The 57,671-nt window shown below is 69.8% G+C and carries 44 protein-coding genes (1 of these 44 running past the window's edge); 19 read left to right on the forward strand and 25 right to left on the reverse strand.

What is annotated here, in order from left to right; translation table 11 throughout:
* The 3 genes from QTN24_RS10795 to QTN24_RS10805 all read right to left on the reverse strand — a co-directional run.
* A protein-coding gene (locus tag QTN24_RS10795; RefSeq protein ID WP_313836966.1) for a methyl-accepting chemotaxis protein crosses the window boundary here: on the reverse strand, positions 1–695 show its 5' end (the start). 850 nt of this gene lie to the left of the window's left edge; the window shows 695 of its 1,545 coding nt (coding positions 1–695); its start codon is at positions 693–695; its stop codon lies beyond the left edge, outside the window.
* A 147-nt stretch (positions 696–842) separates the two neighbouring features.
* A complete protein-coding gene (locus QTN24_RS10800; protein ID WP_313836967.1) occupies positions 843–1,340 on the reverse strand; it encodes a DUF6644 family protein in 498 nt (165 codons plus the stop codon).
* 3 nt (positions 1,341–1,343) lie between these two features.
* Positions 1,344–1,718, reverse strand: a complete 375-nt coding sequence (locus QTN24_RS10805) for a DUF6152 family protein (RefSeq protein ID WP_124685306.1) — start codon at positions 1,716–1,718, stop codon at positions 1,344–1,346.
* 178 nt (positions 1,719–1,896) lie between these two features.
* Between QTN24_RS10805 and QTN24_RS10810 the strand changes: the two genes are divergently transcribed.
* Entirely contained in the window at positions 1,897–3,060 is a 1,164-nt protein-coding gene (locus QTN24_RS10810) for a DSD1 family PLP-dependent enzyme (protein ID WP_313836969.1), read from the forward strand.
* Between the two features lie 12 nt (positions 3,061–3,072).
* On the opposite strand, the gene QTN24_RS10815 is transcribed toward QTN24_RS10810, so the two are convergent.
* Complete coding sequence (locus QTN24_RS10815; protein ID WP_124685308.1) at positions 3,073–3,555, reverse strand: hypothetical protein; 483 nt, start codon at positions 3,553–3,555, stop codon at positions 3,073–3,075.
* Positions 3,556–4,011: 456 nt separating this feature from the next.
* Between QTN24_RS10815 and QTN24_RS10820 the strand changes: the two genes are divergently transcribed.
* The 5 genes from QTN24_RS10820 to QTN24_RS10840 all read left to right on the forward strand — a co-directional run bounded on the left by QTN24_RS10820 (position 4,012) and on the right by QTN24_RS10840 (position 9,394).
* Positions 4,012–4,218: a hypothetical protein gene (locus QTN24_RS10820; protein ID WP_313836972.1), complete on the forward strand. Its 207-nt coding sequence runs from the start codon at positions 4,012–4,014 to the stop codon at positions 4,216–4,218.
* Positions 4,219–4,279: 61 nt separating this feature from the next.
* Positions 4,280–6,424 carry a phosphocholine-specific phospholipase C gene (locus tag QTN24_RS10825; protein ID WP_313836973.1) on the forward strand — a complete coding sequence of 715 codons (2,145 nt, stop codon included), beginning with the start codon at positions 4,280–4,282 and terminating at the stop codon, positions 6,422–6,424.
* Between the two features lie 233 nt (positions 6,425–6,657).
* Positions 6,658–7,572, forward strand: coding sequence for a LysR substrate-binding domain-containing protein (locus QTN24_RS10830; protein WP_124685311.1), 915 nt, complete (start codon positions 6,658–6,660; stop codon positions 7,570–7,572).
* A 20-nt stretch (positions 7,573–7,592) separates the two neighbouring features.
* Positions 7,593–8,624 carry a M14 family zinc carboxypeptidase gene (locus tag QTN24_RS10835; protein ID WP_313836975.1) on the forward strand — a complete coding sequence of 344 codons (1,032 nt, stop codon included), beginning with the start codon at positions 7,593–7,595 and terminating at the stop codon, positions 8,622–8,624.
* Positions 8,621–9,394 (forward strand): alpha/beta fold hydrolase, encoded by a 774-nt coding sequence (locus QTN24_RS10840; RefSeq protein WP_313836976.1) that lies wholly within the window; start codon positions 8,621–8,623, stop codon positions 9,392–9,394. Before QTN24_RS10835 ends, QTN24_RS10840 begins: the two co-directional genes overlap by 4 nt.
* A 61-nt stretch (positions 9,395–9,455) precedes the next feature.
* Here QTN24_RS10840 and QTN24_RS10845 read toward each other — a convergent pair whose 3' ends face one another.
* Both QTN24_RS10845 and QTN24_RS10850 read right to left on the reverse strand, forming a co-directional pair.
* Positions 9,456–10,070, reverse strand: a complete 615-nt coding sequence (locus QTN24_RS10845) for a TetR/AcrR family transcriptional regulator (RefSeq protein ID WP_124685314.1) — start codon at positions 10,068–10,070, stop codon at positions 9,456–9,458.
* A 153-nt stretch (positions 10,071–10,223) separates the two neighbouring features.
* Entirely contained in the window at positions 10,224–10,727 is a 504-nt protein-coding gene (locus QTN24_RS10850) for a copper resistance protein CopQ (protein ID WP_313836978.1), read from the reverse strand.
* A 462-nt stretch (positions 10,728–11,189) separates the two neighbouring features.
* Here QTN24_RS10850 and QTN24_RS10855 point away from each other — a divergent pair, with 462 nt between their 5' ends.
* On the forward strand, positions 11,190–12,071 hold the full coding sequence (locus QTN24_RS10855; protein WP_313836980.1) for an alpha/beta hydrolase: 882 nt from the start codon (positions 11,190–11,192) through the stop codon (positions 12,069–12,071).
* Between the two features lie 12 nt (positions 12,072–12,083).
* Here the strand turns inward: QTN24_RS10855 and QTN24_RS10860 are convergent, their stop codons facing one another.
* The 6 genes from QTN24_RS10860 to QTN24_RS10885 all read right to left on the reverse strand — a co-directional run bounded on the left by QTN24_RS10860 (position 12,084) and on the right by QTN24_RS10885 (position 23,992).
* The gene (locus QTN24_RS10860; RefSeq protein WP_124685317.1) at positions 12,084–13,157 is read right to left on the reverse strand and encodes a methyl-accepting chemotaxis protein; all 1,074 of its coding nucleotides are present in this window, start codon (positions 13,155–13,157) and stop codon (positions 12,084–12,086) included.
* Between the two features lie 99 nt (positions 13,158–13,256).
* Positions 13,257–13,874 carry a vWA domain-containing protein gene (locus QTN24_RS10865; protein WP_313836981.1) on the reverse strand — a complete coding sequence of 206 codons (618 nt, stop codon included), beginning with the start codon at positions 13,872–13,874 and terminating at the stop codon, positions 13,257–13,259.
* A gap of 56 nt (positions 13,875–13,930) precedes the next feature.
* Entirely contained in the window at positions 13,931–14,941 is a 1,011-nt protein-coding gene (locus QTN24_RS10870) for an ATP-binding protein (protein ID WP_313836983.1), read from the reverse strand.
* Positions 14,938–18,720 carry a cobaltochelatase subunit CobN gene (gene cobN / locus QTN24_RS10875; RefSeq protein ID WP_313836985.1) on the reverse strand — a complete coding sequence of 1,261 codons (3,783 nt, stop codon included), beginning with the start codon at positions 18,718–18,720 and terminating at the stop codon, positions 14,938–14,940. The genes QTN24_RS10870 and cobN overlap by 4 nt, the downstream gene beginning before the upstream one ends.
* 18 nt (positions 18,721–18,738) lie before the next feature.
* Positions 18,739–19,809 carry a cobalamin biosynthesis protein CobW gene (cobW, locus tag QTN24_RS10880; RefSeq protein ID WP_313836987.1) on the reverse strand — a complete coding sequence of 357 codons (1,071 nt, stop codon included), beginning with the start codon at positions 19,807–19,809 and terminating at the stop codon, positions 18,739–18,741.
* 232 nt (positions 19,810–20,041) lie between these two features.
* Positions 20,042–23,992 carry a cobaltochelatase subunit CobN gene (locus QTN24_RS10885; protein ID WP_313836989.1) on the reverse strand — a complete coding sequence of 1,317 codons (3,951 nt, stop codon included), beginning with the start codon at positions 23,990–23,992 and terminating at the stop codon, positions 20,042–20,044.
* A 456-nt stretch (positions 23,993–24,448) separates the two neighbouring features.
* On the opposite strand from QTN24_RS10885, the gene QTN24_RS10890 reads away from it, so the two are divergent.
* The 4 genes from QTN24_RS10890 to QTN24_RS10905 all read left to right on the forward strand — a co-directional run bounded on the left by QTN24_RS10890 (position 24,449) and on the right by QTN24_RS10905 (position 27,218).
* Positions 24,449–24,754, forward strand: a complete 306-nt coding sequence (locus QTN24_RS10890) for a hypothetical protein (RefSeq protein WP_124685322.1) — start codon at positions 24,449–24,451, stop codon at positions 24,752–24,754.
* Between the two features lie 87 nt (positions 24,755–24,841).
* Positions 24,842–25,513, forward strand: a complete 672-nt coding sequence (locus QTN24_RS10895) for an alpha/beta hydrolase (RefSeq protein WP_313836991.1) — start codon at positions 24,842–24,844, stop codon at positions 25,511–25,513.
* Between the two features lie 46 nt (positions 25,514–25,559).
* Positions 25,560–25,931 (forward strand): hypothetical protein, encoded by a 372-nt coding sequence (locus tag QTN24_RS10900; protein ID WP_313836992.1) that lies wholly within the window; start codon positions 25,560–25,562, stop codon positions 25,929–25,931.
* A gap of 120 nt (positions 25,932–26,051) precedes the next feature.
* Positions 26,052–27,218, forward strand: a complete 1,167-nt coding sequence (locus tag QTN24_RS10905) for an AAA family ATPase (protein WP_313836993.1) — start codon at positions 26,052–26,054, stop codon at positions 27,216–27,218.
* Positions 27,219–27,225: 7 nt separating this feature from the next.
* Here the strand turns inward: QTN24_RS10905 and mdtD are convergent, their stop codons facing one another.
* Complete coding sequence (mdtD, locus tag QTN24_RS10910; RefSeq protein WP_313836994.1) at positions 27,226–28,638, reverse strand: multidrug transporter subunit MdtD; 1,413 nt, start codon at positions 28,636–28,638, stop codon at positions 27,226–27,228.
* Positions 28,639–28,770: 132 nt separating this feature from the next.
* Here mdtD and QTN24_RS10915 point away from each other — a divergent pair, with 132 nt between their 5' ends.
* Positions 28,771–29,628: a LysR family transcriptional regulator gene (locus tag QTN24_RS10915; RefSeq protein WP_313836995.1), complete on the forward strand. Its 858-nt coding sequence runs from the start codon at positions 28,771–28,773 to the stop codon at positions 29,626–29,628.
* Between the two features lie 2 nt (positions 29,629–29,630).
* Here the strand turns inward: QTN24_RS10915 and QTN24_RS10920 are convergent, their stop codons facing one another.
* On the reverse strand, positions 29,631–30,761 hold the full coding sequence (locus QTN24_RS10920) for an AGE family epimerase/isomerase (RefSeq protein ID WP_313836996.1): 1,131 nt from the start codon (positions 30,759–30,761) through the stop codon (positions 29,631–29,633).
* Positions 30,762–30,962: 201 nt separating this feature from the next.
* On the opposite strand from QTN24_RS10920, the gene QTN24_RS10925 reads away from it, so the two are divergent.
* From QTN24_RS10925 to QTN24_RS10935, 3 genes are all read left to right on the forward strand, one after another.
* Positions 30,963–31,232 carry a hypothetical protein gene (locus QTN24_RS10925; protein ID WP_313836997.1) on the forward strand — a complete coding sequence of 90 codons (270 nt, stop codon included), beginning with the start codon at positions 30,963–30,965 and terminating at the stop codon, positions 31,230–31,232.
* 127 nt (positions 31,233–31,359) lie between these two features.
* Positions 31,360–31,644, forward strand: a complete 285-nt coding sequence (locus QTN24_RS10930) for a hypothetical protein (protein ID WP_124685328.1) — start codon at positions 31,360–31,362, stop codon at positions 31,642–31,644.
* Between the two features lie 272 nt (positions 31,645–31,916).
* Entirely contained in the window at positions 31,917–33,062 is a 1,146-nt protein-coding gene (locus tag QTN24_RS10935; protein ID WP_313837000.1) for a glycosyltransferase, read from the forward strand.
* Between the two features lie 22 nt (positions 33,063–33,084).
* On the opposite strand, the gene hpnA is transcribed toward QTN24_RS10935, so the two are convergent.
* The gene (gene hpnA / locus QTN24_RS10940; protein WP_313837090.1) at positions 33,085–34,077 is read right to left on the reverse strand and encodes a hopanoid-associated sugar epimerase; all 993 of its coding nucleotides are present in this window, start codon (positions 34,075–34,077) and stop codon (positions 33,085–33,087) included.
* A gap of 227 nt (positions 34,078–34,304) precedes the next feature.
* Here hpnA and ispH point away from each other — a divergent pair, with 227 nt between their 5' ends.
* Complete coding sequence (ispH, locus tag QTN24_RS10945; protein ID WP_313837001.1) at positions 34,305–35,303, forward strand: 4-hydroxy-3-methylbut-2-enyl diphosphate reductase; 999 nt, start codon at positions 34,305–34,307, stop codon at positions 35,301–35,303.
* 32 nt (positions 35,304–35,335) lie between these two features.
* The gene (gene hpnH, locus QTN24_RS10950) at positions 35,336–36,505 is read left to right on the forward strand and encodes an adenosyl-hopene transferase HpnH (RefSeq protein WP_124685331.1); all 1,170 of its coding nucleotides are present in this window, start codon (positions 35,336–35,338) and stop codon (positions 36,503–36,505) included.
* Between the two features lie 48 nt (positions 36,506–36,553).
* Here hpnH and QTN24_RS10955 read toward each other — a convergent pair whose 3' ends face one another.
* The gene (locus QTN24_RS10955) at positions 36,554–37,180 is read right to left on the reverse strand and encodes a phospholipid-binding protein MlaC (protein WP_124685332.1); all 627 of its coding nucleotides are present in this window, start codon (positions 37,178–37,180) and stop codon (positions 36,554–36,556) included.
* Positions 37,181–37,347: 167 nt separating this feature from the next.
* On the opposite strand from QTN24_RS10955, the gene QTN24_RS10960 reads away from it, so the two are divergent.
* Complete coding sequence (locus QTN24_RS10960) at positions 37,348–40,074, forward strand: MMPL family transporter (protein ID WP_124685333.1); 2,727 nt, start codon at positions 37,348–37,350, stop codon at positions 40,072–40,074.
* Between the two features lie 99 nt (positions 40,075–40,173).
* Complete coding sequence (locus QTN24_RS10965) at positions 40,174–41,031, forward strand: VacJ family lipoprotein (RefSeq protein WP_313837008.1); 858 nt, start codon at positions 40,174–40,176, stop codon at positions 41,029–41,031.
* 405 nt (positions 41,032–41,436) lie between these two features.
* On the opposite strand, the gene QTN24_RS10970 is transcribed toward QTN24_RS10965, so the two are convergent.
* From QTN24_RS10970 to QTN24_RS11010, 9 genes are all read right to left on the reverse strand, one after another.
* The gene (locus QTN24_RS10970; RefSeq protein WP_313837010.1) at positions 41,437–43,152 is read right to left on the reverse strand and encodes an ATP-binding protein; all 1,716 of its coding nucleotides are present in this window, start codon (positions 43,150–43,152) and stop codon (positions 41,437–41,439) included.
* Positions 43,153–43,185: 33 nt separating this feature from the next.
* Entirely contained in the window at positions 43,186–43,887 is a 702-nt protein-coding gene (locus QTN24_RS10975) for a response regulator transcription factor (protein ID WP_313837012.1), read from the reverse strand.
* A 232-nt stretch (positions 43,888–44,119) separates the two neighbouring features.
* Positions 44,120–45,490, reverse strand: coding sequence for an exopolysaccharide Pel transporter PelG (gene pelG, locus QTN24_RS10980; protein ID WP_313837013.1), 1,371 nt, complete (start codon positions 45,488–45,490; stop codon positions 44,120–44,122).
* 1 nt (position 45,491) lies between these two features.
* Positions 45,492–47,078, reverse strand: a complete 1,587-nt coding sequence (gene pelF, locus QTN24_RS10985) for a GT4 family glycosyltransferase PelF (protein ID WP_124685338.1) — start codon at positions 47,076–47,078, stop codon at positions 45,492–45,494.
* A complete protein-coding gene (locus QTN24_RS10990; protein ID WP_124685339.1) occupies positions 47,075–48,061 on the reverse strand; it encodes a tetratricopeptide repeat protein in 987 nt (328 codons plus the stop codon). Before QTN24_RS10990 ends, pelF begins: the two co-directional genes overlap by 4 nt.
* Before the next feature lie 3 nt (positions 48,062–48,064).
* Positions 48,065–49,573 carry a PelD GGDEF domain-containing protein gene (locus QTN24_RS10995; RefSeq protein WP_313837015.1) on the reverse strand — a complete coding sequence of 503 codons (1,509 nt, stop codon included), beginning with the start codon at positions 49,571–49,573 and terminating at the stop codon, positions 48,065–48,067.
* 13 nt (positions 49,574–49,586) lie between these two features.
* A complete protein-coding gene (locus tag QTN24_RS11000; protein WP_124686675.1) occupies positions 49,587–50,135 on the reverse strand; it encodes a penicillin-binding protein activator LpoB in 549 nt (182 codons plus the stop codon).
* Between the two features lie 29 nt (positions 50,136–50,164).
* The gene (locus QTN24_RS11005) at positions 50,165–54,328 is read right to left on the reverse strand and encodes a tetratricopeptide repeat protein (RefSeq protein ID WP_313837017.1); all 4,164 of its coding nucleotides are present in this window, start codon (positions 54,326–54,328) and stop codon (positions 50,165–50,167) included.
* Positions 54,291–57,170: a bifunctional glycoside hydrolase 114/ polysaccharide deacetylase family protein gene (locus tag QTN24_RS11010; RefSeq protein ID WP_313837019.1), complete on the reverse strand. Its 2,880-nt coding sequence runs from the start codon at positions 57,168–57,170 to the stop codon at positions 54,291–54,293. Before QTN24_RS11010 ends, QTN24_RS11005 begins: the two co-directional genes overlap by 38 nt.
* Between the last annotated feature and the right edge of the window lie 501 nt (positions 57,171–57,671).

The following is a 57,671-nucleotide window of genomic DNA, read 5'->3' on the forward strand; positions in this document are numbered from 1 at the left end:
TCGCCGTCGGCCACGCGCATGATCAGGTCGCGCGCCAGGTACAGCGGCGTCACCACCAGCTTGCGCAGCGCCAGGTGCACCGCGACGATCAGCGCGGCCGACATCGCCAGCCCCACGCAGACCAGCGCGATCACCCGGTTCAGGCGCGCGCGCCCTTCGGCCATCGCATCGTCGTTGAGCTTGGTGGCGAACTGCTGAAAGCGCTCCACGCCGGCCGAGTACCTGGCGCCGGACGCCGTGATGTCCTTGTCGTTGATGGCGGCGTAGGCGTCGGGGTCGCCCTTGCGCAGCGCGTCCAGGCCCCGCTGCACCACGTCCATGTGGGCGCGGCCGGCGGCGACGATGTCGTCGCGGGTGGCGGCATCCTGCTCCGGAAAGGCCGGCGCCTTCTCGAACGCATCAAGCTCGTCCTTCGACTTGCCGATCGACTTCTGCGCGCTGGCCAGCGCGTCGTCGTTGGCCTGCCCGCTGGCCTTGGCCGAGCTGTACGCGCGCGTCAGCGCGGAGCGCGCGCGCGTCATGTCCTTGTAGGCGTCGTTGAGCAGCAGCGCGCGCGACGCAATCACGTGGATACGTTCCGCGGCGTCGCTGCTGGCGCTGAGCTGGCTCACGCCAAGCACCGCGCCGAATACGATCATCAGGCCGAAAATCACAAGCGTCGCCAGCAGGCCGTGGCGAATACTGAGGTTGTTCATCAAGGGGGCTCTACACGTATGGATTCAGCCCGCCTTAACGTCGCACCACCCTGAAAGCTTGAGACGCGCGCTGCCCGGCGTTTGCGCTACATCAAATTGAAGGGCCACCATGCGGCGCTGACGCCACATGACCGCCACCGGCTGGGGCTAGACGTAGGCAATCAGCCGTCCGGCGCAGATCACCAGTGTCCACGTCACCAGCGACAGCACCGCGCACGCGCGGGCCAGCGGGGGCGGCGCGCGGCGCGTCTCCCAGCCCGCGCCGGCGTGCAACTGGCGATACGGCCCGGCGTGGAACCACGCCGCGTTGGCCACCCCGAACGCGATCAGCCCCAGCTTGACCAGGAAGGCGCGGTTGGCGACCAGTTCATCGGCATGCGCCACGAACAGCAGCGCGCCACTGGCCAGGATGACGACGAAGCCGACCACCGACGCGGGCAGCGCGTGCCGCAGCAGCAGCGACACCGGCAACTGGCGGCCCAGCCCGGCGAGCCGCAGGTCCACCACGACGATCGATCCGAACAGCAGCCCCATGCCGGCCAGGTGCAGGATCTCGCAGGCGGGGTACGCCCATGGCGACGCCCGCAGCCATACCGCGAACGGCGCCGCCGCCAACTGCGCGGCCCAGCCATCGAGCCAGCCCATCGGTCAGCGCAGCTCCACGGTCTGGCCGCCGTCGAACGTGATGCGCTCCACGCGCATTTCGTCGGCCTTTTCCTTGCTGGCGTAGCCGACCATGGTCACCTGCTGGCCGACGGCCACCTTTTCCGCCGTGGCCCCGCGCGACGTCATGCGCGACACCGGCGCCAGCACCGCGAACCAGCGCTTGCCCTGCGCGTCGACGCGGATCGTGGCGTGGGGGTTCTCGTAATGGGCTTCGACGATCTTGCCGGTCACGGTGAGCGGCTTGGTCTCGTCGTAGGTGGACCAGCCGTGGTGGGCCAGCGCCGGCGCGGCGGCCAGCGCGACGGCGGCCGTAGCGGCCAGCGCGATACGGGAAACGAGGGGACGCAGGGCGAACATGTCGGACTCCTGGAGCGTGGATATGGGGGCGCGGATGGGCTGGCGGGCAGCGCAACCGCCGCAAGGGACACCCCACCCATCGTAGATGACCGGGGCCGGCCCGCCAAGCCGAGGCATCCCGCACGCCGTGTTACGCTGTGGCCGCCTGTCAACGGTCATCTCCCACGCAACTCCCGCCATGTCCACCGCCTTCGATCTGCCGCCGGCCGCACGCCCGGGCCAACCCGCCGACACCATCGACACCCCGTCGCTCGTACTGGACCTCGACGCCTTCGAGCGCAACGTGGACCGCATGCAGCGCGCCGCCAACCGGGCGCGCGTCAAGCTGCGGCCACACGCCAAGGCGCACAAGTGCCCCGATATCTCGCTGGCGCAGATCAAGCGCGGCGCGGTGGGCATCTGCTGCCAGAAGATCAGCGAAGCGATTCCGTTCGCGCGCGCGGGCGTGCGGGACATCCACATCAGCAACGAACTGGCCGGGCCGGCCAAGGCGGCGATGCTGGCCCAGCTGGCCCTGCGTGCGCACGTCAGCGTCTGCGTGGACGACATGGCGCAGATCGACATCCTGGCCAAGGCGGCCGAAGCGGTCGGCACCCGGTTCGACGTCTTCATCGAGGTCAACGTCGGCCAGGGGCGCTGCGGCGTGACCGACCCGGCCGCGATGCTGCCGCTGGTGGACCGCATCACGCGGCTTCATCCGCTGTCGCTGTGCGGCCTGCAGGCGTACCACGGTGGCATCCAGCACCTGCGCGGCTGGCAGGAACGGCGTGCCGGCGCGGCGCGCGCGGCGGATCGCACCGGCGCGTTCGTGGCCCGGCTGGAGGCCGCCGGCGCGCGCAACATGGTGATTACCGGCGGCGGCAGCGGCAGCGTGGAGTTCGACTTGCAGAGCGGCGTCTACACCGAGATCCAGCCCGGCTCGTACGTGTTCATGGACGCCGACTATGGCGCCAACGAGTACCTGACCGACGAGCGCCCCGCGTCGACGAACTGCGAGCACAGCCTGTTCATCGCCAGCGCGGTGATGAGCGTGGCGGCCGGAGATCGCGTGGTGGTGGATGCCGGCCTGAAGTCGATGGCCGTGGATTCGGGGCTGCCGTGGATCTGGAATGACGGCGCGCGCTCGGAGACGCTGGAATACGTGGCGGCCAACGACGAGCACGGGATCATCGCGCCCAGGCTGGCCAGCCGCGTGCGCGACCTGCCCGCGCTGGGCAGCCGCGTGATGCTGGTGCCGGGCCATTGCGACCCGACGCTGAACCTCTACGACGAGATCATCGGCGTGCGCGACGGCGTGGTGGAATGCGTGTGGCCGGTGGCGGCGCGGGGCCTGAGCCGCTGAGCGGCCCGGGCGTCAGGCGAACTGGGCCACCAGTTCGTTGAGGTCGGCCGGCACCCAGGCGGTGCCCGACCATTTCTCGAAATGCAGGTCCGAGAGCGGAATCGCCGACAGCGTGCCGACCCAGTCGGTCGGCGCGGCGCCACAGCGCAGGCCGCTGGCGACCATCGTCATGGCCTCGGGCACGTCGATGTCGGCCACGCGCGTCACCGTGGGCCACGGCAGCAGCCGAAGGTCCTGCTCGGGCAGCCCGAACCGGTACAGCCCGAAGCGCGCATGCAGCGCGGCGCGCGACAGCGACTGGCGCGCGGCGCTCAGCCCATCGTCGCGGGTGGCGGACGGGTCCCACTGCTGGTTACGGGAGAACCACAGGATGCCGTCGCCGGATCGCGGCGCGCTCGCGTGCCCCACGGCCGGCATCAGTTGACCTGAGCGGGCAATGGCGACAAGCGGTGTGCCGACCGTGTAGTGCCAGACGAATCCGTTTTCCTGTTCCATGTGAAGCTCCTGCAAACGCGCATCGATCCGCCTCTACTCTGGTGGCGGCCTGCCCCGTTTACAAGCAAGGTCACGGCCTGTTGCGACCGCAACAAAAATAGCGCAATCCGGGTCTATTGCCCGGTGGCGACCCTGCAGCCCTTGTGGGGCCTGGGTCTGCCGAAAATGCAGCGGCGCCGCGGGGGCGCGGCGCCAGCGTGGATCTGAGCGAAACGTCTAAAACCTTAGCACACGGCGTGGTGCGACGCAGCACGAATTGCATGGCAGATGCACGTTTCGGCATCGCAAAAGGCACTTGGGCCGCAAGTCTTTCGTATCCTGCCCATGTATGCAATGTCTGTACATGGACCACAAAATTCGCGAATGCCGGCATCGGAAATCTTGATGCGCATGTCACCGGGGTGACCTCCGGGCTGCTTACGCTGCGGTCCGTTCCTCCCCACGAGCCAACAGACCATGACCCAAGCCATCCGACACCTTGCCAGGCGCAGCCCCCCAGGCCTGCTGGCCGCCGTGCTGCTCTGCGCGGCGCTGGCCGCCTGCGGCGGCGACAGCGACAGCCCGGCCACGCCCGGCACACCCGGCACGCCCAATACGCCGGGCAACCCCGGCACCGGCGCCAGCACCCCCGAAGTCACGCCGCAGATGAAGTGCGCGCCCTGAGGGCCCGCCCCACGACCGTACGTCCGCCCTTTCGCGCATCCGACCACTCAGGCATTCCGACATGACTTCCAGCAGCCGACGCAATTTTCTCAAGATGGCCGGCGGCAGCGCCGCGGCCACCGCCGCGCTTGCCGCGTTCCCGCCCGCCATCCGCCGCGCCCTGGCCATCCCGGCCAACAACGCCACCAAATCGATCCGCGACGTCGAGTACGTCGTGGTGCTGATGCAGGAAAACCGCTCGTTCGACAACTACTTCGGCACCATGGCCGGCGTGCGCGGCTTTGGCGACCGCATCACGATCCCGCTGCCCGGCGGCCGCAACGTGTTCCAGCAGACCTACGCCAACGGCAACGTCAACCGCGTGGTGCTGCCCTATCACCTGGACCAGACCGCCGGCAACGCCCAGCGCGTGAACGGCACGCCGCACAGCCAGCCCGACGCGCAGGCCGCGTGGGACCTGGGCCGCATGAGCGCCTGGCCCACCGCCAAGCAGACCCAGTCGATGGGCTACTACACCGAGCAGGAACTGGGCTTCCAGTTCGCGCTGGCCAACGCGTTCACGATCTGCGACGCCTACCACTGCAGCTTCCACGGCGGCACCAACACCAACCGCCTGTTCCACTGGACCGGCACCAACGACCCGGCCGGCACGCACGGCGGCCCGGTCATCGACAACCGCGGCGATTCGCTGGACGCCACCGGCATCAACTACACCTGGACGACCTACCCGGAGCGCCTGCAGGCCGCCGGCGTGAGCTGGAAGGTCTACCAGAACATGCCGGACAACTTCACCGACAACCCGCTGGCCGGCTTCCAGCAGTACCGCGCCGCCAACGCCGCGCGCGGCAATGCCGCCAACGGCTCGCCGTACCCGCCGTACACCCCGGCCGACGACACCGCCAACCCGCTGTTCAAGGGCATCGCCAACACCATGCCCGACGGCGGCTTCCTGCAGGCGCTGCGCGACGACATTGCCGCCGGCACGCTGCCGCAGGTGTCGTGGATCGTGGCGCCGGCCACGTATTCGGAGCACCCGGGGCCGTCGAGCCCGGTGCAGGGCGCGTGGTACACCCAGCAGGTGCTGGACGCGCTGACGGCCAATCCGGACATCTGGAGCCGCACCGTCCTGCTGATCAACTTCGACGAGAACGACGGCTTCTTCGACCACGTGCCGCCGCCGTGCGCACCGGCGCTGGATGCCGCGGGCCAGCCGGTGGGCCACACGACGATGAACGCCGACACCGAGTACTACAGCGTGGACAAGACGCCGTTCGGCCCGGGCCCGCGCGTGCCGATGTACGTGGTGTCACCGTGGAGCCGCGGCGGCTGGGTCAACTCGCAGGTGTTCGACCACACGTCGGTGCTGCGCTTCCTGGAGCAGCGCTTTGGCGTGGCGGAGACCAACATCAGCGCCTATCGCCGCGCCATCATGGGCGACCTGATGAGCGCGTTCGACTTCGTCAACCCGAACGGCAACTTCACGCTCGGCGTCACGCCGCTGACCAAGGCCGGCGCCGACGCCGCGCGCACCGACCAGGACGCCAAGCCGCAGATCGCCGCGCCGACCGTGCTGGCGCAGACCATGCCGAAGCAGGCCAGCGGCACGCGCCCGTCGCGCGCGCTGCCCTACTCGCTGCACACCAGCGGCCTGGAGGAGCCGTTGACCAATACGTTCCGGCTGCACTTCAGGAACGACGGCCAGCAGGCAGCCGTGTTCCACGTCTACGACCGCCTGCACCTGGGCAACGTGCCGCGCCGCTATGCGATCGAAGCCGGCAAGGAGCACATCGCCACGATCGACGTCAGCGCCAGCGGCGGCCGCTACAACTTCTGGGTGCTGGGCCCGAACGGCTACCACCGCGCATTCGTGGGCGACATCACCGCCCAGAAGGCCGCCGGCGGCGGCGCCGCGCCGGAGATCCGCGTCTGCTACGACGAGGCCAACGCCGCCGTCTGGCTCACGCTGTTGAACCGGGGCTCCGCGCCGTGCACGTTCACGGTCAAGCCAAACGCCTATCGCCAGGACGGCCCGTGGACCTTCGAAGTGCCCGCCGGCGGGGACCACGACCAGCACTGGCCCGTGGCGGCGCAAGGCAACTGGTACGACTTCACGGTCACCACCCAGCAGGGCGGCTTCAGCCGCCGCTTCGCCGGCCGGCTGGAGAACGGCAAGCACACCACGTCGGATCCGGCGATGGGCGGTTGATCCACCCCGGCTTGTCTGCTCCCCTCTCCCGCCTGCGGGAGAGGGGCTGGGGGTGAGGGCCGGCCGCTCAATATGCGGACACGGTCGGCAAGCAGACCCTCCCCGCCCTCACCCCCGACTCCTCTTCCGCCTGCGGGAGAGGGGAGCAGACCCTCGCCCGCCCCCCTTCGTCACCCTGTCACATTTCCGCCTTATAGTCCGCGACCATTGCCTTTGGTCTATCGGATACCCCCATGCTTGGCGACCTGCTGACGACGTTCTACGAGGTGGCGCGACAGGGCAGCATCACCACGGCGGCGCGGCAGTTGCGCGTGAGCCAGCCCACGGTCACCGGTCGCATCCGCCAGCTTGAAGAGCTGTACGGGGTGGAACTGTTCCATCGCCGCGCCAGCCGGGTGGACCTGAGCGACGTGGGCGTGGCGCTGATGCCGCTGGCCGAGCAGATCATGCAGCAGGAAAGCAATGCCGACTTCCTGCTGCGCAACGCGGGCAACCTGCGGTTCGGCAACCTGCGCATCGGGGCCACCGGGCCGTACTACATCCTGCGCAGCGTGGCGGCGTTCCGCCAGCGCTATCCGGCCATCGAGATCAGCATCGAGATCGGCAATTCCAAGCAGATGATCGACGCGCTCTACGAATACCGGATCGATGCCGCGGTCTCGTCGCACGCGCTCGACGACGACCGCCTGCACCGCGTGACGCTGGCCGCCGACCCGATGGTGCTGGTGGTGCATCCCGTGCATCCGCTGGCGCGCCGGCCGCGCGTGGAGGTGTCCGAACTGGCCGCCTGCCACCTGCTGGTGCGCGAGCAGGGGTCGATGACCCGCGAGGCCACCGAGGCGTCGCTGCGGGCCGCCGGCGCGGGCATGCCGTCGCATACCGTGATCGGCAGCCGCGAGGCCATCTGCGAGGCGATCCGCCACAACCTTGGCGCCAGCGTGATGCCAGTGGGCGAGGTGCCGCACGACCCGGCGCTGGTGGCCGTGCCATTCGCCAGCGAGGCGCCGGTGATCCACGAATACCTGTACTGCCTGGCCGGCCGCCGCCATACGCGGCTGGTGGGCGCCCTGCTGGACTGCCTGGTGGCGCCGCTCGATGCCGCCGGGCCGCGTTGCGAGGCGCCGCCCCCAGCGCCTATATTGAACTGACCCGCCCCCGCACCCCGCCGATGACCGGTCAGGCCCCCCACGCTTTTCCAGAATACGATCAGCTCCTGACGCTGCTGGAGCTGGGCGAGCCCTGGTTCGACACCCGCAGCGCGTGCCAGGTGAGCGTGGCCGACCGCACGCTCGACGTCCACGTGGCCAGCCTTGGCACCCGCGCGCCCGACGCGCCGGCCATCGGCATCTTCGGCGGCATCCACGGGCTGGAGCGCATCGGCACCCAGCTCGTGCTGGACTACCTGCGCTCGCTGCTGTGCCGGCTGAGCTGGGACGAACTGCTGCACCGCCAGCTCGAAACGGTGCGGCTGGTGTTCATGCCGATCGTCAATCCGGGCGGCATGTACCTCGCCACGCGCGCCAATCCCAACGGGGTGGACCTGATGCGCAATGCGCCGCAGAATGCCGATGCCCCGGTGCCGTTCCTGGCCGGCGGCCAGCGCATCGGCAAGTGGCTGCCGTGGTATCGCGGCCGGGCCGGATCGCCGATGGAAGCCGAAAGCCAGGCGCTGCTGCGCGTGGTGGAACAGGAACTGCTGCCCCGGCCGCTCAGTTTCGCGGTCGATTGCCATTCCGGCTACGGCTGGCGCGACAGCATCTGGTTCCCCTACGCGCGCACGCACGCGCCGATGCCACACCTGCCCGAGATGTACCTGCTCAAGACCATGTTCGAACAGGCCCACCCCCACCACGGCTACGCCTTCGAGCCGCAGAGCCACCAGTACCTGCTGCACGGCGACCTGTGGGACTTTGCCTACGACCGCACGCCGCCGGCCAACCTGTTCCTGCCGATGACGCTGGAACTGGGCTCGTGGCTCTGGATCAAGAAAAACCCGCGCCAGTTGTTCTCGCGCGCCGGCATCTTCAATCCGATCAAGGCCCACCGCACCGCGCGCGTGCTGCGCCGCCACGTGAGCCTGTTCGACTTCCTGGGCCGCGTGGCCGTGGCGCCCGAGCGCTGGCTGCCGCACGGCCAGCACCGGCAACTGCTGCTGGACCAGGCGCGCGCGCACTGGCAGAACGGCAAGACGGCGCCATGAGCGGCTGGATCTTCCTGCGCGGGTTGACGCGCGAATCGCGCCACTGGGGCACCCTGCCCGAGCGCTGGACCGCCCACGGGCTGCCGCCGCCGCTGATGATCGACCTGCCCGGCAATGGCAACGCCCGCCACCTGCCCGTGCCGGCCACCGTGCGCGGCATGACCGAGGCCGTGCGCGGCGCGGCGCGGGCGTCGCAGTGGCCGGGGCCGTGGCACATCCTGGCGATGTCGCTCGGCGCGATGGTGGCCACCGACTGGGCGCAGGCGTGGCCGGGCGAAGTGGCCGGGCTGGTGCTGGTCAACACCAGCATGCGTCCGTTCAGCCGGGCCACCGAGCGGCTGCGGCCGCGCAACTGGGCCGCCATCGCCGGCATGGTTCGCCACTGGCACGACCGGCCGCGCTGCGAGAGCACAATCCATCGGCTGACCTGCGAACGGCTGGATACGCGCGACGCCGACCTGGCGCGCTGGGTCGAAATCGGCCAGACCGCGCCGGTCACGCGGGACGCGGCCTGGCGCCAGCTGATGGCCGCCGCACGCTTCCGGGCTCAGCCGGCGGCGCCGGCGCGTCCAATGCTGATCGTGTCGTCCGACGCCGACCGGCTGGTCAATCCGTCCTGCTCGGCCCGGCTTGCCGATGCCTGGCGCGCGGCGCGGCACGTGCGCCATCCGTGGGCGGGCCATGACCTGCCGCACGACGATCCGGAATGGTTGTGTGAAACGGTGGGGGCCTGGGTGGCCGAGGGGTCGCGGCGCACGCATAAGCAGTAAGCGCCGGATCAAACAAAACGGCCGCCTAGTGCGGCGGCCGGTACGGCAAGCGACGGGAGTGTTACAGCGATCCGCAGGTGATCTGCGAATCCAGCAGCGCCTTTGCCCGCTTGTTGCACAGGGCGCCGAGCAGCGTTTCGGCCGCCGCTTCCAGCCGATCCTGCGTGCCGAACAGCCGCGCCGCGATCAGGCCGCTCTGAAGCGAACCGTAGATCACCTGCGCCAGCATCGCCGGGGGCACCGGGTAAGGCGTCTCGCGTTCCCGCTGGCCGCGTTCGAGAAGCCGCGTCAGCCACGCCTCGTTGATGTGATAGAACTCCTTGAGCACGTGGTGCACCGACTCGGGCAGGCTCAGGATCTCCGTCGACAGCATGCCGGCCAGGCAGATCTGGCCGGAGCCGCACGTCTGGCGCAGCGGTTCCAGGTACTGGCGCGCCTGCTCCAGCACCGGCAGGGCCGGGTCGATGCCCGCCAGCCGTTCCGAGATCCGCCGGCTGTACTCCTTTACCGCTTCCAGCAGCAGGTCGTCCTTCGACGGGAAGTAATAGTGGATGCTGGACGTCTTGACGCCCACCAGCTCGGCCAGGTCACGATAGCTGAAGCCGTTGGCGCCGCGGCTGCGGATCAGGACCAGCGTATGTTCGAGCAGTTGCTCGCGGACGGGTTGGGTTTTCATGGCTGGTACTTTATCTACACGAAGATAGATACTCAACCGGGATTTTCCCGGAGTCAACTGCGGCCGTACAAATGGGCAGGCGCGCACCTTTTTGGGGTGCGCGCCTGCGTCGGCGGGCGTCAGGTCCTGACGCGATGCTCGACTACTGCGGGATCAGGCCAGGGCGCCGTCGGTGTAGACGTCGGTCGAGCGGGCACCGTCGAAGTACGGGTTGCGCGGACCGTTGCCACGGGCGCCGTCCAGATACGGATCGACCTTGCGGCCGGGGCTGGCGGACACACCCTTCGTGTCCAGGCCGGCCACGAAGCGGGCGCCGTCCAGGTACGGGTCGGCGGTGCGGGCACCGTCGGTAAAGCCGTCGCGGTTGCTGATGCGGGCGCCGCCCGAATACACGTCGCGGTTGGCGATGCCGGCCACCAGGCCGTCACGGTTGGTCACGCGGGCACCGTCGGTGAAGGCGTCACGGTTGCCGATGCGGGCACCGTCGGTGAAGGCATCGCGCTGGCCGATGCGGGCGCCATCGGTTAAGGTGCTGCGGGCGTCGTTGACGCGGTAGGTGTAGCCGTAGGCTTCGCCACGCGGTTGGGCGGCTTGTGCGGCACCGGTCACGAAGGCGGCGGCGAGGGCGGCGGCGGTCAGGATGGTCTTGGCGTTCATGATGCTCTCCTTGGCTGGGGCGGCGAGATCCTGGTTCGTTGGCGGATCGTGCTGCCCGGATGTTTGGCAAAGTCGGCGGCCTGCCCGGTAGTCCCCGCTAGCGTGATGCTATCTACTGCTAGATAGAGGATCGGACCTAAAAAAACCGCCGTCGGAACGGCAACCTCTGGTATTGCGTGGACGGCGGCGCTGGGTTCGTTTCGGCTGGCTTGCCGGTTCGTTCCGGTGCGTCGCTGTCCATGGCGTGAATACTATCTACCTGTAGATAGATTCGCAAGGACAAGATGGCGATCCAGGCCAAAAACTTTTCTATCGGGCCGATTGAGCGACTTTATTTCGTAGATATACGATTGATTCACAAGGAGAAAATCGTCCCGAATCCGTGACGATTGTCCGCCGCGCCTGACGATTGCCCCGCCGAGTGCTACGGTTATCACACACTCGCTCTCGTCGAACGACACCATGACCGAGCCCACCGCGCCGCCCGCGCCCCCCACGCCCCTGAGCGCCCGCCACTGGTTTTTCGGTGCGCTGGGCCTGGCCGGCCTGGCGATGGCGGCCGGCATGGGCCGCCTGCTGCTGTACCGCGCCATCGAGCGCGAGGCATTCGGGCCGGGCCAGCCCGGCACGCTGACGCCCGACGACCTTGGCGTCACCTCGCATCAATTCCGGTTCGACAGCGGCGACCGCTCGCTGCACGCGTCGTGGGTGGCCGCGCCAGACCCGGCGGCGCCCGCGCTGGCGGTCTTCCATGGCGACGAGGAATCTCTGGCCGACTGGGCGCCCGTGCAGGCGCTGCTGCACGCGGCCGGCATCAGTTCGTTCGTGTTCGATTACAGCGGCTATGGCGCCAGTTCCGGCACCGCCAGCGTGCGCCGGCTGCGCCAGGACGCGCTGGCCGCCTACACCCAGTTCCGCGCCGCCGCGCCGCGCGCGGCGCGGCATGTCGTGATGGGGTATTCGCTGGGCAGCGGGGTGCTGCTCGATGTGCTGGGCGGCCTGCAGCCCCTGCCGGACGGCGTGGTGATCGGCGCCGGCTTTCGCTCAGCCCGTGCCGCCGCCGTGGCGACGGGGCTGGTGCCGGGCTGGCTGGCGTGGGCGCTGCCCAACCCCTGGGACAACATCGCGCGGCTGCGCGCGCTGAAGCTGCCCGTCATGCTGATCCACAGCCGGTGCGACGCCACCATCCCGTTCCACCACGCCGAGCACCTGGTGCGCGCCACGCAGGGCCCGAGCCGGCTGGTGGTGTTCGAATGCCTGCCGCACAACGCCGCCATCGACGCCACGTGCATGAAGACGTTCTGGGCGCCCGTGATCGGCTGGCTGCGCAGTAGCCGGCTGTAGCCGGCCCGGCGCCTACAGCCGGAACTCGCCCACCACCTTCTGCAGCACCTGCGCCTGGTCGGCCAGTGCCGACGACGCCGCGGCAGCCTGCTCCACCAGCGCGGCGTTCTGCTGCGTCACGTCGTCCATCTGCGTCACGGCGACGTTGACCTGCTCGATGCCCTCGCTCTGATGCTCGGACGCCACGGCGATCTCGCCCAGGATCTGCGTCACGCGGCGCACCGCCTGCACGATCTCCTCCATGGTCTGCCCCGCCTGCCCGACCAGCGCCGAGCCGCTTTCCACCTGCCGCGCCGAGTCGTTGATCAGCACGTTGATTTCCTTGGCCGCCGCCGCGCTGCGCTGCGCCAGCGTGCGCACCTCGCCCGCCACCACCGCGAAGCCGCGGCCCTGCTCGCCGGCCCGCGCCGCTTCCACGGCCGCGTTCAGGGCCAGGATATTGGTCTGGAAGGCGATGCCCTCGATCACGGCGATGATGTCCGTCACCTTGCGCGAGCTGGCGCTGATGGCGTCCATGGTCTGCACCACGTTGCCGACGATGGCGCCGCCGCGCTCGGCGATGCCCGACGCCGACGCCGCCAGCCCGTTGGCCGTCCGCGCGCGCTCGGTGTTCTGCTTGACCATCGACGTCAGCTCGCCCATGCTCGACGCCGTTTCCTGCAGCGTGGCGGCCTGTTCTTCCGTGCGCTGCGACAGGTCCGTGTTGCCCACCGCGATCTGCTGCGACGCCGACGAGATCGAATCGCTGGCCGCCTTGATCCGCGTCACCAGCTCGGTCAGCATGTCCTCCATCTCGCCCAGCCCGCCCAGCAGGCGGCCAAAGTCGCCGCCGCGCTCGGTCTCGAAATCCTTGCTCAGGTCGCCGGCCGCCACGGTCTCGGCGATGAATTCGGCCTCCTTGAGCGGTTCCTCGATGGCCCGCGCCAGCCGGAACCAGCACACCACGCTGAAGACCAGCACGACGATGCCCAGCGTCCAGAGCCAGCTACGCGTGCTGCCATCGGACACATGGCCCTGCGCCAGCACCAGGATGGCCGCCACCAGCAGCACGTTTACGCCAAATGCCGCGCCCAACCGGGTGCGCATGCTCAAGTTGTCCCAGGCCATGATCGATTCCGCTCCACGTTTGCCGCCCCGCGTTGTCCGGGGCTATCGATGGGCTAACGGCCCGGGCGGCCGGAAACTTTAGCGGCCCTGCGCCAGCGATTCGGCGGTGCGGTAGTCCGCGTCCCAGGCGGCGGCGATCTGGCGGCAGCGGCCCAACGGCTGGGCGTGGCGCTCCACGTCGACGATGGTTGCATGGTCGGCCCACGCCGGCCGCGCGGGCGCCTCGGGGCTGCGGCCGTCGGTCAGCAGCCAGAGCCAGCGCTGCTGCGCCGGCCAGCGGCGCGCCTGCCGCGCCAGCAACTGGTCGGCACGCGCCACGCCCAGCGCCAGCGGCGTGCCGCCGCCGCCCGCGATCGGCCGGATCCAGTCGTCGTTCCACGGCCGCGCGCGCGACGGTGCCAGCCGCACTTCGGCCTGCAGGCCGGCAAAGCAGACCAGCGCCACGTCGGCGCGCGCCTGATAGGCACGCTCCACCAGCCGCGCCAGCACGCCCTTGGCCAGCGCCAGCGGCTCGCCGTGGGCCATCGACCCCGAACAGTCGAGCACGAAGCAATGCAGCACGCCGGCGCGCGCCGCGGTGCGACGGAAGCGCAGATGGCCCGCATCGAGCGTCGACTGCCGCCGCGCCGCCAGCGTGCGCGGCCAGTGCACGCGCGTGCCCGGCGTGCCACTGGGGGCCGTCTGCCGGGGCGACAAGGGAGCCTGCCACCGGTGGCCGCCCTGCCGGTCCTGCGCAGACGGCCGCCGGTGGCTCAGGCTTTTTTTGGCGCGAGCTTCCCGAACGGTTTCAGCGGCTTGACGTCGGCCATGCCCGGCGGCGTCGGCGGCGGCAGCGCGCCCCACGGGTCGTTCGATGGCGCCGGGTCCGGCGCGGGCGCCTGTGCCGCGTCCGCTTCGGGCGACAACGCCTGGCGCCGATGGTGCAGCACCAGCTCGGCCACGGCATCGACGTGCCCGGTGTCGATGGCCGCCGCGCCCTGCCACGCAGCCAGCGCGCGGGCGGCGCGCAGCATCACCAGGTCCGCGCGCACGCCATCGACGGCCGCCGCCAGACACAGCGCGCTGACGCGGTCGTGCACGGCGTCGCCAAACGGCAGCCCGCCCAGCGCGCCGCGCGCCCGCGCCACGCGCGCTGCAAGATCGGCCTGCCGCTGCGCCACCGCCGCGCGAAAGCCCTCGGGGTCGGCATCGAACGCCAGCCGGGCCCGGACGATGGCCTGCCGCGCGGCCGGGTCGGCATAGTTCGACAGCGCCAGCGCCAGGCCGAAACGGTCCAGCAGTTGCGGCCGCAGTTCGCCCTCTTCCGGATTCATCGTGCCGACCAGCACGAAGCGCGCCGCGTGCTGGTGTGACACGCCGTCGCGCTCCACCACGTTGACGCCGCTTGCGGCCACGTCCAGCAACTGGTCGACCAGCGGATCGGGCAGCAGGTTGACCTCGTCGACGTACAGCACGCCGTCGTGCGCCCGCGCCAGCAGGCCCGGCTGGAAGCGCACCTCGCCCTGCTGCAGCACGTGGGCCAGGTCCAGCGTGCCGGTGAGCTGTTCCTCGCTGGCGCCCAGCGGCAGCGTTACGAACTGGCCGTGCGGCAGCAGCTCGGCCAGCGCGCGCGCCGCCGTGGACTTGGCCGTGCCGCGCGGCCCGGTCACCAGCACGCCGCCGATGCCCGGGTCCACGGCCGCCAGCAGCAGCGCCTGCTGCAGCGGCGCCTGCCCCACCAGGGCACTGAACGGAAAAATCGGGCGCAGGGCCGTCTTCGTCATGGCATGCCTTCCAGATGCTGCTCGTTGTCGAGCAATAGATGTTCGATGCGGTCCTTCTGGTCGCCCGGCGCCTGCCAGAGCCCGCGCGCCATGGCTTCCAGCAGCCGCTCGCAGATGCCCTGCAGCGCGCGCGGATTGTGCCGCGCCAGAAAGTCGCGCGTGGCGGGGTCGTGCACGTAGGCTTCGGCCACCAGCGCGTACTGGTGGTCGGCCACCACGCGCGCGGTGGCGTCGTAGCCGAACAGGTAGTCCACCGTGGCGGCCATCTCGAAAGCCCCCTTGTAGCCGTGGCGCTTGACGCCGTCGATCCACTTCGGATTGACCACCCGCGTGCGGATCACGCGCGCGATTTCCTCCTGCAGCGTGCGCACGCGCGGCGCCGCCGGGTTGGCGTGGTCGCCGTGGTAGATCGCCGGCTGCGCGCCGCCCAGGTGGCGCACGGCCGCCACCATGCCGCCCTGGAACTGGTAGTAGTCGTTGGCGTCGAGGATGTCGTGCTCACGGTTGTCCTGGTTCTGGACCACGGCGTCGATGCCGGCCAGCCGCGTGGCGAACGTGTCCGGCGCCGCCACGCCCTCGGTGCCTTGGCCGTAGGCATAGCCGCCCGCATGCAGGTAGGCGTGCGCCAGGTCGGCATCGGTCTGCCAGCGCCGCCCGTCGACCAGCGCCTGCAGGCCCGTGCCATAGTCGCCGGGCCGAGCGCCGAAGACGCGCCATCCCGCGCGCACGCGGGCCGCGTCGGGCGCCATGCCCCGCGCTTCCAGCGCCTGCTGCTCGGCCAGCACGCGGGCGCGGATCGGGTTGACGTCGGCTGGCTCGTCCAGCGCGGCCACGGCCTGCACGGCCGCGTCGAACAGCGCCACCAGGTTGGCGAACGCATCGCGGAAGAAGCCCGACACGCGCAGCGTCACGTCCACGCGCGGCCGGTCGAACACGGTCATCGGCAAAATCTCGAAGTCGACCACGCGATGGCTGCCATGCGCCCATTTCGGCCGCACGCCCATCAGCGCCATGGCCTGCGCGATGTCGTCCCCTCCCGTGCGCATGGTGGCCGTGCCCCAGACGGACAGCCCCACCGCGCGCGGATACTCGCCATGCTCCTGCAGGTGCCGCTCCACAAGCTGGCTGGCCGCGCGCAGGCCGAGCGTCCACGCCGTGCGCGTCGGCACGGCGCGCGTATCGACCGAGTAGAAGTTGCGGCCCGTGGGCAGCACGTCGGGCCGCCCGCGCGACGGCGCGCCGCTGGGGCCGGGCGGCACGAAGCGGCCAGCCAGCCCGCGTTCGAGCTGCAGCAGTTCCTGCGCGCCGCAGGCGTCCAGGCGCGGCGCCACCGTATCGCGCAGGCGCGCCAGCACCGCCGCCGACTGCGGCCCGATGGCCGCGCCGTCGTCCAGCAGCCGCAGCGCCAGCGCTTCCAGCCGCTCGCGCGTATCGCCATGGTGGCGCCACGGCGCCGCGTCGACCTCGGCTAGCAACGCCGGGCGCGGGCCGATCCACGGCGCGGCCCAGTCCGCGTCCAGCGGGTCGAAGCCGTCGCCGAGCGCAAGGTCGGCCGCCAGCGCCGTCAGCAGGCTGGCCCGGCCTTCGCGGCCGTCGCCAACGGGGAAGCGGCCCAGCGCGGCCAGCGTATCGCGCCGCTGCCGGCCCTGCGGCGACTGGCCGAACACGTGCAGCCCGTCGCGGATCTGCGACTCCTTGAGTTCGCAGAGCCAGGCATCGGTACGGTTCAGCAGCGCGTCTTCTTCCTCGCCACTGGCCGGCGCGTCGATGCCCAGCTCGCGGTGCAACTGCTGGTCGACGATGGCCCGCAGGATGCCCTTGCGCAGCAGCTTCGCGCGGCGCGGGTCCACGGTCAGTGCCTCGTAGTACTCGTCGACCTGCCGCTCCAGGTCCTGCAGCGGGCCGTAGTTCTCCGCGCGCGTCAGCGGCGGCATCAGGTGGTCGATGATCACGGCCTGCGCGCGGCGCTTGGCCTGCGCGCCTTCGCCGGGGTCATTGACGATGAACGGGTACAGGTGCGGCAGCGGGCCCAGGATCGCATCGGGCCAGCACGTGTCGGCCAGTGCCACGCTCTTGCCGGGCAGCCATTCCAGGTTGCCGTGCTTGCCCACGTGGACCACCGCGTCGATGGCGAACACGTGCCGCAGCCAGAAATAGAACGCCAGGTAGCCATGCGGCGGCACCAGCTCGGCATCGTGGTAGCTCGCGTAGTCGTCCACGCCATAGGCGCGGGCCGGCTGGATGCCGACGAACACGTTGCCCGCGCGCACGCCGGCAATCATGAAGCGCCCGGCGCGGACCATCGGATCGGCCTCGGGCGGGCCCCAGCGCTGCGCGATGGCCGCCTGGTTCGCGGCCGGCAACCGGGCCAGCCACGCGCGGTAGTCGTCCAGCGCCACGCTCTGGAACGCGGGGCGTGCGGCGTGCTGCGCGATGTCGTTGGTCACGCCGCGCGTCAGGCCCTGCATCAGCGCGTCGCCGTCGGCCGGCAGCGGCCCGGTGGCGTACCCGGCATCGTGCAGCATGGCGAGTATCCGCACGACCGACGCCGGCGTATCGAGCCCTACCCCGTTGCCGATGCGGCCCTCGCTGGCCGGGTAGTTGGCCAGGATCAGCGCCAGCCGCTTGTCGGCCGCCGGCAGCGTGCGCAGCCGGCACCAGCGGCGCGCCAGTTCCGCGACAAAGCCGATGCGGCCAGCATCGGGCTGGTAGCGCACGACATCCACCTGGGTGTGCGGGCAGCGGTAGGCCAGCCCCTTGAAGCTGATGGCGCGCGTGATGATGCGGCCATCGACCTCGGGCATCGCCACGTGCATGGCCACGTCGCGCGTGCCCAGGCCCTGGCTGTCGGCCAGCCAGTCCTCGCGGTTGCCGCCGCTCAGGATGACCTGCAGCACCGGCGCGTCGTTGGCCAGCGGCGCGTCGGCCTCGCCGGCGTTGTCGAGCGAGGCCACCGAGAAGGCCGTGGTGTTCAGGACCAGCGATACCGCGTGGGCGTCGCACAGCCGCTGCAGCACGTCGCGGCACACCGGCTCCTTGAGCGAGCTGACCGCCAGCGGCAGCGGGCACAGGCCGGCGTCGAGCAGCGCATCGGCCATCGCGTCGAACACGTCGGTATTGCCGGCCTGCAGGTGCGAGCGATAGAACAGCAGCGCCACCACGGGCGCGCCGCCGAGGCCGCGCGCGGCCCATTCGCGCTGCCAGTCGGCGGCCGTGGCCACGCCATGATCGCGGTGATAGAGCGCGGCCTGCGGCAGGCCCTGCACCGGCAGCACCGGCTCCGTGTGGCCGAACGCATGCTGGCCCAGGCAGCGGAAGAACTGCTCGGCGTTGCCGGCGCCGCCTTCGCGCAGGTAGCGCCAGAGCTGATGCGACAGCGCCGCCGGCGCATTGCCCAGCCGCGCGAGGTTGTCGTCCTCGGCCAGGTCGCCGGAGAACATCACCAGTAACTGGCCGCGCGCCCGCGCGATCTCGGGCAGGCGTTCCAGCCCGTAGGCCCAGTCGCTGGCGCCGCCCAGGTGGTCCACCACCACCACGCGCGCGTGCTGCAGCACCTCGTCGACGTAGAGATCGAGCGACGCCGGCTGGCGCAGGTACATCTGGTTGGCCAGCCGCACGGTGGGATAGCCGGCGCCGAGCCGGGGCACCGCAGCGGCCAGCAGCGACAGCGTGGTGTCGGCCGCGCTGAGGATGACGATGTCGCCCGGCGTCTGGTCCATGCGCAGCACGACGCCGTTGTCCTCGACAAAGCCGCCGGGACGGGTGGACAGCAGGTGCATCGCGCCAGCGCCTGGTGGTCAGCGCGTGGCGCCCAGCGCGGCGTCCAGCGATGCCTGCAGCGCCGCGCCGTCCAGGTCCTGCCCGATCAGCACCACGCGCGTGCCCTGCGGCTCGCCGGCGCGCCAGGCGCGGTCGAAATAGCTGTCGAAGCGCTGGCCCACGCCATGCAGCACCAGCCGCATCGCCTTGCCCGGCAGCGTGGCAAAGCCCTTGACGCGGTAGATCGTGTGGTCGGCCACCAGCTTCTGCAGCGCGGCGACCAGCGCGTCGCGCTCGACCGTCCCGGCCTGCACGACCACGGAATCGAACTCGTCGTGATGATGATCGGCATGGTCGGGGTCGTCGGCGCTGCCGTGGTAGTCGGGCCGCAGGTGGATCGTCTCTTCCGACGCACGCTGCAGGCCCAGCAGCATCGCCACGTCGAGCTTGCCGGCCTGCGCGGGCACGATCTTGACCTCGGCCGGAATCTCGGGCCGCACCAGTGCCTCCACGGCCGCCAGCTGCGCGGCGTCCATCAGGTCGGTCTTGTTCAGGATCACCAGGTCCGCGCTGGCAAGCTGGTCCTCGAACAGTTCGTGCAGCGGCGACTCGTGGTCGAGATTGGGATCGGCGCGGCGCTGGGCATCCACCGCCACCGGATTGGCCGCGAACTGCCCGGCCGCCGCCGCTGGGCCGTCGACCACGGTCACCACGGCATCCACGGTGAACGCGTTGCGGATGCTCGGCCAGTGAAACGCCTGCACCAGCGGCTTGGGCAGCGCCAGCCCCGACGTCTCGATCAGCACGTGGTCGATCTGGCCGCGGCGCTCCAGCAGTTGCTCCATCACCGGGAAGAACTCCTCCTGCACCGTGCAGCACAGGCAGCCGTTGGCCAGTTCGTAGAGCTGGCCCGTGGGCTCGCCGGCATCGTCGCAGCCAATGCCGCAGCCCTTCAGGATCTCGCCGTCGATGCCGAGTTCGCCAAACTCGTTGACGATCACCGCGATGCGCCGCCCGTTGGCGTTGTCGAGGATATGGCGCAGCAGCGTGGTCTTGCCGCTGCCGAGAAAGCCCGTGACGATGGTGGCCGGAATCTTGGAGGTCTGCATGCGGGGGATGGGCGTGATTTGCGAAGGCGATCAGGATACGGACATACGGGGGGGCTGTCTATTTGGGGGTGCCTGGCGTGGGGTGGTGGGTCTGGCAAGCGCTGGCCCTCTCCCCCGGCCCCTCTCCCGCAAGCGGGAGAGGGGAGACCACAATCGGGTTGCCATTCCTGTCGGTTTGCTCCCCTCTCCCGCGCGGGAGAGGGGTCGGGGGAGAGGGCAGCATCGCAGCCTGCTACCCCCGCCGCCCCCGCCACCACCCCGCGAACGCACCCCCCGCGACAGCCAGTGCCGCCAGCAGCCACCCGATCGCCGGTTGTCCCGTTCGCGCCGGCGTCGCGGCCAGCTGCGCCACCAGCCGCTGGCCGCTGACGTGTTCGACATCCGATGTCGACGCCACCGGCGCCGCCGGCACGACGGCCTGCGGTGTCCGCACCGCCTGCGCCTCCCGCTGCGCCGGCCGCACCACCGCGTCGGCCAGCGCGCGGCCTACCGGTTTCATGTCGATCCGCGCCGCGCGGCCCGCGCGCGCGATATGCGCCATCAGCGTGGGATTGCCGCAGGTATTGGCCGTGCACGACAGCCCGTCGCGCTGCACGCTCGCCGCGTACTGGCGCAGCAATTCGCGGCGCTCGGCGTCGGTGAAGCGGTAGCTGCCCTGCCGGTCCACCTCCAGCAGCCGCGCCAGGATGCCCTGCCGCGCGTGCGGATTGGCGCCGCGGAAGAACGCCGCCATGCCCAGCCCGAGCTTGTCGGCCACGTAGACGTCATAGGTGCGCTGCCAGAACTCGCCGGGCATCTGCTCGGGCACGGTGGCCTGGAAGCCGTACAGGTGCTCCACCTCTTTGTACATCTCGCGGGCGCCCGCGTAGCCGGCGCGCTGCATCCCGGTGATCCACTTCGGATTCCACTGGCGCGCGTTCAGCTCTGTGGCCAGCCATGTGCGGGCGTCGACGGTCTCGGCCTGGCCCGGGCGGCGCAGGTTGTGCAGCCACAGCGGCGGTGCCGTGCCGCCGGCCGCGCGCGTGGCGGCGGCCAGGCCGCCCGCGTACTGGTAGGTGTCGTCGTTGTCCAGCGCGCCGTACAGCGTGCTGGCGCGCGAGAACAGCACCGCCTGGTTCGACTTCAGGTGGCTGGCCAACGCCCCCGGCGCCGATTCGCCCCACCCATCGGCCGAATAGGCGAAGTTCATGTAGCGCAGGTATTGGCGCGCCAGCGCATCGGGCGGCCCCTGCGCGTCGCGGCTCTGCTCGACCATCTGCTGCACGCCGATCGAATAGTTGCCGGGCCGCGCCGCGAACACCCTCGCCCGCGCCAGCCGCTGCGCCTGGCCCGGCTCCACGCCCTGCCGGCCCAGTTCCATGGCGACGGCCTCGTCATGGCGGCTAATTGCATTCTCCCCGGCAGCGGCGGCCAGCCGGGCGGCCTTGTCCAGCAGCGCGATCTTGTCGCCAAAGCCGTCGCGGTAGATGCCCGACGTGGTCAGCAGCACGTTCACGCGGGGCCGGCCCAGATCGACATCGGGAATCAGCCGCACGTCCTCCACATTGCCGCGCGCGTTCCACACCGGTTCCACGCCCATCAGGTACAGCGCCTCGGCCTCCATCGCGCCCTGGTGCCGCTCGGTCTCGCCGTACCAGAGCACCATCGACACCGACTCCGGCCACTTGCCCCGCTCGCGGCGGAAGCGGTCGAGCGTCTGTGCCGCCATCGTCTTGCCCAGCGCCCACGCGGCCTGGGTGGGAATGCGCGCGCCGTCGAAGGCGTGCAGGTTGCGGCCGGTGGGCAGGCTGTCGGGCACGCGCACGGGGTCGCCCAGCGGGCCGGTGGGCAGGTAGCGGCCGGCCAGCACCGAGACCAGGCCGTCCAGTTCGCGCTGGGGCGATGCGCGCAGGTCGGCCAGCCACTGGCGGCCGGCGGACAGCGCGCGGCGTTCGGCATCGTCCGCGCCCTCGACGTCGCGGCCCGCCACCAGCGCGGCCGACCACGCGCGCAGGCGGTCGGCATCGGCCTTGACCTGCGTGCCCAGCATCAGCGCCAGCGCGTCGGCCTGGTCGGCGTCGGGCGGCAACTGGCCGAGCGTGTGGATGCCCAGCGGCATGGGCTCGGCCTCCACCTTGTGCAGGAAGGCGTGCACGACCGGCTCGATGGTGTCCCACGGCGCGCCGGCATCGACGCCTAGTTGCTGGTCCAGCTTCAGCGCGCGGATCTGGGCCAGCGCCTGGCGCCGGTACTGGGCGGACAGCTCCGGCGCGCTGTCGCGCGTGGCGTCGGCCTGTTCGATCGCCTCGTCCAGCGCGGCCAGCACCGGGGGCTGGCCCGCCGAGGCCAGCAGCGGCGACAGGTGGCTTACCAGCACGGCCGCGCTGCGGCGCTTGGCCTGGATCGCCTCGCCGCCGCCGTCCTGGATGTAGACGTAGGCGTTCGGCAGGTCGCCGAGCAGCAGTTCGGATGCGTCGTCGCCCGCCTGCGCGACCTGCTTGCCCGGCAGCCATTCCAGCGTGCCGTGGCGGCCCACGTGAACCACGGCATCGGCGCCGAACGCGTGGCGATACCACAGGTAGGCGGCGATGTAGGCGTGCGGCGGCGGCGTGATCGTGTCGTGCGAGACGTCCATCGCGCGGTCGAAGGTGGAGCGCAGCGGCTGCGGGCCGACAAACACGTTGCCAAAGCGCAGCCCCGGCAGCACGTAGGCGGGATCGCCGCGCGCATCGCGCGCGAGCATCAGCGGATGGCGGCCGGGCGGGCCCCACGCACGCTCCACCGACGCGCGGAACGGCGCCGGCAGCGCATCGAACCATCGGCGGTACTGGGCCAGCGGCACCAGCGTGACGTGGCCGGCGCGGACCATGCGGTCCAGTTCGCCCGGCGACCACGTCTCGACGTTGCGGCCGTTGGCTTCGAGCAGCGACGTGAGCGCGGCGGTGTCGGGCAGGCTGGTGCCGGTGTCGTAGCCGGCCGCGCGCAGGCGCTGCAGGATCTGGGCGAGCGATGGCAGCGTCGCCAGGTAGCTCGCGCCGATATTGCCGCGCCCGGGCGGGTTGTTGTAGTACAGCATCGCCACGTGCTTGCGCGCGGGCGGCGTGTCCTGCAGCGCGATCCAGCGCCGCACGCGCGCGACGATTGCGTCGACACGCTCCGGCACCGCCGTACTGGTCGTGGCGCCGTCCTGCGGCTCCTGCGTGGCGAACAGGATCGGCTCGGTCGCCCCGCTGCGCTCGGGGGCGGTCAGCAGCAGCGGCAGGCGCTCGCCGGCAATGCCGCGCACGTCGGCACGCCAGCGGGCGGCGCTGTCGCGCGTGGCAATCAGGTTGATCGTGTGCAGGCCGTGGCCCGCCAGCCAGTCCTTGTCCTCGGCGCGCGGAATCGTCAGGTTCAGCGCCAGCAGCGCGCGCAGCGGCGTGGCGCCGTCCTGCGTCAGCAGGCCGTCGAGCGCGGACAGCGGCCAGCCAAAGGCCGGGACCACGCCGATGCCGGCGCGCTCCAGCGCCGCGATCAGCGCGTCGACGTGAGCGAGGTCGCGCTGGCGGTGGTTCGTCGCATAGAACGCGATGCCGACCAGCGGCGCGTCGGGCCGCAGGCCGCCGTTGGCGCGGTACCAGCGCAGGTAGTCGCCCAGCGACGCGAACGGTTGCGGCGCGCGCGGGTGGTAGAGCCCGGCGGCGGGCGCGGGCCGGACCGGCGCCACGGTGATCGGCGCCACGCCGGCGGCACGCTGTTGCGCGGCCACGGCGTAGGCCAGGAAGGCGGCAAGATTGTCGACGCCGCCGGCGTCCCAGTAGCGCTGGGCGCCGGCGTTCAGCGCCGCATCGGTATGGATCTGCCACGCGGCGTCGGCGGTCTCCGCCGGCATGGCCAGTACCGTTGCGCCACGCGCCTGGGCGTGCCGAATATCGGGCCCCATCTGGCGCAGCGCGGCGGCGGGGACGAACCACGCGGCAATCACGTCGGCGCGGGCTAGCGTCGCGGCATCGGGCGCTGCATTGGCAAACCGGAATTCGGCCACGCCATCGCCATGGGCCGCGTGGAACGCCTCGGCGGCGGCAGGCAGCAGATGGGTCTGGGACGACGCCACGACCACCCGCACCGGCGCCGCCACGGCCACCAGTGGCAGGCAGACGCACAGCCAGGCCAGCCAGACCAGCAGTCGGCGGCAGGCGGCAGAAAGGGAAAGCGTGGCGAACACGTGGCGGGGGCGAAAAGAGGCGCTGGCGCGGCATTCTACCTGCCTGCCGGGGTCTGGGCCGGTCACGCCGGTGTCACATCCGGTCCCGCGTCGGCCGGCGCCGATGCGGGGCCGGCCCGGCGTGTGGTTTTTTTGCCGATGGCAGAGATTGACCGGGCAGGAGGGCGTCCCATCCCGTAACGATTCCGAAACGGCAGCTTTCGCCACAATCGGAAATTTCGTATCACGCCGGGACGTAAAAAAGACAAAGCCGGCACGGGCCCGTTGGCGCGTACCGGCTGATGGGCGGTAAATCTACCGCACCATCCGGGTGACGGCAATCATTCTTGTGGGGGACCCCACATCAGCCATGGTGACCCATCGTGTACCTTGCGCCGGATCGTCTATATTTGACGGCATGGCGCGCTCAACCGAAATGACTCACCAGACGTACAAAAGCCCCGGGAGGTAACTGCCATGCGTTCGCTTGCAAACTTGTTCAGTCCGCCGACGCCAGAGAAGATCGCCGAAAAGGAACTGCAAGACATGAGGCTGACGCTCTTCCAGGCCGAACGCCGCCTGCTTGAAGCGCAGATGCAAGTCGATTACTACCGCAACATGATCGCCTTCCTGGAAGAGGTGGGCGCCACCGGCGTGGAAGGCGTGGCCGACCGCCGCTTCGGGTCGTCGCCGCAGCCGGACATGCCCGTGCTGCAATCCACGTCGCCCGCGCGCAGCGCCCCCGGCCTGGCCACGATTCCGATCGTCCCGAGCGCCGCCTGATCCCTGTCTTATCGCAGCAGACCGTCGCACGGACGCGCCAGGCGCCTGTGCGATACTGCCCGCTTTCCGGCATCCCCTGGAGCGGCCATGAGCCTGTTGCCCGCCATTGACATCGAAACCGCCCCGCATCCGACCCATGCCGTGATCTGGATGCACGGGCTGGGCGCCGACGGCAGCGATTTCGTGCCCGTCGTGCCCGAACTGGGCCTGCCCGCCACCGCCGCCGTCCGCTTTGTCTTTCCCCACGCCCCGGCCATCCCGGTCACCTGCAACGGCGGCTACGTGATGCCGGCGTGGTACGACATCTACTCGCTGGACGAAGCCGGCCGCAAGGCCGACCTGGCCGGCATCAGGCAGTCGCGCGATGCCATCCGCGCCCTGATCGCCCGCGAAAACGAACGCGGCGTGCCCACCGCCAACATCGTGCTGGCCGGTTTCTCGCAGGGCGGCGCCATTGCCTACACCACGGCGCTGACCCACCCGGAAGCGCTGGCCGGCGTGATTGCGCTGTCCACCTACATTCCGTCCACCGAACTGATCGAGGCCGAAGCCACGCCCGCCAACGCGGCCACGCCGGTGTTTGCCGCCCATGGCACCGCCGACGAGGTGGTGCCGATGGCGCTGGGCATCCGGGCGCGCGATTTCCTGACCGCCCGGGGGCAGCCGATCACCTGGCAGGCGTACGCCAACATGCCGCATTCGGTCTGCCTGGAAGAAATCGCCGACGTCGGCGCGTGGCTGCAAGCCCGCTTCGACTGAGCGCCTGCGCTACCATGGCGCGCCTTGTCACCCTGCCCCGCTGCCCATGATTCCCGCATCGCCGCCGCCCCGTATCGACTTCAACACCCGCAAGGCGCTGATGTTCGCGCTGACCGCCGAACGGCTGGCGGCGTTCTACGAGCATGGGAAATGGCTGACCGACGCCCAGGGCGCCACGCTGGCCGCGAGCTGGCTGTCGCGATCGAAGCTGCAACTGGCGCTGTCGGACCGGCGCCTGCTGTCCGAACTGAGCGACCAGCTTGCGCGGCAACTGGCCGATACGCTGTCGCGCGAAGCCGGGCTCTATGCGTCACACGAGATGATGGAAGCGCTCGACCCCAACTACCAGTCGGCCTTTGCCCACGACATGCTCGACGAATGCGAGCGGATGCTGCGCGAGAACGGGGTAGAGGAATAGCCTGCGACAGCCGCTGGAGGGTGCCTTATGAGCCTCATTTCGTGTCACAGGACGCCCAATTATTGACTTTTATTCCGGATTCCATAAATTATCCGGATCGAAATAATTCCGGATAAAAGGATGGGCTACTACCGCCGACCCGACCTTGCGGCCGACCTGGCCACCCAGCTGCAGGGCCGCGCCATGTTTGGCGATGCACAGAATGGGCTGTTCCTGGCGGCACCCCGGCGCACGGGCAAGTCGATGTTCCTGCAGCATGACCTGCGGCCCGCGCTGGAAGACAACCATGTGCTCGTCATCTACGTCGACCTGTGGTCGAACCAGCGCCGCGATCCCGGCGAGCTGATCGCCGAGGGCATTGCGCTGGCGCTGGCCGACCACCAGGGCGTGGTGGCGCGCGCGGCGCGCAAGGCCCGGCTGGAAAGCGTCACCATCGCCGGCACGCTGAAGATCGACACGTCGAAGATCGGCCGGCCCGACGGCGCCACGCTGCCGCAGGCGCTGCAGGCCCTGCACCGGGCCGCCGGCAAACCCGTGGCGCTGCTGATCGACGAAGCGCAGCACGCGCTGACCAGCGAATGGGGCGAAGCGGCCATGGCGGCGCTGAAGTCCGCCCGCGACCAGATGAACACGCCGGACAACGTCACGCTGATGCTGGTGATGTCCGGCTCAGACCGCGACAAGCTGCTGCGGCTGGTTAATTCCGCTGCCGCGCCCTTCTATGGCTCGTCGATCCACCAGATGCCAACGCTGGGCAAGCGCTACGTCGACTACGTGGCCGATCTGATCGGCACGCAGCGGCCCGACCTGATGCCGGTGGACCACGCGGCGCTGTTCCAGGCGTTCGAACTGTTCGGCCAGCGGCCGCAGTTCTTCCACGCCGCGATTGGCGAGGCATTGAACCCCTTGGAGGCCGGCGACGGCGAACGCTTCGAGCAGCGCGTGCTGGCCGCCGCGCGCCGGCGGCAGGCGCAGGACACCGCGCAGATGCAGTCCGACTTCCTGGGCCTGAAGCCGCTGGAGCAGGCGGTGCTCTGGCGCATGCTGGCGGCCGGGCGCGCGTTCCGGCCCTACGATGCCGAATCGCTCGCGTTCTATCGGGAGCGTTGCCCCGAGCTGACGGTGTCGCCGCAGAAGGTGCAGGCGGCGCTGGACAGCTTGCGCGACCGTACCCCCGCCCTGGTCTGGAAGTCCGCGCGCGGCGAGTATTCCGTGCAGGATTCGGCGATGCACGAGTGGTACCAGGCGCTGGCGGCACAAGGCGGCTGGCCGCCGCCGGCCGCCTGAGACGCCGCTACCGTGCCTGCACGGCGGCGCGTTTCACCGATTTCGGATTCAGCAGGCCGGCGTCGAGCCGGCGGAACACCACGGCGGACAGCAGCGTGATGGTGCCGACGACCAGGAAAGTCAGCCGGTAGGCCGGCGCGGCGGCGCCCAGCTTGAGCGAGAACAGGCCGACGAGGCCGCCGCCGATGGTCACGCCAAGCCCGATGGCCAGCATCTGCACCATCGAGAACAGGCTGTTGCCGCTGCCGGCGTCTTCACGGGTCAGGCCCTTCAGCGTCACGCTGTTCATGGCCGCGAACTGCATCGAATTGGCCGCGCCAAACACCGCAAGCTGCACGATCGACAGGGCCAGCGGCCAGCCCGGCGACATCGCCGAGAACGACGCGATCGACGCGCCGACGATCACCGTGTTGACGAGCAGGAAGGCGTCGTAGCCAAAGCGATTGACCAGCGGCACGATCCACCGCTTGGACAGCGTGCCCGCGATGGCCACCGGCAGCAGCATCATCCCCGAATGCAGCGGCGAATAGCCGAGCTGCAACTGGAACAGCAGCGGCAGCAGGAACGGCACGGCGCCCGAGCCGATGCGGCACACCAGATTGCCGATCAGCCCGATGCTGAAGTTGGGCTCGCGGAACAGCGCCAGCCGGAACAGCGGCGTGGCGTGCCGGCGCGCGTGGGGAATGTAGAGCAGCGCGCTGGCAACGCTGACGGCGGCCAGTAGCGCGCTGCCCGTGCCGTGCCCGCCATTTTCCAGCGCCAGCGAGAACGTCACCATGCACAGCGACAGCAGGCCGCAGCCGATCCAGTCAAACGGCGGCGCCACGCCGGATTCCCCCGCCGGCAGGTAGCGGCGCACGGCGAGCAGGCCCACCAGCCCCACCGGCACGTTGATCAGGAAGATCCAGTGCCACGACGCGCTCTGCACCAGCCAGCCGCCCAGCACGGGCCCGAAGATCGGCCCCACCTGCCCGGCAATCGACACGAACGCCAGCGCCGCGATGTACTGCTCGCCCGGGATATTGCGCAGCACGGCCAGCCGGCCCACCGGCAGCAGCATCGAGCCGCCCACCCCCTGCAGCACCCGCGCGATCACCAGCTGGGTCAGCGTGTGGGCCGAGGCGCAGAACACCGATCCCAGCACGAAGATCAGGATCGCGCTGAAGTACACGCGCCGCGTACCGAACTTGTCGGCCAGCCAGCCCGACGCCGGCGTCAGCATCGCCATGGTCAGCGTATAGGCCACCACCACCGGTTTCAGGTCGAGCGGTTTTTCGCCCAGGCTGTGGGCCATCGACGGCAGTGCGGTGTTGACGATCGTCGTGTCCAGCGTCTGCATGAAGAAGCCGGCGAAGACGATCCAGAGCATGGCTTTGCGGGATGCGGCCGGGCTGGCGGCTGGGGCGGGGGCGGTGTGCATGACTCGATTCCAGGGGCGGCGTCCATCGGGGAAACCGCGAACAACCGGCCTCCATGGTACGGACCGCGGCACCCATCGGGAACCCCTCTGGCTTGATTGACTGCCATCGGCAAACCCGATGACAATGCCGCGATGCTCAATCCCATCTGGATCCAGACCTTTGCCACGGTGGCCACGTCACGCAGTTTTACCGACGCCGGGCGCCAGCTTGGCCTCTCGCAGTCGTCGGTCAGCGACCATATCCGCCGGCTCGAACAGAGCGTGGGCCGGCGGCTGTTCGTGCGCGATACCCACAGCCTGGCCCTGACCCCCGACGGCGAGGCGCTGCTGGTGCATGCACGGCTGATCCTGGAATCGCTAGCGCGCGCCGAGCAGCAGTTCAGCGCGCCCCGGCTGCAGGGCCGCGTGCGGCTGGGCACATCGGAAGACCTGGCGCAGGGCCCGCTGCCCAATGTGCTGGCCGCGTTCCGCGCCACGCACCCGGACGTGGAGCTGGAAATCAACATCGGCATGACCGGCAAGCTTTACGAATGGCTGGAGGCGGGCGAACTGGACCTGATGATCGGCAAGCGCCGCGAAGGCGAGCGGCGCGGCGTGCCACTGTTCCGGGGCCAGCTTGAATGGCTGGCGCGGCCGGGCACCGTCGTCGACGTGGGGCAGCCGCTGCCGCTGATCCTCGTCAACGAGCCGAGCGTCACAAGGTCGGTCGTGCTCGATACGCTGGCCGCCGCCGGCTGGCAGTGGCGCATGGTCTGCACCAGCAGCAGCCATTCCGGCTGCATTGCCGCGGCGCGCGGCGGACTCGGCATCACGGTACGGGCCCAGAACCTGACTGGCGGCGGGCTGGTCTCGCCGATCAACGGGCACACGCTGCCGGCGCTGCCCGAGGTGGAATTCATCACGCTGGCCGCGCGGCGGCTGTCGAAACCGGCGGACACGCTGCTCCAGTTGATCCGCCAGAGCGACCTGCGCGCGCCGCGCGCGGACTAGCGTCAGGCAGCCGGCAGCAGCGCGCGCAGCGCCTGCCAGGACGTGAGCAGGTGATAGGGCGTGGTGGACGGCATTTCGGCGCGCACCACGGCGCCGTCCGGCGCCAGGCACTCGTGCCAGCCCCGGGCATGGAGAAAGCGGCGCTGGAAGCTGTCGATCCAGTCCGCCAGCTCGGCCAGCTCGGCCAGCGGCGCATCGTCGTGCTGCACGGCCGCGTGCACGACCAGCGCTCGCGCGAACTCGGTCTGCGCCCAGATGCGCTCGGTGGCGTCCTGCACGGCGCCCTGCCCGTCCAGCGCGGCGCAGACGCCCAGCGTGCCGGCGGCCACGCCGTGCCGCCGGGCAAAGTCGTAGGCGCGCGGCAGCGTGGCGGCCAGCGGGCCATCGGCAAACAGCGCCGGCGCAGTCATGACCAGCGAATACCACTCGAATTGATGGCCGGGCTCGATCCGGTTGCCAGCCGCGCCGCGCGGCAGTTCAGCCACGCAGCCGTCGGCCGGATCGACGAACGTGGCATGTACCGCATCGGCCAGCGTCTTGAGCCGCTGCGCCATCCACGGTTCGCCGGCGACGTCCAGCGCCGCCAGGTACGCCTCGGTCAGATGCATGATCGGGTTCTGCAGCACGCCGCTGTCGTTCGGGCCAAAATTGGCCGCCAATGCCGCGTGATAGAGCCCGTTGCCATCGGCAAATCGTGATTCGATCACGGCCACGGTGCGATGCAGGACTTCCAGCGCGGCGGGGTCGCGGCTGGCGCGGTAGTAGTGCGCGCAGGCGTAGACGACGAAGGCGTGGGTATAGAGGTCGCGCGTGGTATCGAGCGGCGCCCCCTGCGGGTCGATGCTGTAGAGCCAGCCGCCCGCGCCATCGCCAAAATGGCGCACCAGCGAACCGAACAGCGTGGCGGCGTGGGCAAGGTTGCCCATGGTGGCAAAGACATAGAGCTGCCGCGCGCAGGCCATCGTGCGATAGCGCTGGTCCGGGCGGGGCTGGCCCGTGGCGCCGTCCAGCGCCTCGTGCGCGAGCTGCATCGAAGGGTTCCAGCCGGCACCCGTCCAGGCGGGCAGCACGACGGTGTCGAAGTGGGTGAGCAGCGCGGTAATGCGCGGGGTCAGATTCGGATCGGCAGGCATGGTCGAGGCTCCACGAGCGGGTCCGGTCCGGGCCGTTGTCAGGCGGCCATGTCGACCCCGAATCCCAAGGCCAGCACGATAGCAGGACGCATCGGCCATGCAAAGGCCGCCGACGCCGCACTGCATCAAATCGGGCTGGAATTGCCCGGAACCGCTGACTATGGTGGAAGTCCACCGGGCCGCCTGCCCAGGGAGAACGCCATGTCCACCCATCCGATGTCCCTGTCCGACCACCGCCGCACGCTGGTCATGCACGTCATGGAAGACCCGCCCGGGCGCTACACGTGGCGCATCGTCGTGGAGGAGAAATGCGGCGGCGCCGACTGCGACAGCATGATCGAAGCCCAGACCGACTATCCGTCCCACGCCGAAGCCGAGGCCGCCTGCTGGGCCACCGGCAACGGCATGCTCGACGGGCGCCGCATTGCCAGCGAAGTGGGTGACCTGGGCGCCGCCCGCGCGGCCCACTGAACGTAGCCACCCGTGAACATGCGTGACATTACGTGACGATGCGACCCAATGAGCGCTTGAAGCGCCGCCGAGCCGCTTGAACCTGGCACGTCCCCGCCATAGGCTGGAGACCCGTAGGGAGACAGCGATGGACAAGCCAACCGTAAGCCCCAGCCGCTTTGTCGAGATCCTGAACGAGCGGCTCACCCAGCATCCCCTCTACCGCGAGGGCATGCACGTCTACGCCATTCCGGCGCATTCCGACCATCCACGCAGCCTGGTCTGCGTGGGGCCGCGCGGCACCGAAGGCATCTGCGCGACGATCGAGAACATCGTGCGCGGCGAGTGCGATGTCTTTCCGGACATCGCGCAGGACTGGCATCGCCAGCCGCCGGGACCGCGCCCGGCACCGGGCGTCCACCACGCGCGCTGACCCGGCCCGGCTGCCGGGCTGACACCGGACGGGGAACCACCTCCCCGTCCGGCTTTCACGACACACACATCTGCAACAACCGCTCCGGCTGGCTACAATGGCTGCCGCCATCCTTGCCCCGGAGCGCCAGTGACAACACCGTGCGACCGCCGCGTGACGGCGCTCCTGGCCAGGAACGAACGGCGCATCGCGGGGTATGATGCGCGCCTCGTCCGCCCCACCATCGTGCCGAATCCGGCCTGGCCGGCGCGACGCTTTCTCAAGTACATCTCATGCTGCTGTTCGGATTGTCCCTGCTGACCCTGGTGGTCTGGTGTGTCCTCGTGTTCGCGCGCGCCGGCTTCTGGCGCGTGCAGAAGCCCCTGCCCTCGCCAGATCCGGCCGCGTGGCCGCCGGTCATCGGCGTGATTCCGGCCCGCAACGAGGCCGACGTGATTGCCCGCGCGGTGACCGGGGTGCTGACCCAGCAGTACCCGGGCCGCCTGCAACTGGTGGTGGTGGACGACCATAGCGCCGACGGCACCGCCGACATCGCCCGCGCGGCGGCCGTGTCGATCGGCAAGGCCGACGCGCTGACGGTCATCGCCGCGCGAGACCTGCCGGCTGGCTGGAGCGGCAAGGTCTGGGCCCAGTCAGAAGGGCTGGCCGAAGCTGACCGGCAGATGCCGGACGCGGGTTTCGTCTTCCTGACCGATGCCGATATCTGGCACGGCCCGCAGACCATCCGCGAACTGGTGGCACGCGCCGAGCACGAGCAGCGCGACCTGACGTCGCTGATGGTGCGGCTGCGCTGCGAATCGTGGTGGGAACGCATGATCGTGCCGGCATTTGTGTTCTATTTCGCCAAACTCTACCCGTTCCGCCGCGTGGCAGCCCCCCGCAGCAAGGTAGCGGGCGCGGCCGGTGGCTGCATGCTGGCGCGCCGCTCGGCACTGGCCCGGATCGGCGGTTTCGCGGCCATTCGCGGCGAGTTGATCGACGATTGCAGCCTGGCGGCGAAGATCAAGGCAGGCGGGTCCATCCGGCTGGACCTGGCCGACGACAGCATTTCGCTGCGTCCGTACGACGACTGGCAAAGCCTGTGGAACATGATCGCCCGCAGCGCCTACACCCAGCTCCACTACTCGCCGGCGATGCTGACGGGCGCCACGCTCGGCATGGTCCTGACCTACCTGGCGCCGCCCGTGCTGGCACTGGCAGGCGGCGCCGCGCTCTGGCCGGCATGGCTGGCGTGGGTGTTGATGGCGGTCAGCTATCGCCCCATGCTGCGCGAGTATCGCCAGCCGGCCTGGCTGGCGCCGCTACTGCCGCTGACCGCGCTTTTCTACCTGGGCGCGACGCTGGACTCCGCGCGCCGCTACTACCTGCGGCGCGGCGGCCAGTGGAAGGGCCGCAGCCAGGCGCCGGTGCGCTCCTGAGGCCCGGCTCCTGCCCAGGCGGCTACTTCAGGTAGCCGTTGCCGCGGAACCAGTCCAGCGCGTCTTGCAGCGCCTGCTGGTACGGGCGGGCGGTGTAGCCCAGCTCCCGCTCGGCCTTGGCCGATGTGAAGAACATCCGGTATTGCGACATCTTCAGGCCGTCAACGGTCACGAACGGCTCTTTTTTCGTGAACTGGGCGATGGTTTCGGCCACCCGGGCGATCGGGTACAGCGGCCAGCGCGGCAATTCGATGGTCGGCGCCTTGCGGCCCGCCATGCCGGCGATGTCGGCCAGCATCTGCCGCAGCAGCACGTCCTGGCCGCCCAGGATGTAGCGTTCGCCGATCCGGCCTTTGTCCAGCGCCAGGAAATGACCGTTCGCCACGTCGTCCACGTGGGCGAGGTTCAGGCCCGTATCGACGAAAGCCGGGATCTTGCCCGTGGCCGCCTCGACGATGATCCGCCCGGTCGGCGTGGGCCGGACGTCGCGCGGGCCAATCGGCGTGGACGGGTTCACGATGACCGCCGGCAGCCCCTCGGCCACCAGCCGCTCCACCTCGCGCTCGGCCAGCACCTTGCTGCGCTTGTAGGCGCCGATGGCCTCGTGGCCGGCCATGGCGGCGGTCTCGTCGACCGGGCCGGTGGCCCCGGCCACCCGCAGCGTGGCCACACTGCTGGTGTAGACGATGCGCTCGACGCCGGCATCGCGGGCCGCGTTCATCGTCGTCACCGTGCCATCGACGTTCGACCGGACGATTTCCTCCGGATCGGGCGCCCAGAGCCGGTAGTCGGCCGCCACATGGAACAGGTAGCGGACGCCCGCCATGGCCCGCGCCATCGACGCCGGGTCGCGCATGTCGCCCTCCACCACCTCCACGGGCAGGCCGGCCAGATTGGCGCGCGGGCTGGTGGGCCGCACCAGCACCCGCACCTGGAAACCGCGCTCCAGCGCCTGGCGCATGACCGAAGAACCGAGGAAGCCCGAGGCCCCTGTCACGAGAATGCAATTGTGAATTTCAAATCCCCTGTTGGCGTTGCGTGCACGTTCCGCGACGATGGCGCGTTATCGCGGACGGCAGTCGCGCATTTTCACCGGAATGCCAGTGTTGGCAATACCCCACGCGGCGACGCGAAAATCCGACCCGGTATATAGTACCTACCGTGAACCGGCGAAGTGATGCCGGAATACCAAAAAAAAGTAATGTCCAGGAATTGTCACAAGAGGGTCGGGGGGCCGTCTGCATGCAGGTAATACTTGCCCAGCCCAGGGGCTTCTGTGCCGGCGTGGTCCGGGCGATCGACATCGTCGACCGCGCCCTGATCAAATACGGCGCCCCCGTCTACGTCCGCCACGAGATCGTCCATAACAAGCACGTCGTGGCTGGGCTGCGGAAAAAAGGCGCGCGGTTCGTCGAGGAACTCGACGAGGTGCCGGGCGATGCCGTCACGATCTTCAGCGCCCACGGCGTGTCGCGGAAAGTGATTCAAGAGGCTCAGCGACGCGAGCTACATGCCATCGACGCCACCTGCCCGCTCGTCATCAAGGTCCATAACCAGGGCCGCCAGTACGCGGCGGCCGGGCGCCACGTGGTGCTGATCGGCCATGCCGGGCACCCCGAGGTGGAAGGCACGATCGGCCAGATTCCGGGCAAGGTGATTCTGGTGCAGAACGAGGCCGACGTGGCCAGGCTGGACCTGCCCGCCGACGCGCCGGTTGCCTATATCACCCAGACCACGTTGTCCGTGGACGACACCCGTAATATCATTGCGGCGCTCGGCCGGCGGTTTACCGACCTGGTCGGGCCCAGTACGCGCGATATCTGCTATGCCACGCAAAACCGGCAAAGCGCCGTGCGCGACTTGTCCACACGCGTGGATGTGATTCTCGTGATCGGGGCCACCAACAGTTCGAATTCGAACCGGCTGCGCGAGATCGGCACGGAAAGCGGCGTGCCGAGCTACCTGATCGCCGACGGCAGCGAACTGGACCCGGCCTGGGTCCGCGACGCGAATGTCGTGGGCATTACCGCGGGCGCCTCGGCGCCCGAAGACATGGTGGAAGACGTCATTGCCGCCCTGCGACGCCTTGGTCCGGTCGACGTATCGGTCATGGAAGGCATCGAGGAACATGCCGAATTCCGCCTGCCGGCTGAACTAGCCGATGCAACGCTGGCCCCAGGGGCCAGAAGAACAACCGACATCAGTGACGCCCGGCTTGCCAGCCAGACGGCTGCAGGCTGAACCGACACACTGAACCAGAAGGAAGCACCCCCTTGGCCATCCCGTTTCTCCAGGTCGCCCGCGTAGGCGCCTACATCGTCCGCAAGCATCTTTCCGGCCAGAAGCGCTATCCGCTCGCCCTGATGCTCGAACCCCTGTTCCGCTGCAACCTGGCCTGCTCCGGCTGCGGCAAGATCGACTATCCGGACCCCATCCTGAACCAGCGCCTGTCGGTGGCGGAATGCCTGGAAGCCGTGGACGAATGCGGCGCGCCCGTGGTGTCCATCGCCGGCGGCGAGCCGCTGCTGCACAAGGACATGCCGGAGATCGTGCGCGGCATCATCGCCCGCAAGCGCTTTGTCTACCTGTGCACCAACGCGCTGCTGCTGGAAAAGAAGATCGACCAGTACGAGCCGAGCCCGTACTTCGTGTGGTCGATCCACCTGGACGGCGACCGCGAGATGCATGACCACTCGGTCAACCAGGAAGGCGTCTACGACCGCTGCGTCGAAGCCATCCGCATGGCCAAGGAGCGCGGCTTCCGCGTGAACATCAACTGCACGCTGTTCAACGACGCCAAGCCGGACCGCGTGGCGCAGTTCTTCGACTCGGTCAAGGCGATGGGCGTGGACGGCATCACCGTGTCGCCGGGCTACGCCTACGAGCGCGCCCCGGATCAGCAGCACTTCCTGCACCGCGGCAAGACCAAGCAGCTCTTCCGCGACATCCTGGCCCGCGGCAACGCCGGCAAGAACTGGGCGTTCAGCCAGTCGACGATGTTCCTGGACTTCCTGGCCGGCAACCAGACCTACAAGTGCACGCCGTGGGGCAACCCGGCCCGCACGGTGTTCGGCTGGCAGCGTCCGTGCTACCTGGTGGGCGAAGGCTACGTGAAGACGTTCAAGGAACTGATGGAAGGCACCGACTGGGACGCCTACGGGGTTGGCAACTACGAAAAGTGCGCCAACTGCATGGTCCACAGCGGCTTCGAGGCCACGGCCGTGGCCGACACGTTCGCCCACCCGATCAAGGCGCTGGGCGTGAGCCTGCGCGGCGTGAAGACCGACGGCCCGATGGCCCCGGACATCCCGCTGGACAAGCAGCGCCCGGCCGAATACGTGTTCTCGCGCCACGTGGAAATCAAGCTGGCCGAGATCGGCAACCTGAAGAAGGCGCAGGGCAGCCGCGCCGAGAAGGTCCAGGCGACCGCCCAGGTCCACTGATCTGGACGTCCCTCTCCCGCGCTGCGGGAGAGGGCAAAACCCAACCGCCTACCGCGCGTTGTGACTGGTCAGATACTTGATCAGCCCGTCGATCCCGTCGCGTGCCACGATGTCCGCAAACTGCTTGCGATAGACCTCGATCAGCCACGCACCCATCATGTTGATGTCGTAGATCTTCCAGCCATCGGCGCCTTTCTGCAGCCGGTAGTCGATCAGCATCTCGTCCCCGTTGTTCAGCACCCGCGTCGCCACGACCGAGTCGTTGGCGTTGCTGCCCGTCTTGGCCGGCTTGTACGAGAACTTGGGGCTCTGCTCGCGCAGTTGCGACAGCGACACGGCATAGCTGCGTACCAGCAACGAAGTGAACTGTTCCTGGAGCGTTTTTTGCTGCTCGGGGGTGGCCTGTTTCCAGGCGTTGCCGACGGCCAGCCGCGTGGTGCGGCCGAAGTCGGTGTAAGGCAGGAATTCGCGGCGGACCACTGCGGTAATTTTTGCAAGGTCGCCGGCGCGGGTTTCGGGGTCGGACTTGATCTTCGTGATCACGCCTTCGACAGCCGCCTGCACCAGCTTGTCGGGCGACGCGCTCGCGGTGGCCTGCGCATGGGCGGTGGACACGATGGCCACCATGGCGATGGGCGCGATGATCGCGGCGGGGAGGATTCCGTAACGGTTCATGACTCTTCGGGGCAACACGGCCGGGTTGGCCAGTCGGGCCAGTATATAGCGGATCGCGATGGGGTTCGGGCCGCCCCGCGCGTGCGGGTTCGCCGCCTCCAACCGCTATACTCCGGGTGCCGCCCGCGCGCCCCCGCCGCTTGCGGGCGTTGAAGATACACAGACACATGATCAGACCGCTGCTGGTTCGCACCGTCAAGTTCGCCACCGTTCACGCCTGGCTCGTGATCGGCATCACCCTGCTGCTCACCGTCGGCTGCGGCGTCTACGCGGCACGCAATTTCGCCATCAATACCGATATCAGCAAGCTGCTCGAATCGGACGCGCCCTGGGCGACCAACGATGCCGCGATCAGCGCCGCCTTTCCGCAGCGCGACAAGATGATCCTGGCCGTCGTGCAGGCCCCGGCCAAGGAACTGGCCGACGCCGCCGCCAACGAGCTGGCCGACGCGCTGCGCCAGCAGCCAAACCGCTTCAAGGCCGTCGGGCAGCCCGGATCGGGCCCGTTCTTCGAGCGCAACGGCCTGCTGTTCGCCGATACGGCCAGCGTGCACGACATGGCTGACAAGCTCGGCCAGGCGCGCCCGCTGCTCAACAACCTGGCCCACGACCCCACGCTGCGCGGGCTGTCCGACCTGCTGACCACCACGCTGAACCTGCCGCTCCAGTTGGGCCAGGTCAAGCTGTCCGACATGGACAAGCTGCTGGCCGAAAGCGCCCGGACCGTCGATGGCGTGCTGGCCAACAAGCCCGCGGCGCTATCCTGGGCCGGACTCGTCGACGACAGCCTGAAGCCGAATGCCGACGGCCGCGCGTTCAGCTTCGTCACGCTGTCGCCGGTGCTGGATTTCAGCGACCTCAAGGCCGGCTCGGGCGCCAGCGACGCAATCCGCGCCGCCGCCACGCAGCTCAAGCTGGCCGAGCGCTACGAAGCCGTGGTGCGCCTGACCGGCCCGCAGCCGCTGGCCGACGACGAATTCGCCTCGGTCAGCGAAGGCGCCGTGCTCAACGGCGTGCTGACGCTGGTCGTCGTGATCGGCATCCTGTGGATGGCGCTGCGGTCCGCGCGCCTGATCACCGCCGTGCTGGTCAGCCTGATCTCGGGCCTGATCATCACCGCCGCGCTGGGCCTGATGATGGTGGGCGCGCTGAACATGATCTCGGTGGCCTTTGCCGTGCTGTTCGTGGGCCTGGGCGTGGACTTCGGCATCCAGTTCGGCGTGCGCTACCGGGCCGAGCGCCACGACCACGGCGACCTGAACGACGCGCTGACGCTGGCCGCCCGCGACGTGGCCGGCCCGCTCACGCTGGCTGCCGCCGCCACGGCCGCCGCGTTCTTCTGCTTCCTGCCCACCGACTACCGCGGCGTGGCCGAGCTGGGCAAGATCGCCGGCGTCGGCATGGTCATCGCCTTCGCCACCACGTTCACGATGCTGCCGGCCCTGATCCGCGTGCTGGCGCCGGGCGGCGAGGCGGAAATGCCTGGCTTCGGCTGGCTGGCCCCGGCCGACGCATTCTTCGAGCGCCACCGCAAGGGCACGCTGGTCGGCGTGCTGGCCGTGCTGATCGGCGGTTTCCCGCTGCTGCCGCACCTGCGGTTCGACTTCGACCCGCTGCACCTGAAGGACCCCCATTCCGAGTCGATGTCCACGCTGCTGGCGCTCAAGGACGCGCCGCAGGCCGGCACCGACGACGTCAAGGTGCTGGCCCCGACGCTGAAGGATGCCGAGGCCGTGGCCGCCCGGCTCAAGGCCGTGCCCGAGGTGGCGCGGGTGGTCACGCTGAAGACGTTCATCCCGGACGACCAGGCCGCCAAGCTGCCGATCATCGCCGGCATGGCGAAGAACCTGATGCCGGTGCTGACCCAGCAGACCGCCACGCCGGCCACCGACGCGCTGCGGGTGGCGTCGCTGCGCAACGCGTCGCGCCAGTTGTCGCTGGCCGCGCTGGACCACCCCGGCCCGGGCGCCGCGTCGGCCGAGCACCTGTCCCGGTCTCTCAAGCAACTGGCCGATGCCCCGCCCGCCACGCGCGACCGCGCCGAGCGGGCCGTGGCGCTGCCGCTGCGGCTGGCGCTGGCGTCGCTGCAACGGGCGCTGCAGCCGCAGACGATCACCCAGCAGACACTGCCGCCCGAGCTGGTGCGCGACTGGCTGGCCCCGGACGGCCAGGCGCTGGTCAACGTCAGCCCCAGGCTGCCGCCCCCGGGCGCGAAGAACGAAGCCGCCCGGCAGGCCACGCTGGACCGATTCATCGACGTGATGGCGCGCGTGCAGCCGGACGCCACCGGCGGGCCGATCGCGATCAAGGGCTCGGCCGACACGATCATGACCGCGTTCATCCACGCGGGCATCTGGGCCGTCATCTCGATAACGGTCTTGCTCTGGATCACGCTCCGGCGTGTCGGCGACGTGCTGCGGACGCTGATCCCGCTGCTGGTGTCGGGCCTGATCACGCTGGAGCTGTGCGTGCTGTTCGGCATCTCGCTGAACTTCGCCAACATCATCGCGCTGCCGCTGCTGCTGGGCATCGGCGTGGCGTTCAAGATCTACTACGTGATTGCGTGGCGCCACGGCAAGACCAAGCTGCTGCAGTCCAGCCTGACCCACGCCGTGCTGTACAGCGCGGCCACCACGGCCACGGCGTTCGGCAGCCTCTGGCTGTCGCACCATCCCGGCACGGCCAGCATGGGCAAGCTGCTGGCGCTGTCCCTGGCGTGCACGCTGGCCGGCGCGGTGTTCTTCCAGCCGATCCTGATGGGCCGCCCGCGCCGCGAGCTGCCCGGCCGGCCCGAGCCACTCGGCCCGTCGCTGCCGCCACTCACGGTGGCTACGACCATGGCACAATCTGCCGATAATTCAGCAGGGTCGGAATCCGGCAAACCCCGGCGCTAGTCCGGGCGGCCTGCCGACGCACGCCAGACGGCCACGCCCGGCGCCACGGGGCGCGGCCGTCCTCCATGACAAGAACCGAGAAAGACAAACCGTCTCACCATGCTCTCCCGCCTTCCGTCCTTGCGCGCCGCGGCGCCCGTTTCGTCCCGGCTGGCCACCGCGCTGTGCGCGGCATCGCTGACCCTGCTGGCCACCGGCTGCGCCACCGGCCCCAACGCCAACCCGGCCGACCCGCTGGAACCACTGAACCGGGCCATCTTCACGGTCAACGACAAGGCCGACACCTACGTGGCCCAGCCGCTGGCCAAGGGCTACCAGGCCGTGACGCCGGAACCGGCGCGGCTGGCGGTGACCAACTTCTTCAACAACTTCTCGGACGTCGGCAACTTCGCCAACAACGTGCTCCAGGGCAAGCCCGTGGAAGCCGTGGAAACGATGATGCGGGTGGCCATCAACACGGTGCTGGGCATCGGCGGCCTGATCGACGTGGCGACGGCCGCCGGCATGCCGCGCCATTCCACCGACTTCGGCCTGACGCTGGGCACCTGGGGCGTGCCGTCCGGCCCGTACCTGGTACTGCCGCTGTTCGGCCCCAGCTCGTTCCGCGACGGCGTGGGCGTGGCCGGCAGCATCTTCCTGGATCCGGCGCACTATTTCGACGACGCCTGGCGCTATTCGATGTTCGGCGTGAACCTGATCAACACCCGCGCCAACATGCTGGGCGCCACCGACCTGCTGTCCCAGGCCGCGCTGGACAAGTACGCCTTCGTCCGCGACGCCTACACGCAGCGCCGCCAGTACCTGCTTAGCGGCGGCGGCGACGCCCTGCCGTCCTACGAGGACGACGAGGACACGCCTCCGGCCGACAAGGACGACAAGAAACCCGCCGAAGCCCCGGCCACGCCGGCACCGGCTACCCCCGCAACGCCGGCACCGGCGCCGGGGATGGCCAAGTAGGCGGTTCCGCTTGAGGGGCGGGATCGCGATTTGAACGGCTTGCCCTCTCCCCCAGCCCCTCTCCCGCAGGCGGGAGAGGGGAGCTAAAACCAGTGGTCGGTTCAGGCCACGGCCTTGCCGATCCCGCTGCCCGACTCCCTCACCCGCATCGCGGGAGAGGGGAGCAAACCCCGCAGGCGGTTCGGGCCGCAGCCTAATCAATTCCACCGTCCGACTCCCCTCTCCCGCATCGCGGGAGAGGGGTTGGGGGAGAGGGCGTAGCGGCTCTGCTTGCCGACCACCCCCAAAAAAACGCCCACGCCGGGGCACGACGTGGGCTGGAAGGCCACGGATGCGGTGTCCGTGGTCCGACAGATCGTAGGCAATTTCTGCACAGGGGATTGCCAACAATTGTGTCGGCTGCGGTCAGCCAGCGCGGTAGCGGAGCGGCAGCCAGATCGAGAACGTGGCGCCCTCGCCCGGGGCGCTGCGCAGCATCACGCGGCCGCCGTGGCGCTCGGCCACGGTCTTCACGAATACGAGTCCCAGCCCGCTGCCCGATGGCGCGTCGGTCGATGGCGCGTGGACGCGGCTGAACGGGCGGAACAGGCGTGCCTGGGCTTCCGGCGCGATGCCGGGGCCCTGGTCGGTCACCTCGATGGCCATGTACGGGCCCAGCTTGCGCAGGCCCACCGTCACCGGGGCGCCGTCCGGGCTGAACTTGATGGCGTTGCTGACCAGGTTGGCGATGGCCCGCCCCAGCAGCGCCGGCACGGCGCGCAGCGACACCCCGTCGCCGTCCAGGTCCAGCCGCAGTTCGATGCCGCGCGACTTGGCCAGCGCCCACATCTCGTCCGTGGCATCCAGCACCAGCGCGGTCAGGTCCGCGTCGGCGAACGGCAGGCTTTGCGATTCGGCCTGGGCCAGCCGGATGAAATCGTCGGCCAGCGCCAGCGTGCGGTGGGCGTGCTCGCCGATGCGGCCCAGCAGCTCGGCCTGCGGCAGCGCCCGCTCCGGGCGCGATTGCAGGTCGATCAGCGCCAGAATCGACGCCTGGGGCGAGCGCATATCGTGCGACAGGAAGTGCAGCGTCTGCTCGCGCTGGCGCTCGGCGCGGCGCACGGCCGTGATGTCGACCAGCGTGACGATGACGCCGGCCGGGCGGCCCGTCTCGCCGTGCAGCGGCGCGCCGTGCAGCAGGTAGCGGCGATCATCCTCGGTGGCCAGCTCCACGCCGTGCGAATCGGATGACGACGTGACCGGCGCGTCGGCGTCCAGCGCGCCGCACAGCGCATCCCAGTACGCCAGCCCAGGGCCGGGCACCGGAAACAGTGTCTCGATCACGTCCGGCAGGCCGGGACGGCCCAGCCCGCCGTAGATATCCGCGTAGGCGTCGCTGCCCATGCCCGCCGCCGACGGCGGCTGCGGCAGGTCGTTGATGCCCCGCAGCACGGCCGGCACCAGCGCCACGGCGCGGCGGTTGGCCACCAGGATGCCGCCGTCGAGATCGCAGATCACGGTGGCCTCGGGCAGGCTCTCCAGCCCGTCGGACAGGAAGCGCCGCATGTCGCGCAACCGCGACGTCATGTCGTACACCGCCTGCATGCGGCCGTCCAGCGAATGGTCGACGCGCGCCGGCACGCCCGGCAGCCCCGGCTCGCGCACCAGCCGCGCCAGTTCCTCGGACAAGAACCGCAGCGCGGCCTCCTGGCGCCGCCAGCTCCAGATCGGATAGACGAGCAGGCAGCCGAACACGGCCGCCGACGGCGCGAACCATAGCTGCAGGCTGCCCATGAGCATGATGCTACCGCCGACCAGCGCGGCCACCAGCACGGCCACGGCCACCAGCGCGTCGCGCGGCGTCAGCATCCAGACGGCCAGCGCCGCCAGCGTCACGGGCACCAGCGTGGCCAGCCAGCGCACCAGCATCGGCACGCGCGCGATGCCCGGGCCGCCGCGCAGCGCCTCGGGCATGTTGGCCACGGCAAAGTCCAGCACGGCCAGGTCGGCCCGCTCGAAGCCGTTGAAGCGCACCACCAGCGTGGTCAGCACGATGACGGCGGCCAGCATCAGCACCCATTCCACGCGGGTGCGGCGATGGAAGACGACGGCGGCCGGATCGGCGGGGGCGCGGCGGGCCATCACCGCCTGGCGCTCCCGGCGGCGGCGCCGCGGCTAGGCATCGGTGGCACCGGCGGCCTCGAACCGATAGCCGTGCGAGTAGACCGAGCTGAGCCGCACGCCGTTCTCGGGTCGCAGCGCCAGCTTGATGCGCAGCCGCGACACGTGGGTGTCGAGCGTGCGCGAGCCGGCATCCATCGCCCGGCCCCAGACGGCCTGCTCGATCACCTCGCGCGACATCAGCCGGCCGATATTGCGGAACAGGAACAGCGCCAGGTCGAACTCGCGCGGCGACAGGTCGGCCAGCCGGCCGTCCACCGCGACGGTGCGGCGCCGGGCATCCACCACGTAGTGGCCCTGGCGGATCAGCTCGTCGTCGTGCATGGCCTCGGGATACGCCCGGCGCAGCAGCGCACGCACGCGCGCGATGAACTCGGCCGGGCGCAGCGGCTTGGCCAGGTAGTCGTCGGCGCCCACGCTCAGGCCCGCGACGATGTCGGCCTCGTCGATCCGGCTGGTCAGGAACAGGATGGGCGGCAGGCGGCCCGAGTGCTGGCGCACCCAGCTCACCAGCTCGTAGCCGCTGGTATCGGGCAGTTGCCAGTCCATCAGCACCAGGTCGAACGCCTGGTCGCGCAGCGCGCGCAGGAACGCGGCGCCCGTGGCAAAGCTCGTGCAGCGGTAGCCCGCCTCTTCGAGCAGTTGCCGGATCTGGTCGGCCTGTGCGGGATCGTCCTCGACTGAGGCAATTCTCATCTACTTCCCTCTGGTGACTGCGGCCGGTGTCTGGCGCGGCGGCGTCATGTTACCGAAACGCGCCATGGCGCGTCGAGGCTACATTGGAGGGGGGCCACCCATGCGGGTGTTGCAGGCGCGCCGCAGACCGCCGCCTGGACGGCGCGCGCCTTGCGGGCGTAATGAAAACCTGAGCCGCCATGCGCGGATGGCGCATGGCGGAGCGGCGGCACCGGCACATGGCCGGCCCGGCCTATTGCAGCATGTACGTCTCGTATTCCAGCCGGTCGAGCTTGCGGTCCAGCAGGTACAGCGCCAGCGCCACCACGATCAGCAGCGACACCGCGAAGCCGTAGCCGTACCAGGCCGGCCCCAGCGACAGCGTCAGCCGGGTCAGCGCGAAGTTCAGCACCACGAACGTACCCGTCAGCAGCAGCACCTCGCGCCGGCGGTCCAGGTAGAAGTAGATGTTCAGCACGCCCAGCAGCACCACTTGCAGGCTGGCGCCGATCACGTCCACGTACAGCAGCGGCAGGTACAGCTCGGAGATGCCCAGCAGCCGCAGCAGCCAGCCGCCCACCACGAACAGCAGCAGCGACGCGATGGCCTGCACCTTGACGATCTCGTACAGTCCCAGCCGGATGGTCTGGACCATCGTGTTGCGCATGTCCTCGATGTGCTCCAGCGAGCTGCCGCCGCGCACCGCGTTGTAGAACGCGTCGTAGTACTCGACGAAGTCGGTCTCGATCCGCACCAGGAACACGGCCATGCCCGGGATGATCGCCAGATAGGCCAGGAACACCGGGATGTCGTAGATGATCGACGCATGCAACGGCCCGATCACGGGCTGGCCCGTGGACGGCGCGTACCAGAACATGAACTTGTCGATCCAGATGCCCAGGTTGTAGAACAGGCCGATGGCCACCAGGCTCGGGTAGGTGTAGCGGCGCTGGAAGACCTCGAACGACATGAACCGGTGGCTCGTGTAGTTGCGGTAGATCAGCGTGATCATGCCCACCAGCAGGCACAGCTGGCCGAACACGAAGCCGCCCAGCAGCCCTTCCAGCCCATGCGTGCGCAGCGCCAGCGCCGTGAGCACCGTGATCGTGTAGCCCACGGCGAACGTCCAGACGATGGCCTTGTACTGCTTCATGCCCGACAGGAAGATGGCCGCGATCCAGATGTTGCTCATGATGACGAAGCCGGCAATCATCAGCAGCCGGTACAGCACCGACTGGTCGTCGAACGCCCACACCGCGCAGGCCAGGCCGATGGCGCCGGCCAGCCCGGTGCACAGCAGCGCCACCGCGTGGTAGTTCGACAGCACCATGTCCGCGCGCTTCTCGAACAGGCGGTCGGACGTGAAGCGCGTGAACGACAGCTGCATCGGCCCGGTCAGTATCAGGCTGCACGCGATCAGGTACGTCACCGACACCTGGAACTGCGTGATCAGCGCCCCCGGCACGACCCAGCCGATCGACATCATGCCGATCAGCAGGATGCCCAGGATCGACAGCACCCACGGGCCCGAGCTGATGACGCCCGCGTAGGCGTAGGCGCTGAGCATGCCCGACAGGCTGTCCCGCCGGAGCATCTTGCGAAGTTCGAATCCAATGCCGGCCATGTCAGCGTCCTCCCCCGTGCACCGGGCACTTCGCGGGGCTGGCGCCACGCTCGCGGCGCGCGCCGTCGGGCATCGCCATCAGGTCCGTATAGAGCGTGCGGTAGCTGCCCACCATCTGTTCCTGCGTGTAGTACTTCTCCACCCGCGCGATGCCCGATGCCTGGGCCGCCTGCCAGCGCTGCGGATGCTGCAGCAGCCCCAGCGCGGCGGTGGCCAGCGCGGCCGGATCGGCAATGCGCACCACGTCGCCGGCCGCGCCCAGCGCGGCGTCCTCGCCGGGCAGGCCGTAGACCAGCTCGCTGCACGAGCCCACGTCCGTCGTCACGCACGGCACGCCGGCTGCAAAGCCTTCCAGCACCACCAGCGGCAGCGCCTCGGAGATCGAGCTCAGGATCAGCACGCCCACCTTCGGCAGCAGGTCGTCGATCTTCTGGAAGCCCAGGAACCTGACCTTGTCGCCCAGCCCCAGGCTCTCGGCCAGGCTGCGGCATTCGCGCGCGTACTCGGGGTCCTCGTCCTCCGGACCGGCAATCCAGCCCTCGGCGTCGGGATACTCGCGCACCACGGTCAGCATGGCGCGGATGAAGGTCTTGATGTCCTTGATCGGCACCACGCGGCCGATCAGGCACAGCACGGGCGGCACGCCGGGCGCGCGCCTGTCGCGCAGGGCGGCCAGGCGCGGCAGGTTGATGCCGTTCGGGATATTGCGCGTGCGCTCGGCCAGCGCGCCGTCCAGCACCTGGCGGCGGCGGTTGCCCTCGTAGAGCGCGGTGATCTCGTCGCCGGCCTCGTAGCAGACCCGGCCAAGCGTCTCGAAGAACCGCACCCACAGCTCGCGGAAGTAGCTGATCTGGGAAATGTCGCGCTCGAAGATGTTCCGGTTGTCGCGGATCCACTGGCTCTGGAACAGGTCGATCTTGCGTTCCTTGGTGTAGATGCCGTGCTCGGACACCAGCAGCGGCCGGCCGTTGCGGTGGCGCAGCATCGCGCCCAGAAAGCCCGCGTAGCCGGTGGACACCGTGTGGTAGACCCTGGCCGGGATCAGCCCGTCTGCAATCCGCACAAGCTGCCACAGCGGCTTGTGCATGATGCGGATGGTCCAGAAGTAGTCGGTGAACGACGGGTCCGTGCAGAACTGGCGGTACTGGTCCGTGATGGTGTCCCAGGCGCGCTTGCTGTACAGGAACGCGTCCTCGGACAGCGCCCCGCCCTCGCGCAGTTGCGGCATCAGCTCGCGGATCAGCGCGCCGGCCTCGGCCTCGCGGCCCGGCTGGCGCAGCAGTTCGTGCAGCGCGTCGGACTTGTCGAACGCGCGCGCGTCGCCGGCCGTGCCGTGTACCAGCGGCGGCGGCGGGAAGTCGTACAGGAAATGGGTTTCCAGGTGCACCACGTTGTCGGGCAACGGGTAGGCCATGTCGCCATAGTCCTCGCGGCGGCTGCCGATGAAGACGATGCCGAAGCGGATATCGGGAAACGCGCGGATCATCTGGTTGACCCAGCTCGACACGCCCCCGCTTACATACGGGAACGTGCCTTCGAGCAGCAGCATGACGTCGGCAGACGTTCCCTTGACCAGAATTTCGCTCATGATTGCCAGTACCGCAGCAGGGGCCGCACCAGCGGGAGCGGCGAAGGACTGTCGAAAGCCGCCATCAGGCGGCGCACCGCGGCATAGTCGCGTTCCAGGTAGGCGGCCTCGGCCAGCAGCGGCAGCACGCGCTCGCGGGCAAAGCCCAGCGCCTCGGCGCGGCCGAGGAAGTCGCGGGCCTCGCCCGGCGCGTTGCGCGACAGCGCCAGCCGGCCGCGCATGTACCACAGCGCGGCATTGCCGTCGTCGATCTCCAAAGCGGCGCTGGCGTAGCGCTCCACCTGACTGGCCGTGTAGCGGTAGACGTCGCCCTGCACCAGGTTCTGGTAGATCAGTTCCCAGTACAGGTCCGCCAGCCGCTTGTTGATTTCCAGCCGGGCCTGCGGCGTGTCGGCCGCCTGCAGGCGCGGCAGTTCGGCCAGGATCTTCTGCGTCAGCTGCTTCTCGGCGCCGTCGAGCATGCCGTAGGCCAGCAGCCGGATGTCGTCGGTGCTGTCGGCCAGCAACTCGCGCAATACCGGGCTGGCCGTGCGCGTGGGCATCGACTGCATCGCCACCAGCGCGGTCATCCGTTCCGGCAGCGGCGCGCGCGTATTGCCAAGCTGCGCGCGCAGCCGGGCGCCGCCGCCGTGCGTGACACGCTGGATCAGGTGCGTGACGAACTCGGGCAGCGCGATCGACGCAATGCCGGAACTGTCACGCTGCTTCGGGAACAGCTTCGAGAACAGCAGGCTGCCCAGGCACACCAGCGCGCCGCCCAGCGGCACGAAGAAGCAGAACGCGGCCAGGTAGGCGTAGCTCCACGCAAACGGCGTGCGGAAGCGGCGCGGCAGCAGGCGCCACAGCGCCAGGCCCAGCAGCGCCGCGGCCACGGCCTGCAGGCCCAGGAACGACAGCAGCAGCGGCAGGCCCGTATCGCCCCGGAACAGCAGGTACAGGGCCGCGATCTGGATGGCGGTGCCGCCGATGGTCAGCTTGCCCATGCGTCAGCCCGCCTGCGTCTGGCCGGCGGCCGGCGCGGGGCCGGCACCGGGCGTGGCCGCCGCCACCTGGTCCGGCGCGATGCCGTCCAGATGGCAGCGATGCAGCAGCCGCACCAGCGCTTCCTCGGCGCCTGCGGCCGGCACCGGCAGCGTGTACACGCCGATGTGCGCGGTGGCGAAGTCGGTGCCGAACTGGGCGCGCAGCATGTCCTCGATCCGCACCAGGTAGGCCGACACGGCCTGGCTGTCCGACAGCGGCATCAGCGTCAGCATTGCCCGCTGATGGGCGCCGCGCGCGGGCCAGGCCACGTCCAGCGCCCGGCGGCTGCGCACCACCTGTTCGAACAGCGCGTCGCGCGCCTCGTCCAGGTCGAACACCAGCGCCACCACCGAACTCTGGATGCCGGTCTCGCGGCGCAGGCGCGACAGCCGCGCGTAGTCCAGCGCGAACGCGTACGGAATGGCCGGCGCCAGTTCCTGGATGCCGTGCGTGGCCTCGGCGTGCTCCACGCCGTCGGCGTAATAGCCCATCAGCACCATCAGGAGCTGCAGGTTTTCATAGGTCAGCGACAGGAACGGCATGCGCTCGACGACCAGCACGCCGATCAGGCGGTCGGACCCGGCCAGCACCGGCGCCACGGCCACATAGCGCGTCTCGGCGTCGTCCTGCAGGCCGGCGGTGCGCAGGTGCGCCAGTTCGCGCGTGTCGATGCAGTGGCGCACCAGCGGGTCGTTCACGTCGAGCGTGAAGCCCGGGCCGATGGCCGCCACGGCATCGGGCAGCACCGTATCGCCCTGGCAGGCATACAGCGCCGCGCCTTCCACCTGGCACGCCTGCGCCACCACCTGCAGCATCGGCTGCGCGCCGGCCAGCCGCTCGGTGCGGGCAACCCGTCCGGCGTCCTGCAGCGCCACGGCACGCAGCTGCGACAGCGTGTCGCGCAGCGTGGTCGGGCGGGCCAGCAGGTCGTTTTCCAGCCGCGCGTGCGAGATGCGCAGCAGGTAGTGGTTCTTGGTCAGCGCCGACAGCCGCTCGTCCAGGTAGCGATTGACGGCCCGGGCCCGCGCCAGGCGGGTGTTCCAGACGTCGCCGAACTGCCCGGCCACCAGCACCAGCAGCAGGCCACCCAGGAAGAACATGCGCGGAAACGCCTCGTGGTGCGCGCCCATGCCGTCGAAGAAGAACCAGCCGCCCAGCAGCATCAGCACGGCGCCCACGCCCAGCAGCGTGCCGTAGCGCAGCGCCAGGATCACCGGCAGCAGCCATGCCCACGGAAAGCCCAGTCCCAGCAGCAGCGGGTTCTGCGGCAGGACCACCCAGGCGATGGCCATCGCCGCCACCATCACGACGATCATTTCCAGCACGGCCACCGCCCCGCCTCCCGCGGGGGCCAGCCAGCGCGCATAGCGCCCGCCCAGGCTGATGCCCTGCCCCTTGCGAGCCGTCTGGCGCGTTTTTTCCGCGGTGTGTGCCACGCTTGTCACCCGTCCTTGTTTTCCACTCGATTCCATCCGGGCCGTTGCATCAGCCCTGCATCAGCGGGGCCAGCAGGCGGCGCAGCAGCTTCTGGGCCACGCCCGACAGCGACTCGCGGCTCCAGCCAGCATTGCTGCCCGTGGCCGACCACACCACCTGGCCCGAGGCCACGTCGATCAGTTGCAGCGAGATGCCCACGGCCGGCTCGCCGTCCACGCCCACCTTGTAGCGCCATTCCTGCACGGCACCGGTCAGCGCGTAGCGTGCGCGCTCGCCGCGCGCCCATTCCAGCGCCTTGCCCACCGACTCGCGCTCGGCCGGCTCGAACAGCGTTTCCGGGTTCAGCGACGCCGGGTAGCGCTTCAGGTTCGCCACGCCGCCAGTCTTCAGCAGCGATTCGGCGATGGCTTCGGCGCGCAGGCCAGCCTGCGGCGTCTCGGTGTAGTTGACGATCGGCAGCACGGCCACGGTGTCGCCGGCGGCCATCTGCGGCGCGCGGCCCACGTCGGTCACGGCGCAGCCGGCCAGCCACAGTGCCGCACCGGTGGCGGCGCACCAGGCCATCAGCCGGCCCATGCGGGTATTGGTCCTGTTCATCATAGATTCCCCTCGTTATCTGGAAACAATCAATAGAGCCAGCGGTAGCGCAGGCCGACTTCGGTCAACGGCGTGCCCGTGGTACGGGCCGCGGTGTCGTGCGAGACATACAGCGAAAGGTGGTCGTTGCCGAACACCGACCCGGCCACGCCAACCTGCCCCCGGAAGTTGTGCCCGGCGCGCGTGTCGTACAGCGCGCCGGCCTCCAGGAACGGCCGCCACTTGCGGGTGTAGTCGTCGATCAGGTCCGTGCCGAAGCCGAACAGCACGCCGGCCTGCGTGAAGCTCTGCGGCATGTAGAACGACGGGCTCGCCTCGTCGTCGCCGGCCGGCAGCAGCCGCTGCATGGCGGGCGACAGCGTGCCGCCGTTGGTGCTGTAGATGCCGCGCGTGCCCACCACGCGCACCGTGTAGTCCGGATACTGCGTGCGGATGCGGTAGCCGGCCTCGACGTCGAACACCATGCCGTGGCCCAGCGCCGTGCGGTCCTGCCCGTAGAAATGGTTGTACTGCACGCGCCCGCCCACGAACTCGCGCAGGCCCAGGCGCCACTGCGCGCCCAGTTCGGCCACGTCCTTCATGCCGCCCACGCGCAGTTGCGACGACTCGTCGGCCGGCTGGTTGTAGCCCAGCGTGCCGGTGTACTGCACGCGGCCGTCCTGGTTCCAGTTGCCGGTCAGGCGGGCCGTGGTGAAGCTCTGCAGCCCGTCGCGCCGGCCCACGCCGAGCAGCCAGTTCTTCTGGCTGTCGCGGTAGGTCAGCGCCAGTTCGGCGCGGCGGTCCGACGCGGGCACGTTGTCGATCTGCGTGCGGTCGGCCGAGCGCTGGTCGCGGAACACGCCGCGCAGGTTCAGCGCAAAGCCGTCCCACAGCCGCGCGCCGCCGGCCAGGCTGTACTCGTAGAACTCCAGCGGCTTCTGGCGCTGGAACGACGCGCGCGGCTCGATGGCCTGCGCGTTGAACAGCAGCGCGTCTTCCAGCGTCTGCTGCAGCGTGTCGTCGGTGCGGGCCAGCTCCTGCGTCTCGAACGCCTGCGTCTGCGCGGCCGACAGGCGGTCGAGCTGGCGGTTGGCCTCGATCTGGCTCGTCACGGGCACGCGGCCGGCCTGGCGCTCCAGGATGCGGTCGAGCTGGTCCATGTCGTTGCGGTCCAGCGCAATCGCGATCTCGGCATAGGCCGGGCGTTGCAACCGGCTCGCGTACTGGCGGGCCAGCCACGCGCGCGCCAGTTCGTTCGATTCCGACGACATCGCCCAGGCCAGCGCCACCTCGCGGCTGGCCGCCGAAATCTGCTCCTGGCGGCGGCCCTGCGCCTGCACCACCTCGGCCGGCGGCGCCACGTCCAGCGGCGGCAGGCCCGGCACGTCGCCCAGTTGCGACGGCGACTTCGCGTCGCCCGGCGCCTGGCGGCGCGCCGCCACTTCGGCACCGTCGCGGCGCAGCATCTCGATCACCAGGCTGCGCGAAACATCGCCCGACGCGAAGATCTGGCCCAGCGCCACCCGCTGGCGGCGCAGGTCTGCGCGCGGCGGGCCGTCCTGGCCGTCGTCCTCGTCCTCGCGCTCGGCCGCGCCGGCCCAGTTCGGGCCGCCCGGGCCCCAGGCGTGGTGGAGCTCGTTCCACGCCTGCCGGCGGATGCGCCACGCGGTGGACGTCTGGCCGATGGCCTCGTAGGCGTCGGCCGTCAGGCCCAGCCACAGCGGATCGGGATGCTTGCCCTGCTGCATCTTGGTCAGGTAGTGCAGCGCGGTGCGGCCATCCTGGAAGCGCATGGCGCCGGCGGCGTAGGCGCCCCACAGGTTCGGGTCCTGCTCGGCGCTGGGCTTCAGCCGCTGCATCACCGCGCGCACCTCGCTGTCGGTGCCGTTGTCGACCAGTGCCCACAGCAGCGCGCCAAAGGTCTCGCTGTCGGCATCGGGCTGCCCGGCCGCGCGGCGCAGGTCGGCCATCGCGCGGTCGCGGTTGCCGGTCAGGCGCCAGTATTCGGCACGCCGCATCAGGAACAGCGCCGACGATTCGGCTTCGCGCAGCTGCGCGGGCGTCAGCTCCGCCAGCAGGCCCTCGATGCGGCGGTAGGCGTGGGCGCGCGTGTAGTAGTACATCGCGGGCTGGAAGTCCTCCAGCTTGCCGCCCTTGCGCCAGCCCGCCTCGGCAATGCGGCCCGCGTCGATCGGCGAACGGTCGTAGTACTGCACCATGTTCGCGAAGTCGGCTTCCTCGGTGTCGCGCACTTCGGCAATGCAGTCATTGCGGGCCGCGCCCGGCGGCAACTGCATGCAGTGGTCGTCATGCTTTGCGGCCATCGCGAACATCATCTGGCGATAGCCTTCCTTGAGCAGGTCCTCGCGCTGGGTCAGGCGGGCCAGCTCGGTAAACGAGCGCCAGTACAACAGGTCCTGCGGGCCGGCCTGGTTGCGCGCCGGCAGCAGCGCGTCCATGGCCTCGTCCAGTCGGCCGCGCACGAACAGGATGTTGGCGCGCTTGACCGCGTAGCGGGGCCGCGCGCCAAAGCGCTTCTGCAACTGTCCGTACAGCGCGAAGGCACGGTCGTCCTTGCCCGCGCGCTCGGCCAGTTCGGCATTGCGCTCCATCACCTGGCGGCCGTTCGGGCCGTTGGCGAGCGAGTCCAGGAAGGCCATGCCTGCCTCGGGCTCGCCCAGCCGCTCGTAGGCCGCCACGACCTCGTCGATGACCTTCAGGTCGCCGCCGCCGGCACGATGGCGCAGCGCGGCCAGGTAGGCGCGGTCGTCGTTGAGCCCCGGCGCCAGCCGCAGCACGTTGTTCCATGCGCGGGCGTCGTTGGTGGCCTGCGCGTATTCGAGCCAGCTTTGCAGCGCCACCGTCGGCTGGCGGTTCCATTCGGCCACCTGTGCCAGCCGTTCGCGCCAGACCGGCTCGTTCGGCAGCTTGCGCACGGCGGTCTGCGCCACGCTCTGGGCCTGGTCGAGCTTGCCGGCCGCCAGGAACACGCGGTAGGCCAGGTCGTGGTCGTCGGCGTTGAAGGACTTGCCGGCCGCCACGGCCGCGGCCACGTCTTCCTTGGCCGCTGCCTGCGCCTCGGCCTGCGTCGGGTTGCCCGGGCCGGGACGCGGCGTGGCCTGGGCCAGCACGGCGGTCTGTTCGGCATGCACGCGGCGCACGCCGAACTGGTCCATGCGGGCGCGCAGCGCGGTGCCCTGCGGGCCATCCAGGTACACGTACTGGCGGGCCAGCCACGGTTCGCTGTCGGACACACGGCGTACGCCGGCACGCGCCTCGTCGCGGCGCAGTTCGGCCAGCGCGATCCGCGCGGCATCCGATGGCCGGCTGGCGGACAGCTTGAGCAGCCGTTCCACGTACTTCGCCGCCACGTCCGGCTTGTTGGCGGCCAGCGCCAGCCGGGTCAGGAAGCGCAGCACGTCCGGATCGTCTAGCAGCTTGCCGCCACGGCGCTCGGCTTCCGCCAGTGCCTCGTCGAGCAGGTTGCCCGACTGGAGCGTCTGCAACGCCTGCAGGAACAGCGTGCGCTGCTCGTACAGGTTCTTCGAGCGCGCCTGGGCGTCGAACAGCGCCTGTGCGGAGTCACGATAGTTGCCGCCCGCCAGCGCGATGCTGGCAAGCTGGCGGTTGTAGAAATCGGCGTTGGCCGGATCGCGCTGGCCCAGCGCGCGGAACAGCACGTTGGCCGCGTCCGCATCGCCAATCTGGCGGGCCTGCGTGGCCAGCGTCTGCAGGTCTGCCAGCGTCCAGCGGCGCATGGTGTCGGCGGCCGTGGCCTGGCGCATCAGGTCCTTCATCAGCGCCAGGCGCTCGGCGCGCTCGGGCGATTCGGGCTGGGCCGCATAGGCGCGCTGCTGCGTGATCTCGATGCGGGTGCGCAGGATATGGCCGGTCAGGTCCTGGCCGTGCACCGCCATCATCCGCTCCAGCATCTTCTCGGCGTCATCGAGGCGGCCGCTGCGCGCGTATTGCTCCGCCAGCACGCTCATGAAGCTGGTGTCGTCCGGCGCCACGCGCGACCACGCCTCCAGGTAGGCCACGGTCAGGCCATCGACCGTACGGCCCTGGCCAAGCAGGCGCTCGCGCAGCGTCTCGCGCGGGAACATCAGCGCCAGGCCCACCCCCACCATCGCGGTAAAGGTCAGAACCAGCGCCGGCGGCAACAGCCGCTCGCGCTCAGGCGCCGCAGCGGACTTCGACTTGTTGCTGGACATGGATCGGATCATTCACCGCAGGGGTATCGAAACGCAGCGTATCGTTCTCGCGCACGCCGCGGGCCGGCTTGCCGTCGATGGTCACGCTGCACTGGCCGGCGTTGGCAAGCCGGAAGAACGGCTTGTAGTAGCCGGAAAAGGCAAAGCGGGTGGAGGCGCCGTCGCGGCGCCAGTCGCGCACCAGGCCGTTGGCCTCGGGCAGTTCCGGCACGGCGCGCGTGGCGGCCGGCACGAAGCGGAAGCGCGCGTTGCCGCCGTCCAGGTGGACATAGACGCCGCCGCCCGGTGCCGGCGACGAGCCGGTCACGCCCTGCGCCGTGGCCACGTCGGGCACGCCGGCGCCAGTCCAGCGCAGGTTGCGCAGGTTGCCGTCGCCGCGCACCACCCAGGCGCCGCTGGCCGGCGCGCCGTCGGCGCCATCGCCCAGCTCGCGCGCCACGGCCATGCCCTGCCAGTCCAGCACCTTGAGCACGTAGTCGGTGGAATGCATCGGCAGCAGGTTCTGCGTCAGCACGTAGTCGTACACCTTGCGCAGCGCCTTCAGCGACGCCGCCTTGGTGCCCGCGTAGCTGTGGTAGTAGATGTTCACGGCCTTGAAGCGGTACGGCTTCTCGGTCATCTCGAAGGTTTCGATCACGCGCTCGAAGCCGTAGTACGGGCCGCGCCACAGGTTCGTGTAGACGTTCTCGTTCTGGTTGGTGGCGAACACCTGGAACGTGTTGTCGGCCTTGTGGATGCCCAGCGGCGCGATGGCCGTCCACGTGGGGTTGCTGCGCGTGATCAGCGTGTCGCCGCCGTTCATGTTCAGCACGCCGGCGGCATCGGCCAGCTTGATCGCCTCGGGCGGCGCCTGGCAGTCGCCGGGCCACAGCAGCATCTTCACCGGCTTGTTCGGCGACAGCACCTTGTTGATGTAGTCGATCGAACCGCCGATCTCGCGGTTCAGGTCCATCTTGTAGCCGGGAATGGCCAGGTGGAATTCCTCGTCGCCCTCGGTCACGCGGGCGTCGCCGCCCTGCCCGGTCACGGTGCGGCCCCATTCGAACGGGTGCGAATAGGTGTGGCTGGCCACCTCGACATACGGCTGGGCGAAGATCTTGCGCGCGATGGGCTCCAGCTCGGCGGTCAGCTTCGGGTACATGCCGGTCTTGCCCACCTCGCCCTCGATGACCGACATGGTCATCGGCAGCCGGTAGCGGTCGAAGATTTCCCGGAACAGCACCTCGCCGGAGAAGCCGCCGCCCGGGATCTCGGCCTTCGACGCAAACCCGTCGCCATCGATATGGATCGTCAGCAGCCGCCGGCCGCTTTCGGTGGTGGTGTCGGGCACGGGCATGGCCGGCAGACGCAGCGCCTCGCGCAGGAAATCGAGCGGCTGGACGATCCAGCGATCCTGGTCGCTCGACGAGTTCTGGCGAATGGCGTAGTTCTGGCGAACCGCGTACGGGCCCGTCACGTAGCCGCCCCACGGCGTGATGGCCGCCGCGTCGTAGGTCACCGCGCCAGCGCGCAGGCGCAGCAGCGAGCGCGTGCCGGCGGCGCCGTCCTGCACTTGCACAGCCACCGCGTCGGTGGCATCGGGCGCCACGGGCTGCTCGAAGCCCATCATCCTGTCCTTCGACACGATCTGCACGGGCCCGGTCAGGCGACCCTTGGCCTGCGTCAGGCCCAGGCCGCGCAGCAGCGGGCTGCTAGCCGGCATGCCAAAACCGTTCATGAACACCACGGGCACGCCCTGGGCCGTCAGCTTTTCCAGCCAGGCCTGGTAGCGGGCCGCGTTGCGCGTGAAGTAGCCGTTGGACCAGACCACCACGCCCGCGTAGCGGTCCGGCGTGATTTCGGGCGGCGCGTCGCGCGTCTCGGCAAAGTCGACGCGGTAGCCCAGGTAGTTCAGCGGCATCGACACAAAGCGCACGCCCTCGCTGTTGTCGATCGACACGCCCGGCTGGCTTTCCTGCAGCACCAGCACGCGGCGCGGCATGACCTCGATCTGGCCCACGCCCACGGTCTGCAGGCCGGAGTCCGTCACGTACGGCGTGATGCCCAGCGCGCGGATGCGGCGCGCGGTGTCGCGCCGGCAGCGCTGGTCCGCCGGCGGGCAGTAGTCGATCGAGATGACGGGCAGCTTGTACTGGTCGCGGATGATGCGGGCCTGGTTCAGCAGCCAGTCGCGGTCCTGCTGGCTGACCTCGGTATAGGCGCCCTGCGCCTGGTTCCAGCCCCGGAACAGCGATTCGAACACCACACCGTAGGCCAGCCCATGCACCTGCGGCAGGATTTCGAAACCGCGGTTGAACAGTAGCCGGGCCTCGGGGTAGCGCGCCTTGATGGCCTGGATCACGCGGACCATGCCGGCTTCCTGACGGGCGCGCTCGGCGTCGGTCTTGGCCACCAGGTGGTACGAATCCATCGTGTCCATGAAGAAGCCACGGTAGCCGCGCTCCCACAGCGGCTTGATCACGCGGTCCACATAGAACGCGGGCCAGCCGTCGGCGGCCTGGTCCACCACGCGGGCGTTCCAGGCGTCGTTGCTGCCGGTGAGCCACGCCTTGGGGATATCGGCAAAGTAGGCGCGGCTGGGCAGCACTTCGCCCAGGCTGACGTAGGCAAACCACGCGGTATTGGGGGTCTTGGCCTGGCGCGGGTCGAAGCCGCTGTCGGGCTCGACCACGGCCACGTCGAACGCCTGCAACTGGTCGACGGGCGGCTTGGCGCCATAGTGGAAGGCCACATTCGGGGCGGCGGGGGCCTGGGGAGCGGGCTGCGCCTGGGCATCGCCCGACGGCGTCAGCGCGCCGAGCAATGTCGCGCCCAGCGACGCCATGACCGCGACGGCCAGCATCGCATGGCGGCAGACGCGCGCTGCCGCACGCCGTGACCCATGGTTGCCAACCTTCTGGAAAAGCCCCCGGATAGAACGCTGCAAGTGCTTCACTGCTGTTGTCCGCTTTTTTTCGTGTTGGTATGGCCCGCGCGGCTGGCGCTGCGCGTACCGGACGGATCTTCGCCCGTTGGCCCGCGCCCCGCATTATGCCGTCGCCGCCGTATCGAACTAGCGTTTTTACTAATTCACGGCAGGTCGGATGCTAGGCCATTCGTACGACGGAGATTGTCAAAAATTGTGCCGAAAGACCGGTGACATATGCCGGACTCGGACGCATGTCACCCTGCCGGGCTTTGGCGCGGCAATGGCTTCGGTCTCGCAGCAAAATACGGCGGAAAATGCCCGGCACATGCCGGTGGCGGGCCCGCCGGCCCGTTGTGCCATGGTTTCTGGCTAAGAATGCATCGACATCCCGATTCCCCGTTCCATTCGTCTGGCGCGCCAGCTGCCACGCCGCCC

This window comes from Cupriavidus sp. SZY C1, from assembly GCF_032190535.1.
Classification (GTDB): domain Bacteria; phylum Pseudomonadota; class Gammaproteobacteria; order Burkholderiales; family Burkholderiaceae; genus Cupriavidus; species Cupriavidus pauculus_C.

Coding starts and splice junctions, on each gene's coding strand:
- QTN24_RS10800 (WP_313836967.1), bottom strand. CDS start 1,340: ATGGGCTGGCTCGATGGCTGGGCCGCGCAGTTGGCGGCGGCGCCGTTC.
- QTN24_RS10805 (WP_124685306.1), bottom strand. CDS start 1,718: ATGTTCGCCCTGCGTCCCCTCGTTTCCCGTATCGCGCTGGCCGCTACG.
- QTN24_RS10810 (WP_313836969.1), top strand. CDS start 1,897: ATGTCCACCGCCTTCGATCTGCCGCCGGCCGCACGCCCGGGCCAACCC.
- QTN24_RS10815 (WP_124685308.1), bottom strand. CDS start 3,555: ATGGAACAGGAAAACGGATTCGTCTGGCACTACACGGTCGGCACACCG.
- QTN24_RS10820 (WP_313836972.1), top strand. CDS start 4,012: ATGACCCAAGCCATCCGACACCTTGCCAGGCGCAGCCCCCCAGGCCTG.
- QTN24_RS10825 (WP_313836973.1), top strand. CDS start 4,280: ATGACTTCCAGCAGCCGACGCAATTTTCTCAAGATGGCCGGCGGCAGC.
- QTN24_RS10830 (WP_124685311.1), top strand. CDS start 6,658: ATGCTTGGCGACCTGCTGACGACGTTCTACGAGGTGGCGCGACAGGGC.
- QTN24_RS10835 (WP_313836975.1), top strand. CDS start 7,593: ATGACCGGTCAGGCCCCCCACGCTTTTCCAGAATACGATCAGCTCCTG.
- QTN24_RS10840 (WP_313836976.1), top strand. CDS start 8,621: ATGAGCGGCTGGATCTTCCTGCGCGGGTTGACGCGCGAATCGCGCCAC.
- QTN24_RS10845 (WP_124685314.1), bottom strand. CDS start 10,070: ATGAAAACCCAACCCGTCCGCGAGCAACTGCTCGAACATACGCTGGTC.
- QTN24_RS10850 (WP_313836978.1), bottom strand. CDS start 10,727: ATGAACGCCAAGACCATCCTGACCGCCGCCGCCCTCGCCGCCGCCTTC.
- QTN24_RS10855 (WP_313836980.1), top strand. CDS start 11,190: ATGACCGAGCCCACCGCGCCGCCCGCGCCCCCCACGCCCCTGAGCGCC.
- QTN24_RS10860 (WP_124685317.1), bottom strand. CDS start 13,157: ATGCGCACCCGGTTGGGCGCGGCATTTGGCGTAAACGTGCTGCTGGTG.
- QTN24_RS10870 (WP_313836983.1), bottom strand. CDS start 14,941: ATGACGAAGACGGCCCTGCGCCCGATTTTTCCGTTCAGTGCCCTGGTG.
- cobN (WP_313836985.1), bottom strand. CDS start 18,720: ATGCACCTGCTGTCCACCCGTCCCGGCGGCTTTGTCGAGGACAACGGC.
- cobW (WP_313836987.1), bottom strand. CDS start 19,809: ATGCAGACCTCCAAGATTCCGGCCACCATCGTCACGGGCTTTCTCGGC.
- QTN24_RS10890 (WP_124685322.1), top strand. CDS start 24,449: ATGCGTTCGCTTGCAAACTTGTTCAGTCCGCCGACGCCAGAGAAGATC.
- QTN24_RS10895 (WP_313836991.1), top strand. CDS start 24,842: ATGAGCCTGTTGCCCGCCATTGACATCGAAACCGCCCCGCATCCGACC.
- QTN24_RS10900 (WP_313836992.1), top strand. CDS start 25,560: ATGATTCCCGCATCGCCGCCGCCCCGTATCGACTTCAACACCCGCAAG.
- QTN24_RS10905 (WP_313836993.1), top strand. CDS start 26,052: ATGGGCTACTACCGCCGACCCGACCTTGCGGCCGACCTGGCCACCCAG.
- mdtD (WP_313836994.1), bottom strand. CDS start 28,638: ATGCACACCGCCCCCGCCCCAGCCGCCAGCCCGGCCGCATCCCGCAAA.
- QTN24_RS10915 (WP_313836995.1), top strand. CDS start 28,771: ATGCTCAATCCCATCTGGATCCAGACCTTTGCCACGGTGGCCACGTCA.
- QTN24_RS10920 (WP_313836996.1), bottom strand. CDS start 30,761: ATGCCTGCCGATCCGAATCTGACCCCGCGCATTACCGCGCTGCTCACC.
- QTN24_RS10925 (WP_313836997.1), top strand. CDS start 30,963: ATGTCCACCCATCCGATGTCCCTGTCCGACCACCGCCGCACGCTGGTC.
- QTN24_RS10930 (WP_124685328.1), top strand. CDS start 31,360: ATGGACAAGCCAACCGTAAGCCCCAGCCGCTTTGTCGAGATCCTGAAC.
- QTN24_RS10935 (WP_313837000.1), top strand. CDS start 31,917: ATGCTGCTGTTCGGATTGTCCCTGCTGACCCTGGTGGTCTGGTGTGTC.
- ispH (WP_313837001.1), top strand. CDS start 34,305: ATGCAGGTAATACTTGCCCAGCCCAGGGGCTTCTGTGCCGGCGTGGTC.
- QTN24_RS10955 (WP_124685332.1), bottom strand. CDS start 37,180: ATGAACCGTTACGGAATCCTCCCCGCCGCGATCATCGCGCCCATCGCC.
- QTN24_RS10960 (WP_124685333.1), top strand. CDS start 37,348: ATGATCAGACCGCTGCTGGTTCGCACCGTCAAGTTCGCCACCGTTCAC.
- QTN24_RS10965 (WP_313837008.1), top strand. CDS start 40,174: ATGCTCTCCCGCCTTCCGTCCTTGCGCGCCGCGGCGCCCGTTTCGTCC.
- QTN24_RS10970 (WP_313837010.1), bottom strand. CDS start 43,152: ATGGCCCGCCGCGCCCCCGCCGATCCGGCCGCCGTCGTCTTCCATCGC.
- QTN24_RS10975 (WP_313837012.1), bottom strand. CDS start 43,887: ATGAGAATTGCCTCAGTCGAGGACGATCCCGCACAGGCCGACCAGATC.
- pelG (WP_313837013.1), bottom strand. CDS start 45,490: ATGGCCGGCATTGGATTCGAACTTCGCAAGATGCTCCGGCGGGACAGC.
- pelF (WP_124685338.1), bottom strand. CDS start 47,078: ATGAGCGAAATTCTGGTCAAGGGAACGTCTGCCGACGTCATGCTGCTG.
- QTN24_RS10990 (WP_124685339.1), bottom strand. CDS start 48,061: ATGGGCAAGCTGACCATCGGCGGCACCGCCATCCAGATCGCGGCCCTG.
- QTN24_RS10995 (WP_313837015.1), bottom strand. CDS start 49,573: ATGGAATCGAGTGGAAAACAAGGACGGGTGACAAGCGTGGCACACACC.
- QTN24_RS11000 (WP_124686675.1), bottom strand. CDS start 50,135: ATGAACAGGACCAATACCCGCATGGGCCGGCTGATGGCCTGGTGCGCC.
- QTN24_RS11005 (WP_313837017.1), bottom strand. CDS start 54,328: ATGTCCAGCAACAAGTCGAAGTCCGCTGCGGCGCCTGAGCGCGAGCGG.
- QTN24_RS11010 (WP_313837019.1), bottom strand. CDS start 57,170: ATGCTGGCCGTCGCGGTCATGGCGTCGCTGGGCGCGACATTGCTCGGC.